Annotated in this window: 61 protein-coding genes and 2 riboswitches (2 of these 63 only partly in view); of the genes, 12 read left to right on the top strand and 49 right to left on the bottom strand. The window is 46.1% G+C overall.

Going from position 1 to position 55,851, the window contains the following annotated elements; genetic code table 11:
• On the top strand, positions 1-47 hold the 3' end of the coding sequence (locus tag ACFO5U_RS04460) for a hypothetical protein (protein WP_377277053.1). It extends 568 nt beyond the left edge of the window; the window shows 47 of its 615 coding nt (coding positions 569-615); its start codon lies beyond the left edge, outside the window; the stop codon is at positions 45-47.
• Between the two features lie 114 nt (positions 48-161).
• On the opposite strand, the gene ACFO5U_RS04455 is transcribed toward ACFO5U_RS04460, so the two are convergent.
• Genes ACFO5U_RS04455 through ACFO5U_RS04430 form a run of 6 tightly spaced genes read right to left on the bottom strand, consistent with a single transcriptional unit; the run spans position 162 to position 6,740 of the window.
• Positions 162-1,232, bottom strand: coding sequence for an ABC transporter ATP-binding protein (locus tag ACFO5U_RS04455; RefSeq protein ID WP_377277051.1), 1,071 nt, complete (start codon positions 1,230-1,232; stop codon positions 162-164).
• A gap of 13 nt (positions 1,233-1,245) precedes the next feature.
• Positions 1,246-2,058, bottom strand: coding sequence for an ABC transporter permease (locus ACFO5U_RS04450; RefSeq protein WP_377277049.1), 813 nt, complete (start codon positions 2,056-2,058; stop codon positions 1,246-1,248).
• Positions 2,058-2,942, bottom strand: a complete 885-nt coding sequence (locus ACFO5U_RS04445) for an ABC transporter permease (protein WP_377277047.1) — start codon at positions 2,940-2,942, stop codon at positions 2,058-2,060. The genes ACFO5U_RS04450 and ACFO5U_RS04445 overlap by 1 nt, the downstream gene beginning before the upstream one ends.
• Positions 2,926-4,173 carry an ABC transporter substrate-binding protein gene (locus ACFO5U_RS04440; protein WP_377277045.1) on the bottom strand — a complete coding sequence of 416 codons (1,248 nt, stop codon included), beginning with the start codon at positions 4,171-4,173 and terminating at the stop codon, positions 2,926-2,928. Before ACFO5U_RS04440 ends, ACFO5U_RS04445 begins: the two co-directional genes overlap by 17 nt.
• A gap of 39 nt (positions 4,174-4,212) precedes the next feature.
• Positions 4,213-4,860 (bottom strand): TVP38/TMEM64 family protein, encoded by a 648-nt coding sequence (locus tag ACFO5U_RS04435; RefSeq protein WP_377277043.1) that lies wholly within the window; start codon positions 4,858-4,860, stop codon positions 4,213-4,215.
• The gene (locus ACFO5U_RS04430; RefSeq protein WP_377277041.1) at positions 4,857-6,740 is read right to left on the bottom strand and encodes an FAD-dependent oxidoreductase; all 1,884 of its coding nucleotides are present in this window, start codon (positions 6,738-6,740) and stop codon (positions 4,857-4,859) included. The genes ACFO5U_RS04435 and ACFO5U_RS04430 overlap by 4 nt, the downstream gene beginning before the upstream one ends.
• A 192-nt stretch (positions 6,741-6,932) precedes the next feature.
• Between ACFO5U_RS04430 and ACFO5U_RS04425 the strand changes: the two genes are divergently transcribed.
• The 3 genes from ACFO5U_RS04425 to ACFO5U_RS04415 all read left to right on the top strand — a co-directional run bounded on the left by ACFO5U_RS04425 (position 6,933) and on the right by ACFO5U_RS04415 (position 9,295).
• The gene (locus ACFO5U_RS04425; RefSeq protein WP_377277039.1) at positions 6,933-7,514 is read left to right on the top strand and encodes a CDP-alcohol phosphatidyltransferase family protein; all 582 of its coding nucleotides are present in this window, start codon (positions 6,933-6,935) and stop codon (positions 7,512-7,514) included.
• Positions 7,515-7,528: 14 nt separating this feature from the next.
• Complete coding sequence (locus tag ACFO5U_RS04420; protein ID WP_377277037.1) at positions 7,529-8,626, top strand: FAD-dependent oxidoreductase; 1,098 nt, start codon at positions 7,529-7,531, stop codon at positions 8,624-8,626.
• A gap of 183 nt (positions 8,627-8,809) precedes the next feature.
• A complete protein-coding gene (locus ACFO5U_RS04415) occupies positions 8,810-9,295 on the top strand; it encodes a DUF948 domain-containing protein (RefSeq protein ID WP_377277035.1) in 486 nt (161 codons plus the stop codon).
• 90 nt (positions 9,296-9,385) lie between these two features.
• On the opposite strand, the gene ACFO5U_RS04410 is transcribed toward ACFO5U_RS04415, so the two are convergent.
• The 6 genes from ACFO5U_RS04410 to gnd form a co-directional block, all read right to left on the bottom strand.
• Positions 9,386-10,306, bottom strand: a complete 921-nt coding sequence (locus ACFO5U_RS04410; protein ID WP_377277033.1) for a cation diffusion facilitator family transporter — start codon at positions 10,304-10,306, stop codon at positions 9,386-9,388.
• 21 nt (positions 10,307-10,327) lie between these two features.
• Positions 10,328-10,912: a TetR/AcrR family transcriptional regulator gene (locus ACFO5U_RS04405; protein ID WP_377277031.1), complete on the bottom strand. Its 585-nt coding sequence runs from the start codon at positions 10,910-10,912 to the stop codon at positions 10,328-10,330.
• A gap of 160 nt (positions 10,913-11,072) precedes the next feature.
• Positions 11,073-11,675 carry a hypothetical protein gene (locus tag ACFO5U_RS04400; RefSeq protein WP_377277029.1) on the bottom strand — a complete coding sequence of 201 codons (603 nt, stop codon included), beginning with the start codon at positions 11,673-11,675 and terminating at the stop codon, positions 11,073-11,075.
• Between the two features lie 332 nt (positions 11,676-12,007).
• The gene (gntK, locus tag ACFO5U_RS04395) at positions 12,008-13,552 is read right to left on the bottom strand and encodes a gluconokinase (protein ID WP_377277027.1); all 1,545 of its coding nucleotides are present in this window, start codon (positions 13,550-13,552) and stop codon (positions 12,008-12,010) included.
• Positions 13,553-13,615: 63 nt separating this feature from the next.
• Positions 13,616-14,959 carry a GntT/GntP/DsdX family permease gene (locus ACFO5U_RS04390; protein WP_377277025.1) on the bottom strand — a complete coding sequence of 448 codons (1,344 nt, stop codon included), beginning with the start codon at positions 14,957-14,959 and terminating at the stop codon, positions 13,616-13,618.
• 30 nt (positions 14,960-14,989) lie between these two features.
• Positions 14,990-15,871, bottom strand: coding sequence for a phosphogluconate dehydrogenase (NAD(+)-dependent, decarboxylating) (gene gnd, locus ACFO5U_RS04385; RefSeq protein ID WP_377277023.1), 882 nt, complete (start codon positions 15,869-15,871; stop codon positions 14,990-14,992).
• Positions 15,872-16,002: 131 nt separating this feature from the next.
• On the opposite strand from gnd, the gene ACFO5U_RS04380 reads away from it, so the two are divergent.
• Positions 16,003-16,854 (top strand): MurR/RpiR family transcriptional regulator, encoded by an 852-nt coding sequence (locus ACFO5U_RS04380; protein WP_377277021.1) that lies wholly within the window; start codon positions 16,003-16,005, stop codon positions 16,852-16,854.
• A gap of 44 nt (positions 16,855-16,898) precedes the next feature.
• On the opposite strand, the gene ACFO5U_RS04375 is transcribed toward ACFO5U_RS04380, so the two are convergent.
• The 12 genes from ACFO5U_RS04375 to ACFO5U_RS04320 all read right to left on the bottom strand — a co-directional run bounded on the left by ACFO5U_RS04375 (position 16,899) and on the right by ACFO5U_RS04320 (position 26,270).
• Positions 16,899-17,636, bottom strand: coding sequence for an ABC transporter ATP-binding protein (locus ACFO5U_RS04375; protein WP_377277019.1), 738 nt, complete (start codon positions 17,634-17,636; stop codon positions 16,899-16,901).
• Positions 17,629-18,396 (bottom strand): ABC transporter permease, encoded by a 768-nt coding sequence (locus tag ACFO5U_RS04370; protein ID WP_377279454.1) that lies wholly within the window; start codon positions 18,394-18,396, stop codon positions 17,629-17,631. Before ACFO5U_RS04370 ends, ACFO5U_RS04375 begins: the two co-directional genes overlap by 8 nt.
• Entirely contained in the window at positions 18,396-18,689 is a 294-nt protein-coding gene (locus ACFO5U_RS04365; RefSeq protein ID WP_377277017.1) for a thiamine-binding protein, read from the bottom strand. The genes ACFO5U_RS04370 and ACFO5U_RS04365 overlap by 1 nt, the downstream gene beginning before the upstream one ends.
• Positions 18,689-19,696: an ABC transporter substrate-binding protein gene (locus ACFO5U_RS04360; protein WP_377277015.1), complete on the bottom strand. Its 1,008-nt coding sequence runs from the start codon at positions 19,694-19,696 to the stop codon at positions 18,689-18,691. The genes ACFO5U_RS04365 and ACFO5U_RS04360 overlap by 1 nt, the downstream gene beginning before the upstream one ends.
• A gap of 128 nt (positions 19,697-19,824) precedes the next feature.
• Positions 19,825-19,934, bottom strand: a riboswitch (TPP riboswitch).
• 97 nt (positions 19,935-20,031) lie between these two features.
• Positions 20,032-20,328 (bottom strand): putative quinol monooxygenase, encoded by a 297-nt coding sequence (locus ACFO5U_RS04355; RefSeq protein WP_377277013.1) that lies wholly within the window; start codon positions 20,326-20,328, stop codon positions 20,032-20,034.
• 30 nt (positions 20,329-20,358) lie between these two features.
• On the bottom strand, positions 20,359-20,787 hold the full coding sequence (locus ACFO5U_RS04350) for a MarR family winged helix-turn-helix transcriptional regulator (RefSeq protein ID WP_377277011.1): 429 nt from the start codon (positions 20,785-20,787) through the stop codon (positions 20,359-20,361).
• Positions 20,788-20,893: 106 nt separating this feature from the next.
• Positions 20,894-21,538 (bottom strand): nitroreductase family protein, encoded by a 645-nt coding sequence (locus tag ACFO5U_RS04345; RefSeq protein ID WP_377277009.1) that lies wholly within the window; start codon positions 21,536-21,538, stop codon positions 20,894-20,896.
• 264 nt (positions 21,539-21,802) lie between these two features.
• Complete coding sequence (locus tag ACFO5U_RS04340) at positions 21,803-22,903, bottom strand: DUF4179 domain-containing protein (protein ID WP_377277007.1); 1,101 nt, start codon at positions 22,901-22,903, stop codon at positions 21,803-21,805.
• Positions 22,878-23,426: a sigma-70 family RNA polymerase sigma factor gene (locus ACFO5U_RS04335; RefSeq protein ID WP_377277005.1), complete on the bottom strand. Its 549-nt coding sequence runs from the start codon at positions 23,424-23,426 to the stop codon at positions 22,878-22,880. Before ACFO5U_RS04335 ends, ACFO5U_RS04340 begins: the two co-directional genes overlap by 26 nt.
• Positions 23,427-23,634: 208 nt before the next feature.
• Complete coding sequence (locus tag ACFO5U_RS04330; RefSeq protein WP_377277003.1) at positions 23,635-24,996, bottom strand: TolB-like translocation protein; 1,362 nt, start codon at positions 24,994-24,996, stop codon at positions 23,635-23,637.
• A 58-nt stretch (positions 24,997-25,054) separates the two neighbouring features.
• A complete protein-coding gene (locus tag ACFO5U_RS04325; RefSeq protein ID WP_377277001.1) occupies positions 25,055-25,450 on the bottom strand; it encodes a PEP/pyruvate-binding domain-containing protein in 396 nt (131 codons plus the stop codon).
• A 301-nt stretch (positions 25,451-25,751) separates the two neighbouring features.
• On the bottom strand, positions 25,752-26,270 hold the full coding sequence (locus ACFO5U_RS04320) for a transcriptional regulator (RefSeq protein WP_377277000.1): 519 nt from the start codon (positions 26,268-26,270) through the stop codon (positions 25,752-25,754).
• A 179-nt stretch (positions 26,271-26,449) separates the two neighbouring features.
• Between ACFO5U_RS04320 and ACFO5U_RS04315 the strand changes: the two genes are divergently transcribed.
• Genes ACFO5U_RS04315 through ACFO5U_RS04305 form a run of 3 tightly spaced genes read left to right on the top strand, consistent with a single transcriptional unit; the run spans position 26,450 to position 28,330 of the window.
• Positions 26,450-26,701: a PLDc N-terminal domain-containing protein gene (locus ACFO5U_RS04315; protein WP_377276998.1), complete on the top strand. Its 252-nt coding sequence runs from the start codon at positions 26,450-26,452 to the stop codon at positions 26,699-26,701.
• Complete coding sequence (locus ACFO5U_RS04310; protein WP_377276996.1) at positions 26,676-27,566, top strand: ABC transporter ATP-binding protein; 891 nt, start codon at positions 26,676-26,678, stop codon at positions 27,564-27,566. The genes ACFO5U_RS04315 and ACFO5U_RS04310 overlap by 26 nt, the downstream gene beginning before the upstream one ends.
• Positions 27,563-28,330 carry an ABC transporter permease gene (locus tag ACFO5U_RS04305; protein WP_377276994.1) on the top strand — a complete coding sequence of 256 codons (768 nt, stop codon included), beginning with the start codon at positions 27,563-27,565 and terminating at the stop codon, positions 28,328-28,330. The genes ACFO5U_RS04310 and ACFO5U_RS04305 overlap by 4 nt, the downstream gene beginning before the upstream one ends.
• 194 nt (positions 28,331-28,524) lie before the next feature.
• Here the strand turns inward: ACFO5U_RS04305 and ACFO5U_RS04300 are convergent, their stop codons facing one another.
• From ACFO5U_RS04300 to ACFO5U_RS04290, 3 genes are all read right to left on the bottom strand, one after another.
• Complete coding sequence (locus ACFO5U_RS04300; RefSeq protein ID WP_377276992.1) at positions 28,525-30,045, bottom strand: cobyric acid synthase; 1,521 nt, start codon at positions 30,043-30,045, stop codon at positions 28,525-28,527.
• A 106-nt stretch (positions 30,046-30,151) separates the two neighbouring features.
• Positions 30,152-30,337, bottom strand: a riboswitch (cobalamin riboswitch).
• Positions 30,338-30,589: 252 nt separating this feature from the next.
• Entirely contained in the window at positions 30,590-31,480 is an 891-nt protein-coding gene (locus ACFO5U_RS04295) for a peptidase MA family metallohydrolase (protein WP_377276991.1), read from the bottom strand.
• 389 nt (positions 31,481-31,869) lie between these two features.
• The gene (locus ACFO5U_RS04290; RefSeq protein ID WP_377276989.1) at positions 31,870-32,628 is read right to left on the bottom strand and encodes an HAD-IIB family hydrolase; all 759 of its coding nucleotides are present in this window, start codon (positions 32,626-32,628) and stop codon (positions 31,870-31,872) included.
• Positions 32,629-32,705: 77 nt separating this feature from the next.
• Between ACFO5U_RS04290 and ACFO5U_RS04285 the strand changes: the two genes are divergently transcribed.
• Positions 32,706-33,377, top strand: coding sequence for a Crp/Fnr family transcriptional regulator (locus tag ACFO5U_RS04285; RefSeq protein WP_377276987.1), 672 nt, complete (start codon positions 32,706-32,708; stop codon positions 33,375-33,377).
• Positions 33,378-33,524: 147 nt separating this feature from the next.
• Here ACFO5U_RS04285 and ACFO5U_RS04280 read toward each other — a convergent pair whose 3' ends face one another.
• The 6 genes from ACFO5U_RS04280 to ACFO5U_RS04255 all read right to left on the bottom strand — a co-directional run bounded on the left by ACFO5U_RS04280 (position 33,525) and on the right by ACFO5U_RS04255 (position 38,704).
• Positions 33,525-33,962: a GNAT family N-acetyltransferase gene (locus tag ACFO5U_RS04280; protein WP_377276985.1), complete on the bottom strand. Its 438-nt coding sequence runs from the start codon at positions 33,960-33,962 to the stop codon at positions 33,525-33,527.
• A 1-nt stretch (position 33,963) separates the two neighbouring features.
• Positions 33,964-34,626, bottom strand: coding sequence for a tetratricopeptide repeat protein (locus ACFO5U_RS04275; RefSeq protein ID WP_377276983.1), 663 nt, complete (start codon positions 34,624-34,626; stop codon positions 33,964-33,966).
• 334 nt (positions 34,627-34,960) lie between these two features.
• Positions 34,961-35,416, bottom strand: coding sequence for a GNAT family N-acetyltransferase (locus ACFO5U_RS04270; RefSeq protein WP_377276982.1), 456 nt, complete (start codon positions 35,414-35,416; stop codon positions 34,961-34,963).
• A gap of 177 nt (positions 35,417-35,593) precedes the next feature.
• On the bottom strand, positions 35,594-36,166 hold the full coding sequence (locus ACFO5U_RS04265) for an MEDS domain-containing protein (protein ID WP_377276981.1): 573 nt from the start codon (positions 36,164-36,166) through the stop codon (positions 35,594-35,596).
• Between the two features lie 385 nt (positions 36,167-36,551).
• Positions 36,552-38,006: a cardiolipin synthase gene (gene cls / locus ACFO5U_RS04260; RefSeq protein WP_377276980.1), complete on the bottom strand. Its 1,455-nt coding sequence runs from the start codon at positions 38,004-38,006 to the stop codon at positions 36,552-36,554.
• 200 nt (positions 38,007-38,206) lie between these two features.
• Positions 38,207-38,704: a GerW family sporulation protein gene (locus ACFO5U_RS04255; protein WP_377276978.1), complete on the bottom strand. Its 498-nt coding sequence runs from the start codon at positions 38,702-38,704 to the stop codon at positions 38,207-38,209.
• Positions 38,705-38,952: 248 nt separating this feature from the next.
• Here ACFO5U_RS04255 and ACFO5U_RS04250 point away from each other — a divergent pair, with 248 nt between their 5' ends.
• Complete coding sequence (locus ACFO5U_RS04250) at positions 38,953-39,708, top strand: alpha/beta fold hydrolase (RefSeq protein WP_377276977.1); 756 nt, start codon at positions 38,953-38,955, stop codon at positions 39,706-39,708.
• A 77-nt stretch (positions 39,709-39,785) separates the two neighbouring features.
• Here the strand turns inward: ACFO5U_RS04250 and ACFO5U_RS04245 are convergent, their stop codons facing one another.
• The 3 genes from ACFO5U_RS04245 to ACFO5U_RS04235 form a co-directional block, all read right to left on the bottom strand.
• Complete coding sequence (locus ACFO5U_RS04245; RefSeq protein WP_377276976.1) at positions 39,786-40,271, bottom strand: peptide-methionine (S)-S-oxide reductase; 486 nt, start codon at positions 40,269-40,271, stop codon at positions 39,786-39,788.
• 85 nt (positions 40,272-40,356) lie between these two features.
• Positions 40,357-40,719: an ArsR/SmtB family transcription factor gene (locus ACFO5U_RS04240; RefSeq protein ID WP_377279453.1), complete on the bottom strand. Its 363-nt coding sequence runs from the start codon at positions 40,717-40,719 to the stop codon at positions 40,357-40,359.
• 30 nt (positions 40,720-40,749) lie between these two features.
• Positions 40,750-42,510: a SulP family inorganic anion transporter gene (locus tag ACFO5U_RS04235; RefSeq protein ID WP_377276975.1), complete on the bottom strand. Its 1,761-nt coding sequence runs from the start codon at positions 42,508-42,510 to the stop codon at positions 40,750-40,752.
• 244 nt (positions 42,511-42,754) lie between these two features.
• Here ACFO5U_RS04235 and ACFO5U_RS04230 point away from each other — a divergent pair, with 244 nt between their 5' ends.
• Positions 42,755-43,465 (top strand): hypothetical protein, encoded by a 711-nt coding sequence (locus tag ACFO5U_RS04230; RefSeq protein ID WP_377276973.1) that lies wholly within the window; start codon positions 42,755-42,757, stop codon positions 43,463-43,465.
• Positions 43,466-43,561: 96 nt separating this feature from the next.
• On the opposite strand, the gene ACFO5U_RS04225 is transcribed toward ACFO5U_RS04230, so the two are convergent.
• From ACFO5U_RS04225 to mce, 9 genes are all read right to left on the bottom strand, one after another.
• Positions 43,562-44,938: a M1 family metallopeptidase gene (locus tag ACFO5U_RS04225; RefSeq protein WP_377276972.1), complete on the bottom strand. Its 1,377-nt coding sequence runs from the start codon at positions 44,936-44,938 to the stop codon at positions 43,562-43,564.
• A 56-nt stretch (positions 44,939-44,994) separates the two neighbouring features.
• Positions 44,995-45,651 (bottom strand): NAD(P)H-binding protein, encoded by a 657-nt coding sequence (locus ACFO5U_RS04220; RefSeq protein ID WP_377276970.1) that lies wholly within the window; start codon positions 45,649-45,651, stop codon positions 44,995-44,997.
• A gap of 38 nt (positions 45,652-45,689) precedes the next feature.
• A complete protein-coding gene (locus tag ACFO5U_RS04215; protein ID WP_377276968.1) occupies positions 45,690-45,848 on the bottom strand; it encodes a hypothetical protein in 159 nt (52 codons plus the stop codon).
• A 194-nt stretch (positions 45,849-46,042) separates the two neighbouring features.
• Complete coding sequence (locus tag ACFO5U_RS04210; protein WP_377276966.1) at positions 46,043-46,750, bottom strand: DNA alkylation repair protein; 708 nt, start codon at positions 46,748-46,750, stop codon at positions 46,043-46,045.
• Between the two features lie 92 nt (positions 46,751-46,842).
• Positions 46,843-47,790, bottom strand: coding sequence for a ribonuclease Z (gene rnz, locus ACFO5U_RS04205; protein ID WP_377276964.1), 948 nt, complete (start codon positions 47,788-47,790; stop codon positions 46,843-46,845).
• Complete coding sequence (locus ACFO5U_RS04200; RefSeq protein WP_377279452.1) at positions 47,790-49,037, bottom strand: DNA polymerase IV; 1,248 nt, start codon at positions 49,035-49,037, stop codon at positions 47,790-47,792. Before ACFO5U_RS04200 ends, rnz begins: the two co-directional genes overlap by 1 nt.
• A 162-nt stretch (positions 49,038-49,199) precedes the next feature.
• The gene (locus ACFO5U_RS04195) at positions 49,200-50,318 is read right to left on the bottom strand and encodes a M20/M25/M40 family metallo-hydrolase (protein ID WP_377276963.1); all 1,119 of its coding nucleotides are present in this window, start codon (positions 50,316-50,318) and stop codon (positions 49,200-49,202) included.
• Between the two features lie 119 nt (positions 50,319-50,437).
• Positions 50,438-51,979, bottom strand: a complete 1,542-nt coding sequence (locus ACFO5U_RS04190) for an acyl-CoA carboxylase subunit beta (RefSeq protein ID WP_377276961.1) — start codon at positions 51,977-51,979, stop codon at positions 50,438-50,440.
• 15 nt (positions 51,980-51,994) lie between these two features.
• Positions 51,995-52,393, bottom strand: coding sequence for a methylmalonyl-CoA epimerase (gene mce, locus ACFO5U_RS04185; protein WP_377276959.1), 399 nt, complete (start codon positions 52,391-52,393; stop codon positions 51,995-51,997).
• Positions 52,394-52,558: 165 nt separating this feature from the next.
• On the opposite strand from mce, the gene prli42 reads away from it, so the two are divergent.
• Positions 52,559-52,654, top strand: coding sequence for a stressosome-associated protein Prli42 (gene prli42 / locus ACFO5U_RS04180; protein WP_215105470.1), 96 nt, complete (start codon positions 52,559-52,561; stop codon positions 52,652-52,654).
• A gap of 123 nt (positions 52,655-52,777) precedes the next feature.
• On the opposite strand, the gene ACFO5U_RS04175 is transcribed toward prli42, so the two are convergent.
• The 4 genes from ACFO5U_RS04175 to scpA all read right to left on the bottom strand — a co-directional run.
• Positions 52,778-53,770: an aromatic acid exporter family protein gene (locus ACFO5U_RS04175; protein WP_377276957.1), complete on the bottom strand. Its 993-nt coding sequence runs from the start codon at positions 53,768-53,770 to the stop codon at positions 52,778-52,780.
• Between the two features lie 52 nt (positions 53,771-53,822).
• Positions 53,823-54,263: a BrxA/BrxB family bacilliredoxin gene (locus tag ACFO5U_RS04170; RefSeq protein WP_377276956.1), complete on the bottom strand. Its 441-nt coding sequence runs from the start codon at positions 54,261-54,263 to the stop codon at positions 53,823-53,825.
• Positions 54,264-54,328: 65 nt separating this feature from the next.
• The gene (meaB, locus tag ACFO5U_RS04165) at positions 54,329-55,396 is read right to left on the bottom strand and encodes a methylmalonyl Co-A mutase-associated GTPase MeaB (protein ID WP_377276955.1); all 1,068 of its coding nucleotides are present in this window, start codon (positions 55,394-55,396) and stop codon (positions 54,329-54,331) included.
• On the bottom strand, positions 55,396-55,851 hold the 3' portion of the coding sequence (gene scpA / locus ACFO5U_RS04160; protein WP_377276954.1) for a methylmalonyl-CoA mutase. It continues 1,692 nt past the right edge of the window; 456 of the gene's 2,148 nt are visible here — the last part of the coding sequence; its start codon lies off the right edge, out of view; it ends in the stop codon at positions 55,396-55,398. The genes meaB and scpA overlap by 1 nt, the downstream gene beginning before the upstream one ends.

Genomic DNA, 55,851 nt, shown 5'->3' with positions numbered 1-55,851 from the left:
CTAATCATTTCCCACCAGGAACCTCGTTTGAGAAGAATGAAGGTTGAATGTAATTAAATTGCCGCTCAGTTACATTTCCACAAAAAAACGTTCGTAAATGTCCTAAAACACATTACGAACGTTCATTCATTTAATACTCTCAAACGGGAGAAAATTTTCCTTCAATATTCCACAAACTGCATGGACTTCCTGTCTACCATCAAGTTAATTTCTTTACCGACTTTGGCTGTGTCAGCTTGCTGGCTGTCTAAAGACACATCGAGCAGCTGATCGCCCACCTGCACATGGGCCGTGAAAAAACCGTGGTTAAATCTTAGCTGTACCACTGTGCCCCGAATCATCGCAAAGCCGGCCGGCGCAATCGTTGCGTCCGGCACAAGACGGAGCGTTTCAGCGCGGAGAATCAAGAAGCGAACTCCGGTGTGATGCGTATCTCCTGCAGGCAATTGAATGCTTTGATCAAGCGAGTGAAAATAGTCGCCGGTAATTGTTCCTTCGATGCTGTTCTTGATTCCTAAAAATGAAGCGACTTTGGTGCTGACCGGGCGTTCCCTTAACTCTTCGACCGAGCCGACTTGCAATAACTCCCCTTCACTCATAACGCCAATGCGATCCGATAAATGAAACGCCTCTTCCCTGTCATGGGTAACGAACAGGACGGTCACGCGAAACTGCCGTTGAATGGTACGCAGCAACTCCCTCATTTCTTCTCGCAGCGCTGGGTCGAGTGCACTGAACGGTTCGTCCATCAGCAGCACGCGCGGGTTCAAAACAAGTGCTCGCGCCAAGGCGACCCGCTGCTGCTGTCCGCCGCTCAATTCATGGGGAAAGCGCCGGCCAAATCCTTCTAACCCTACATGCCCTAGCATCTCACGCACATGTGCGAGACGCTCGTCTTTCTCGACTTTCTGCATCTTCAACCCGAACGCCGCGTTGTCTTCCACTGTCATATGCGGAAATAGCAGCGCTTGTTGAAACACCATGGCAAACCGTCTGGATTCAGCCGGGACATGCGTGATTCGGCTATCACCGAGCCAAATGTCACCTGCATCTTCTTCGAGCAAGCCCGCCACTAATTTCAGCAGCGTCGTCTTTCCGCATCCGGAAGGCCCAAGCAAGGAAAAGAACTCGCCGTTGCGTATGGTCAAGTTCACCGGTTTTAATGAAAAGCCGGCATCGCCCGGTGATTGCCCGTAATGTTTTTCGACATTCTCAATGCGTAAATCATCCATGTTCCCACCCCCTTCAGACTGCACCTGCTGCGGTTTTTTTGTTTTGGTAGTATTTTTTCAGCGCCATGTCCATTCCGATCAAGGCTGCGATGGCGATTGCTGCATAGAGCAATGAATAAGCTGCGGCTATGGCCGGATCCCCGCCGCTGATAAACGGAAATAATAAAATCGGCAAAGTGACCACCTGGCCCGAACCGATGATAAAGGTAATCAAATATTGGCTCAAGGAAATCAAGATGCTTAAACTGGCTCCTGCGGCGATTCCCGGCAGTAAATGCGGCAGCACAACAAAATAAAAACGGGACATCGGCCCTGCACCCAGCATGCGCGCCTGGTTTTCCCAATCAGTCGATAGCGTTTGATAGCTGATCATTACTGCGCGTACCATATAGGGCAATGTCGGGGCTATATGCGCCAACACCACCCCGACTATGGTTTCCGTTAAGCCAAGCCGCAGGAAGGTCAAATGAATCCCCATCACAGCGACAAATGGCGGAATGACGATCGGCGCAAAAATAATCGCCTCAAACAGCCACCTGCCGCGTATAGGGTAGCGCGAAAAAGCATTGGCAGCAGGCACAGCCAGCAAAATATTGATAGCGGTGACGACCAAGGCGATCCATAAGCTGACAGCTACCGCCCGCCACGTTGTCGACTCGCCGAGGACATATTCCCATGCCCGAAAACTGAATGACTCGGGCAGCACATTCGGCCATCGCCAACCGAAGGATACACTAGTCAACACGAGCGGGATGAATGGAACTATAACTATCATGAATAATAAAATGAATAAAAACCAATGAATGAATAAACTACTTTTATTCATCATTCCCACCCCTTCAAGACACGCCAGCGCCTGCTGAAGTAATAGGTGATGAGGCCGAGAGTAATGGTTAAGATCGACAAGATAATATTCACAGCAAGTGCTTCGGGGCGATCCGACAGTGTACCGCTCGTATATAGTTGATATGAATATACCGGCAACATACTTGGATAGGTGACACCGAGCAAAAATGGCACTTCAAATGCCGAAAAGGTGAAGACGAACACGATAAATGTCGCAATTGTCCAAGCCGGAAGCATCACCGGTACGACTATCTCGCGGATGAAACTCCAGCTGCTGGCACCGAATACACGGGACACCTCTCGCCATGAACCATGGATGCGCATCAGCACCGGATAAATCATCAGCGACACAAACGGCGCCTCTTTCCAAGCGTAAGTAAGGATGATGCCCCACCCGAATGTATCATTGACAACTACAGGAAACTCCGAGATGTCGCTGATCCAGCCTGCAGAAGCGAATAGCTTCGACAGAAATCCGCTTTGCATGAATAACAATACAATAATGTAACCACCGACAAGATGCGGTATGGTCAACGGCAGTTGAAACAAGCGATGCCATAGTCTTGACGCGCCACTTTTAGACGATTCATGGAGCATGAATAAAGACACAGCCAGCACTGCGCCGAGAAATGCGGCGATGACTGAAGACAAGGCAGCAACCCGAAACGTCAATGACAGCGACTCCCAAAAAGCGGAAGAGCTGAATAATGTGTAGTATGCAGCCAAACTGATTTGGGTTTCACCGATTGCCGGAAAATAGCCGAGACTTTTGAGGAGTCCATCAAAAAGTCCTCCAAAAAACAGGAGGACGATTGCGCCAGTGGCGGGCAGCAGCAAAAAATACGGTTTACTTTTTCGCCACATTTTCCATCCACCCTTTTTCGATGATGTCGATATAGTCGGCGGATAGTTCCGGCAATTGTTTGCTTTCCAGCTCTGCCAAAGGCAATGTCGCAGTTCCCATATCCACTTTATTCATCGCCTGCTGAGCTTCGGGCGGGAGTTTGTCCAAATCTAAAGAGGACAAGTCGCCCCAGTTTTCAGGTGAGAGTTTGGCTGTTTGAGCTTCGGGTGACAATAATTCGTTGATGGCCACTAGCGCCCCTGCTTTATCCGAAGAGTTGAATGGAATCGACAGGAAATGCGTATTGGCGAGCGTCCCATTTTCCAGCAAAAATGTCCGTGTAGACTGCGGGAAACGGCCTTTCAATACTTCGCTCGCGGCAAGTGCCGGATCGTAGCTCATGGTCATGCCGATTTCGCCGCTTGCGTACAATTGATCTTGTTTCGCGAGGCTTTCCGGGTAAGTCTCCCCTTCACGCCATAAATAAGGTTCAATGTCATTCAAATATTGCCACATCGGTTGCAAGCGCTGTTGTAAATCGTCGATGTCTTCTGCGGGTCCCTGATACTGCTCATATCCACCTGTCGTTTCATACAGCACGTGCCGCACGAACGCACTGCCCGTGAAATCCGGCAAAGCGGGATAAGTAAATTGACCCGGGTTTTCTTTGACCCATTCGGCCAATTCTTCCATGGATGCAGGCGGGTTCGGCGATTTATTGTCATCGTGAACAAAAACAAATTGAGCTTTGCCCCACGGTGCCTCTAATCCATCTACCGGTTCACCGAAATCTTGCGCGATTTCTGGTGCATCCTGGTCGACGAAATCGTTGAAGTTCGGCAATTGACTGGTGAAATCCCCCCATAGCAAATCGTTGTCTTTGGCGGCTTTGAAATTTTCACCGTTGATCCAGATGATGTCCATGCTACCGCCTGTCTTGCCTGCCAGTTTTTCATCGAGCAATTGGTTGATGATGTCCTGTGCGTCATTCATCGGCACACGCTTTAGCGTGACATCATACTGCTCTTTGATGCGTGGCGCGACCCGATCATCGAGATAGCGATTGATGCTGTCACTGCCGCCCCACATGTATATATTCACTTCCTGGCCTGCCGACTCATCGATGACTTGCTGCCAGTCTGCCGTCAGCAGCTCTTCGCTATCGACCGCTTCACCGTTGTCATCCGCAGATGAACAAGCCGCCAATGACAAAGCCATTAGCGTCGGCACCAGTACTGCATATTTTTTCATAGTGTCACTTCCTATATCCTTTAACAGGCTATTTACCGCTTACGGTGTATTTGTCTTGTTGTTCCAGCGATTGCGGATCAAAATCGGCACGACTGTCAACACAACGAACACCGCAACAGCGAGTGCGATGATTTTCGGGTTGCCGCTGACAAAGCTGCTGCCGAGAAAATTATAGGCGAAGGTTCCTGGAATGATTCCGATGACCGTCGCCAACGCAAAAGAGGGAAAGCGGACTTTGGCGATAGCCGCCAAGTAGCTGATCACGTCGAAATTGATGACCGGTATCAAGCGGAACATCAACACATAAAGAAACCCATTTTGCTCCATTTGCGACTGGATCTTTGCGGCATTCCCTGACCATTGTTTCTTCAACAGGCTTTTGCCTAAACTGCTAGCGACGTAAAAAGATAATAGTGCCCCGAGCGTTGCGCCGATAATCGTATAAATAGTGCCCATCCAGGCGCCAAAAGCCAAGCCCCCCGCAATCGACAGCACCGAGGCCGGAAAAAAGATCAGCGGACGGATGGTGTAGACGACGATGTAGATGAGCGGCGCCCATAAACCGAATGACAAAATCCAATTTCGGATGCTGTTGGCGTCCACTTCAAAGACCGAACGGCTAAGCCAGATGATGGCCAAAACGACGACTGCCGCTATTAGCCCTTTTGCCAGTTGGCGCTTATTCATGAATTTCGCGTATGCGTGGAGATGCTGAAATATCTTTTGGCCATGTCTTCGTAACGCTTGCGGTTAACGCCTGCATCCGAATAACCGACGCGTGAAGCGGAACGGAACTCGATTCTTCCGGCTGCCTCGTTAAAATAAAATTCGATATCATCTTTGAATTTCATGACCTTGGATGTGGCCACTGCATAGACGTAATTGTCGTCGTTTTGGTGGATTTTTACGCCTTCATAGCTTTTCAGCATGCCGAGCAAGTTTTTCTTCGCTTGCGCTTTGCTGCCGTTGTAAGGCCATGACGCTACATGCTTATCTTTTTTCTGAGTTTGGGAAGAGACGGCGTTCGGTGACGATGGCACTTCCCGCAAATAGCCGTTTTTTACGCCGAGCTTCGGTTTCTTATTGTTTTTGACCGCCATATTGGCGATGCCGATGCCAGCCGCAGCGGCTGCTCCGTAAATCGCTATTTTTTCTGCCGGCAATTCGCCATCTTTGGCTTTGTTGAAGGTTTTGACAACGGGCTGATTCAATAAATTATCGACATAGACTTTCTTGCCGATCTTCACGAGCACTTCGCTGTAGGTCGGATACGGGTGAATCACTCCGGATAGTTTGCCCATATTGATGTGCAGCGTTTTGATTGTCTGGATTTGGCTGATGATTTCACCGGCACGGTCGCCTAACACACTTGCGCCTAGCACATATCCTTTCTTGTCCAGAATGATCTTCACTTTACCGATCGACCCCTTTTTTGTATTGGCGCGGTCAAGATGTGTATAATCGTGTTCGTAAACACGGATCGAATCGCCGTATTTTTCACGTGCTTGTTTTTCGGACAAGCCGGAACGGCCGAGTTCGGGATCGGTGTAGGTACACCATGTGACATGCTCGTAGTCCATTTTCCGGTTGATCGGCAAAATGGCGTTTTGAGTCGCCGTAATGCCTTGTGCATTGGCCATATGCGACAATTGATAAGGTCCGACCACATCGCCGATCGCGTAGATGCCTTTAGCGGTCGTCTCCATATGCTGGTCTACCTGGATGCGTTTGGAGTCGTAGGCCACGCCCGCTTTTTCAAGCTGATAGCCTTCGACGTTCGCTTGGCGGCCCAGTGCCACTAGCAGCCCTTCAGACGAAACAGTCGTCTCGTTGCCGTCTTTTTCGATTGTCAGCTCAATGTTGTCGCCCTGTTTTCCTGCTTTTACGGCGGTAGAAGCTGTATGGATTTTGACGCCTTCATCAACGAGTCGCTGCTGGATCATCAATGCCAATTCTTCTTCATCGTTGGATAAAATGCGCTCAGATTTTTCCACGAGTGTGACATCGACGCCGACTCGGTTGAGCGCTTGGCTCATTTCAACACCGATCGCCCCGCCTCCAAGAATCGTCATCGTTTTCGGGAATGACTGCTGGGTGAAGATCGTTTCGTTGGTCAAATACGGCACGCTGTCCAAACCATCAATCGGCGGCACCATCGGGGATGATCCCGTAGAGAGAATGATTTTCTTCGCTTCGATTTGCTGTCCTTCGACTTCCACCGTATTCGGCCCGGTAAACGTCGCGTAGCCATTCACAAAGTCGATGCCGGACTGTTGCAGCACTTCCGGGGATTCTCCCGCGTAAACGGTTTGAATAACCTCTTGGATCTCTTTCAAAATGGCCGTTGTGTCGACGGTCAATTGAGGCGTATATTTTTTCGCGTGATGGATTTCCTGCGCGATATTGATCAGCGTTTTGCTCGGGATGCAGCCTGACCATGTACATTCGCCGCCAGGCAAGTTTTTATCGATCAATACAACGCTTTTCGAGAAACCGGCTGCCGTAAAAGCAGCTGTCAAACCGGCTGCCCCTGCTCCAATAATTGCAATATCGTATTTTTTTCCCATCTCTACCAGTTCCCTTCTTATCCTGAATTAACTACATCTTATCAAAAAGTGAAAAGACTTACGCCCTCTGACCCCTCGGCATGCCGTGAATATTTTGTCACATTTGCTTTCTGTAATGTGAGGGGGATTACGGGTTCGAACCGGAGACATATTATATACTGAGACTATCTTCAAAAAGAAAAGGTGAATGGAATGCTCGATACACATGCTCGTAAACACGTACAACCACTCGTGGACAAGACTGCCGATTGGTTATTGGCTCGAGGCTTGACTGCCGACGGTGTGACGAAAATCGCTTTTGCCATCGGTCTGTCTTCAGGTGTGTTCATTTATTTGGATCAGCCTTTTTGGGCGATTTTCGTATTATGGCTGTCCGGCTTTTTGGATGTCGTCGATGGCACGATGGCACGTAAAACAAAGCCTTCTTCTTGGGGGACGCTGCTCGACATCAGTTTTGACAGGCTGGTGGAAATCAGTGTCATCCTCGGGCTCGCGTTCCGCTTTCCGGAGTCGATGTGGGTGCTTTTGTTATTGAGCGCTTCGATCATCGTCGCCATGACGATATTTTTGACAGTCGGTGCATTATCGGAAAAACAAGGAATGAAATCGTTTTATTACCAGGCGGGACTCGCAGAGCGCACAGAGGGCTTTATCCTGTTCACGTTGATGATCGCCTTCCCCGCCTATTTAACGGCACTGACATTAATTTTCATCGGCGCACAGCTATTCACCATCTTCCAGCGCATGGCAGAAGCTAAGCGCATTTTAAAGTAGACAGGAGATTCTGCATGAAAACACTCGTATTAGTCGGCGGCGGACATGCACACCTCCACTGCCTGGAACAATTAAACAATCATGCGCTAGAAGATACACAAGTGTTGCTCATCTCCGCTTCACGTTATCAGTACTATTCAGGGATGTTTTCAGGTTTTACGGAAGGTGTCTATAGCCTCCAAGACATCCGCATCGATCTAGCGGAGTTATGCGGCAAGGTTGGCGCTGTATTTATCGAAGATGCCGTGGAAACCATTGACCCTGAAAACAAGACGCTGACATGCGCCAGTGGTGAAATGTATGGCTATGATTTGGTGTCATTCGATATCGGCTCACAGATCGACATCCCAAGAAATTTCCTGAAACACATTGCATCGATCAAACCGAATTACCGTTTTCCCGATCGGCTAAAGCAATTGAGGGAAACGGCGCATCCAGTCATTATCGGTGGCGGTGCATCCGGAGTGGAACTGGCGTTGGCCATCCAAGCTTGGCGCAGACGGCATAACTTACCGCTCAATACCGTGCTGATCAGTTCATCGGCACTGCTCTTAGGACTTGGTCGAGCGTCTTCTAAAAAAATAGAAGCGGTCTCACAGAAAAAAGGCTTGGCTTGTTACACTGGCGCCAAGGTGGAATCCATAGACAGCCAAACGCTGGCAACGAGTGATGGAAAGTCAGTCACACAATCGGACGTATTGTGGCTGACCGGGCCGAAAAGCGCTGAACTGTTCACCAGCTCCGGCCTGCCCACCGATGACGGCGGCTATTTATTGGTCGATGAAACGCTGCATAGTGTAACGCACCCCGATATCTACGGCGCAGGCGATTGCGTCTCGATCCAGCGATTTCCGGGACTTGCGAAAAATGGCGTCTACGCCGTCAGGCAAGGCCCGGTATTATGGCACAATTTGATGGCGAGCCTGACCGGTGGCAATCTCAAGAAATTCACTCCTCAAAAACGATTTGTCTCGATTCTTTCCACCGGAGACGGCGAGGCATTCTTAAGCTATGGCGAAAAGTCGTTCCACGGGAAAATCCCGTGGTCCTTGAAACAACGCATCGACCGACAATTCATGAAGCGCTATCATGAGCTTTATTGTGAAAATTGAATGGTTTGTTCTATGCAAAAAATAAGCCAGTATCCCGACCGAGTTTAATCGTGTCTGGCGTGCTGGTTTTTTTGTTCGCTTTAAATTAGCCGAATTTATTCTTCGCTTGATGCTGCTGATGTTAATTCACATCCAATTTCGGGTATAGCATATCCAACCCATCTATCTGAAGGAGGAAATCATATGGATCCAATTATATGGCTCTACATAGCAATCGGAATTATCGTTTTAGGACTTGTCGTTGCGGCAATCGGTGCCTTCTTGCTTATCAAAGGCATGAAGGAACCGATGAAGGAAATGAAAGGCTCGGCGGACAATTTGAAGGGCCGTGTGGACAAGCTCATGCTCGAGACGACGCACCTTCAACATACGACCGCTGAATTAAAAGAAGACATCCAGCAAAAAACAGAGAAAATCACTTATGTGATCGATGCTGCAAAAGGCACGAAAAACTCTGTGCTCGATATGAATGCAGTGGTCCGCAATATCACTGCCGGCATCTCGACCAAAGTCGACCATGATCCTGCACACGCCGCACAAGTGAACCAGTGGAGCAATACCGCTGTCGGCCTTCTTAGCTACCTTGATAAAAACAAAGCTCCAGTACAAAGCAATACTCACTACAACCCAGAACCGGATGCTATCCAGCAGCCACCACAATCCTATTAAATACAGAAAAAAGCAGCCGCTATGGCTGCTTTTTTTCTGTATTGTCTTTATATCAGATGACTGCTTATGAAAACTTTTGCAGCATAATCCTTATAAATGAGTTTTCTTTGCCCATTTTGCATCGTGGGTAAATGACACCGTCAGCCATTTCTTATAGCCGACTGCAGACGTGTTGCGGGTAATTTCCGCCCTTACCTCATCCTGATCCACCGTCGTGACAATTTTAGATTGCGGCCCTAGAATGAAGTCTACATCGATGAATAATTTATTTCCTACCTTGGCGACCCTAACGATGGACTCCGGTATTTGATAACGTGATTCAATGGCTTGGACAGCTGTTTTAAACTCGGTTTCGATATCCCGGTCAGGTGTCATTTCAAGCACTTCCTTGAAAGACTTGGTTATTTCGCGGATAGGTGTTTTCAGGAAATACCCAACTACCAGCAAAACCATTATCGGATCGACATACGGCATCAAATATCTATAAGGCGTCAAGGAAACCACCCAGGCGGCGGCGAATCCGAACAACACGGCCGCGCTGAGCAAAGTATCCATTTTCCACTGGTTCGCTTCTGCGCGGATAAAACCCGAATTCTTTTTGTGGCGGTTCAGCATCCAGTAGACAGCGGCGCATCCAATCGTGCTGATGGCTGCGAATACGAGTGCGTGCCCAATGCTGACTTCGCGACCTCCAGACGCCAGCGACTCTATAGCAGCAGAGATGGCTGCAATACAGAGCACCAAGATGATGGTGTATTTCACGATAATGACCAAGGGCTCCAACATTTCTTTTCCGTATGGAAAGCGCGCGGCATCACTTTGTTGAATATAGCGCGCGACGATCAATGACATTAGCGACAGCAATACGCTGATGAAAGAATATGCGCCGTCGAACAAAATGATTTGAGAAGAGATGGCAATCCCCCAAACAATGCCGACTAACGCAAAAATCAATGCAGCAATCACCGATATCCATAATAATTTTTTCTCGTTAATTGATTTTCCAAACATATTGCACCTCATCGATATGGTTTATGAATGAGAGTCAGTCAGTGCATTCGCTATAAAAGCAATTACTTGTTGTTTGTGAATGGCGGTATCTTGCCCGCGCTGGTTCGACAAATGAAAATTTTCTGCAGAAGTTTCCATGACATTGATGATCATGCGTGACAATGAATGCAATTCCACATTGGCCGTACAAGCCCCCTTATCTTGTGCCGACTTCAATTGCTGCTCCAGCCATTGATAATAAGGCTGGTAAATTTCCTCCCACAGCTCAAAAGAATGGTAATACGCCATGCCCGAATAGCAAAACAAAATCATTTCTTTATATTGTTCGGTCAATTCGAAAGTGACCTCGACCATCATTTCGATCGTTTCGAATATGGCAGCACCCGGCTTGTGGCGGGTTTGGACTTCGGATAATAGAGCGGTCAAGATCCTCCTTGCAATCGCAGGCACTACCGCGCTTTTAGAATCAAAATAAAGATAGAAAGTTCCTTGTGCCACTCCCGCTTCTTTGACGATTTGCGAGACCGAGGCTTTTTCAAATCCTTTTTCTTTCATAATATGGATGGATGCGCTGACGATCAGTTCATATTTATTGTCATCTTTCACTTATCATTCCTCCTAATAAAAAAATGACTGACTGTCATTTTAGTTCTTAGTATAGCGTATCCAGCGACCTTTCTCAAATGCTCTGGCTCGTTCTTTTCAATCAAATCTCTAACTGAAAAACCACGCAAGCACAAAATTGCGCTGGCGTGGCCTCGGTAAACTAAACCTCTAGTTCCTCGTCCAATTTAAGTACATCTGCTAATTCGGATACAGGAATATGCGTTTGGCCATCCTTTAATGCTTCAAAAGATAAAGTCCCGAGTTTTGTACCGACATAAAACTCCCCGATTACACCATCCAGCAGGATAAAACACGCAGCAATGTATTCGTCCTCTTTGGTTTCAGTAAATCCTTTAATGTAAAAAACCACATCCTTGTTAATCTCATCGACGATTTCAAAATAGACATCGTCACGCGATAGCTCAACATCACCGAAAGTGACCGTAAATTCATCAGCGTTCGGTTGGCGGAATGCAATAATTTTAAATCGTTCCAGTTCAGGTGCAGAATCGTATAAATCCAATAAATCATCGAAAGCTTCCACCATTCCATCTGCGCTAAGAATAAATTCTCGTTTGCCATCGATCAATTCGTGGCTGAATTCATAGGCGAAATGCTTATTGACCTTTTGCAGGCGGTTGTATAAAACATTCATTTCCTTTTCGCGGTTTTGCTCCCCTAATTCATAATAGGTGTGTTCGTTCTCCACAAACCAATTCCAAAATGAATCAAACTTATTTTTCCGATTTCCAAACCATCCCATCGTGCTATCCCCTTTTACATACTGATGTTTATTGAAGTACCGCTGTTCATGAACCGCCTTTTATTCATCGCTCCCTGATACGAGTTTGCTCTCGCGACCTATTTGCCGGTACGTATTCGAAGTATCCTGAACTCGATTCCAATTGAGGTCTCCACTGCAAACTATCAAGCATATGCAGAAGAGAGATCGTTCAAAACCCCTTTCCACATGCCCTATATCAAATATACTCATCAAGCCTGAATATATCCAGAAAATTCTAGAAATATATTAAAGACATTGACTATGTGTTAAAAGCAAAGCCCACAACCGAAATCGGCTGTAGGCTTAGTTTTTTATGTCATATGTTTTCGCTGGAAATCGGAAATGCTTTCGTATTCTTCTGTCAGCAAACGTGATAATCGGATATAGATCGGCAGAAGTTCACGATAAATATCGCTCGCCTGCTCTTCTGGATAATGCGTATGTGTGCTGCCGATCATTTCGGAGACGATGCTGAAATCCTCGATTTCCCCAGTCGCATACATGCCAAGAACTACTGCCCCAAGACAAGAGCTCTCGAAGCTTTCCGGAATGATGACCGGCTTATCGAATACGTCTGCCAAAAGCTGCCGCCATAACTCAGAGCGCGCAAAGCCGCCGGATGCTTGAATACGCGCGGGTTCGCCTGTCAATTCTTCAACCGCGAGCAAAACCGTGTAGAGATTAAAGACGATGCCCTCTAATACGGAGCGAATCATATGCTGTTTCTGATGATGGATGCTGAGGCCGAAAAACGACCCGCGTGCATTGGCATCCCATAGCGGTGCGCGTTCCCCTGTCAAATACGGATGGAACAATAGTCCATCAGCTCCAGGTTTAACGGTGGCTGCTATTTTCGTCAACACATCGTATGTATCAATTCCGAGCCGTTTCGCGGTTTCCACTTCAGAAGAAGCGAATTCATCGCGCAGCCAGCGCAAAATGATGCCCCCGTTGTTGACCGGCCCACCGATCACCCAATGATTTTCCGTCAACACATAACAGAAAGTCCGCTCTTTCGGGTCGGTTTTCGGCACCGGAGAAACCGTGCGAATGGCGCCGCTCGTGCCGATCGTCACGGCAATGACGCCGGGATCGATGGCGTCCACACCCAAATTTGCCAATACCCCATCACTTGCCCCGATGACAAATGGAATGTCTTCCCGGATGCCCATGAATGTGGCGAATTCTGCTGCCACTCCTGTAAACTGCTGGGTGGTCGGCACGAGTCGCGGTAATTCATCACTTGTGACGCCGGCAATAGCGAGGGCACCTTGATCCCAATCGAGCTGTTGTAAATTAAACAAACCCGTGGCAGAGGCAATCGAATGATCTTCTACGTATTCACCGAAAAACTTATGGAACATAAAGCTTTTGATGCTGATGAACTTTGCCGTTTCGCGGCAGATTTCCGGCTTCTCGTCTTGTAGCCAAAGCAATTTCGATAGCGGCGACATCGCATGGATCGGTGTTCCGGTACGCAGGTAAATTTCATGGCCATTCAAATTATCTTTGATATGCTTTGCGTGTTTCGAGCTTCGCGTATCCGCCCACGTAATGCTATTGGTCAAAAGCGCCCCATCGGCGTCCACGGCGATCAAACTGTGCATTGCCGAACTAAACGAAACCAACTTCAATGATTGCCGGCTAATGCTGCTCTTTCTTAGTGTTTCCCGGACCGCTGTCAGTACGGCTCTGAAAATCTCCTCTGGGTCCTGCTCTGCCGTCAATTGGTTCGGCGTGTGCAGTGGGTAGAAAACCGTATGGCTCTCTTTAATTTGTCCGGATTTATTGAACAGGACAGCTTTTGTGGAAGTAGTTCCAATATCGACCCCTAAATAATAGGATGGTTCTGGCATAATATTCTTCCTTCCTTATAGCAGAAAAAGAAAAAGGAAAGTTCCCTTTTTCTTTTTCTAACATCATGTAATGAAAAAACTTAATACTAATACTACCACGAAACCGGTTAGGCCGATGATGGTTTCCATGACGGTCCATGATTTCAAGGTATCTTTGACGCTCATCCCGAAATAGCGGTTGACGAGCCAGAAACCGGAATCGTTAACGTGAGACAAGACGGTCGCACCCGCTGCGATCGAGATGACGATCAAGCCAAGAGCAGGACCTGTCATGCCGACGATTTCCAGAAGCGGCGCGATCAATCCGGCTGCAGTGACCATGGCCACCGTCGCCGAGCCTTGCGCCACCCGGACGGCAGACGCTATGAGGAATGCCAGAACGATCGGCGGCAATGCCGAGTCGCCCATCATTTCACCGAGTACATCACCGACACCCGAGTCGATCAAGACTTGTTTGAACACCCCACCGGCTCCTGTTACGAGGATGATGATCCCTGCAGGTTCGAGCGCTTTAGTTGCGATGTCCTGAACTTCCTGACGGGAATAGCCTCGGCGTGTACCAAGGAAATAAAACGTCAGCATCGTGGCAATCGTTAAAGCTACAAAAGGATGGCCAAGGAAAGTCAAGATTTCACGAACTTGATTTCCTTCTTCCAAAACAACAGCCGATAAGGTATTAAATAAAATTAGTACTAACGGAATCAAAATGAGTGAGATAATCATGCCAAAACTCGGCAACTCCTTATCGTACTCCTGTTCTTTAATATCCATATAATCCGGTATCGATAATTGAATGCGCTTACCTATGTAGCGTCCAAAAAGAGGGCCGGCCAAAATCATGGAAGGAATCCCCGCGAGTATCCCGAACAAAATGACCCAGCCAAGTTCAGCACCCACCAGTTCGGCAACTGCGATCGGTCCCGGTGTCGGCGGGATAAAGCTATGCGTGACAGCAAGACCAGCCAACAGCGGTATTCCGTAATGCAGAAGCGATTTTCCGGTCTTTTTCGCCAAGCTGTAGACAATCGGCACGAGAATGATAAAGCCGACATCAAAAAATACAGGTATTGCGACAATAAAGCCGGTCACGCCGAGCGCCCACTGTGCTTTGTCTTCCCCGAATTTGCCGATCATCGTAGCGGCCAAACGCTCAGCGCCACCCGAAACTTCCAGCATCTTCCCGAACATTGCACCAAGTCCGACGACGACAGCGACAAATCCAAGCGTGCCGCCCATACCATTTTGAATCGATTGAATGACTTCACCGAGCGGCATCCCCGCTGCAATCCCGAGCAATAAACTTACCAGCAATAACGCAACAAACGCATGCAATTTTGTGCGCATCACCAAAAACAGCAAAATGAAAATACTCGCTAGCGCGATCATGATCAATGTTGAACCATCCATTTGATTTCCCCCTTATCAGATGAGCATTTTTTATTTTTTAACAACGGCGTGACCGCCGAATTCATTGCGCAATGCTGCGACAACTTTTCCAGTAAACGTGTCGTCTTCCTGCGAACGGTAGCGCATCATCAGTGACATCGTGATAACCGGTGCCGGCACATTCAAGTCCAGTGCTGTTTCCACCGTCCATTTGCCTTCTCCAGATGAATTCATAACCCCTTTTATGCCATCAAGCTTTTCATCTTTCGAAAATGCATTTTGCGTCAATCCCATCAAATAAGAACTAATAATCGATCCATTGTTCCAAACGCCCGCCACTTTTTCATAATCATAGTCAAATTCGCTTTTGTTTAGGATTTCGAATCCTTCTGCAATCGATTGCATCATGCCGTACTCGATGCCGTTGTGAATCATTTTCATGAAATGTCCGCTGCCGGGTTCGCCTGCATAGAGGAAACCGCCTTTTACGGAAATATCACGGAATAAAGGTTCGATGTCCTTGAACTTTTGGGCGTCTCCGCCGATCATGGCACAGATTCCGTGGCGCGCACCTTCTGTTCCCCCGCTTGTTCCGCAGTCAAAGAAATAAATTCCGTGTTCTTTTAATCGTGCAGCCCGACGGACAGACTCTTTGTAATTAGAGTTGCCGCCGTCAATGATGGTGTCGCCTTTATCCAACAAGTCCACCAGGTTCCCAATGACAGATTCGGTGATTTCCCCAGCAGGTACCATGAGCCAGATAGTCCGCGGCGCTACTAAGCTTTGGACCAGTTCCTCCAAGGTACCAGCTACTTTGAAATCGCTTACTTCTAACGCGGTCGTGTCATGCCCTATCACTGTATGGCCATGGTCTGTTAAATTGAGCGCAAGGTTGAACCCCATCTTGCCCAAACCGATAATTCCGATTTCCATCGTAAAACCTCCTGTGAAATAAAAGAATATTTTTCCTTAATGGATTTAGTATATCAAATATTTTTCCACATACAAGCATGTTATGATAGAAATATAAAAATACTCCAAGCGACAGAAAGAGGCGTGGCAGGATGAAAAAACAACAATTCGCTTTAGCGGCCATCCGCGGCAGCTACCGGACTTTCAGCGAAAAGGAAAAAAAGATCGCTGATTATATTTTGAATGACCCGCGTAATATTATTCATTTAACCATCAATCAAATCGCCGACGAGTTGAGCTTGGCTGAATCGACAGTCTTCCGCTTTTGTCAGCGTATCGGCTTTAAAGGGTTTCAAGCGTTCAAAATCGCTCTCGCCGCTGAAGTGGTGACACCGTTAAAAGATATCCATGAACAGATCGAAGAAGGCGACAATGTCAAAACGGTCGCGGAAAAGGTATTCCGTTCCAACATCAAGACAATGGAAGATACATTGCAGATTCTTGATGGTGAAGCTTTGAACGATGCGGTTGTTGCTGTCATGTCCGCTCGCAGAATCGAGTTTTTTGGAAACGGCGGTTCAGCCATGGTGGCAATGGATGGTTATCATAAATTCGTGCGTCTCGGCCTCCACGTCGCAATGAACCTGGATGCCCACCTGCAGCTCATGTCCGCGTCCCAACTTGCTAAAGGGGACGTTGCCATTGTAATTTCCCATTCTGGAAGCACACGCGACCTATTGGAAGTGCTGCACGTATTGAAAGAAAAAGATGTGACCATTATCTGTGTCACAAATTTCGCGAAATCTCCCCTTTCCAAAGACGCCGACATTGTCCTGTACACCTTGTCAGAGGAAACAGACTTTCGCTCGGAAGCATTGGCTTCACGCATTGCACAGCTCAGCCTGATAGATGCGCTCTATACGAATGTCATGATTGCACGCGGTGAAGAAGGAAAAATCGCCCTTCGCCATATGCGCGAAGCGATGTCGCAAAAACGATTATAAAGAGAAAGCAAAAAAGCTGGAACCTTTACCGGTTCCAGCTTTTTTTACTCATGTTTTTTCAACACTTTGTATATGTCCCTTTTAAATCGAAGGAACTCTTCCGTCAAAGTGATGCTTGCTTCCCTTGGCCTTGGGAAATCCACTTGGAACTCGGCAATCACATTCGCTGGTTTTTCTGATAGCACCAGAATTCGGTCTGCTAAAAATACCGCTTCCTCTATATTATGTGTGACAAAGAGAATCGACCTCTTATTCTGATGCCAAATATCAAGCAGCCATTTTTGCATTTCAGAGCGGGTAAATTCATCCAATGCCGAAAACGGCTCATCCAGCAAGATGAGCGGCTGTGGGCTCAGGAGGCTGCGGATAAAGGCTGCACGCTGCTTCATCCCGCCCGATAATTGATACGGATACGATTGCTCGTATCCTGACAGTCCTGCTTTCTCCATCATTTGCACCGCCGCTTGCTGATCTTTGCGACCGGCGATCTCAGCCCCTAACAACACATTGTCCAGCACGGTGCGCCAAGGAAGCAGTGACGGGCTTTGCGGCATATAGCTGACGGAGCCTTTTTGGCCGTTGATGTTCTCGCCACTCAACCGGATGGCACCTGTATCCGGTTCGTAAAGTCCACCGATCAAATGAAACAATGTGCTTTTGCCGCTGCCGGAAGGGCCGAGCACGGCGACAAATTCTTCTTCCTGGATTTGCAGCGACAGCTCTTTCAATACTTCAGCCCCGTCGAAGCTTTTAGTCAATTGCTCAATCACCAATTCAGCCATTCGCATTTCCTCCCCTGATCGTTTTCCAGCGGATGACCCGCTTTTCCAATAACACGATCGCCGCAAAAAATATCATGCTCAAACACATGATCAACAGGATCGCGACAAATACTTGCGTCGTTCGGAATGACGAAGAGGCCAGCGTCATATAGACGCCGATGCCTTCCTGCGCCCCGAGCCATTCGGAAATGACGGCGCCCATGACGCTATAGGTCGCCGCAATTTTCAAGCCTGAGAAGATCGACGGCATCGCATGCGGCCATTCGAGCTTCCAAAAAATCTGGTGTCTGTCAGCTCCGGCCATTTTCATATAATGCAGCAATTCACCGCTTGTCTGCCTAAACCCATCGAGGGCGGCGATGGTGATCGGGAAAAAGCATACGAGAATGATGATGATCAGTTTCGGCAGCAAGCCGAAGCCGAACCAAATGACCAACAGCGGCGCCAAAACGATAATCGGGATATTTTGCGATAAAATCAGCAAAGGATAAAAGGTCTCCCGCAGTTTCGGCACGAGATGGAGGATCATCGCGACGCCAAGCCCGATCGACGATCCGATGAAAAAGCCGAGGATCGACAAACGAATCGTGGCAAATAAATGCCCGCTATAGTATGGCCAACTGTTTACCGCTTCCAGCCCGATTTGATAAGGTGTTGGAAGCAGCCAGTCCGGCACTTCAAAAATCGGCACTAGCAATTGCCAGATGATCAATAAAAGGATGAGGACCAAAACTGGTCTCCATCCCTTTCGCACAATCATCACGGCCGGTATTTCTCCGTCAATTTATCCATCGATGCGCCGCTCGGCTGATACAGCACTTTGATTTGTGAGATGACGTTCGAACTGCCGCCTTCAATCATCGCCTCGTTCATTTCCTCGACGATTGAAAACAACTGCGCCAGATCTCCTTCCATTGTCGTCTCCAATGGATTGACTTGGTACTTCACGCCTGACTTTTCAATAACGGCGATCGCTTTGTCCACATACGGAATCACGTCTTCCCCATTTTTCGTTTTCGGGATGATTTGAATACTCAATAGTGCATTGCCCATCAGCTTTCCTCCTCCGGTAAAAATTCATTGGTGTATGCCTGCTCGACATCCAGTTCCTCGTCCAGCAAGCCATTGTCGAACATCCAGGCAGCGTAATCCGCCCAAACTTGCTCTTGCTGTTCGCCGAATCTTGTGGCATCGTCCTGATATTTCGGCGACAACCACTCTTGGCTCGCTTTCACCAGCTCCGGGTCCAAATCCGGTACTGACTCGATGAGGATGTCCGCTGCTTGTTCCGGCTCATCGATGGCGAATTCATAGCCTTGGGACACCGCTTTCGTGAATGCCCGAACCGTTTCCGGATCTTCTGCAATCATGTTTTCATTGGTCATCAGGATCGGGGTGTAATAATCCAGTTTGTCCGAGAGATCCATCAAATACTGCATGTTCAATTCATCGCCGCGCAGTTCCGCTTCAATCCCCGTCCAGCCATAGTAGATCCAGGCGAAATCGATGTCGCGCTCGACGGCAGTGAAAAAGTCGCTATTGCCGATATTGACGATGTCCACTCTTTCTACATCTGCGCTGTCTTGCTCCATGATAGACCCGAGCACCGCTTTTTCGACCGGTGCCCCCCATCCGCCGTAAGTTTTTCCTTCGTAATCACTCGGCGACTCGATGCCTTTAGATTTAGGCGATGCAAACCCGGATGTATTGTGTTGGATAAGCGCCGCGATGGAGACAATTGGAATGCCTTGGACTCTCGCTTCCGTCAAACTTTCCTGTGCGCCGATGCCAAATTCCGCCTGGTTGGCAGCTACCAATTGATTGGCGCCCGCTTCACCCGGCAAGATGATTTCGACATCGAGCCCTTGTGCTTCAAAATAACCATTTTGCTGTGCCACGTATAAACCGGTATGGTTGGTATTCGGCGTCCAATCCAAGACCATCGTCACCTCTTTCAAGCCTTGTTGTTCATTGGCCACATCACTTGCCGTGTTTTCCGCTTCGTCTGTGCATGCTGCCATCAACAACACCGGTACGATGACAAACGTCCATTTCTTCATATTATTTCCCCCTCTGAATGAATTCATAAAAGATGATTTCAGGAGCTGAGTCAGGGGACATATCCAATTGCGGATACAAAAAAGCGCCCAAGGTTAGAGAAACCTTGGGCGCATATCATCGCAGAATAGACCGATTTGAATATGTTCCCTCCGCTGGTATTAGCCAGTTCAGGTTCCAAGGGTCAATATCTCACGGATATTCTCTCAATCGGCAACACCGATTCCCCCACATGTGTTTTATGAAATTTGCATTTGTCTTTCAAAGACTATCTTGTCATAGTTGACGAATATGTTCAAGCTCTGTCTGGCATCTCGCTTGAACAAACGAGATTTCCTTACATTGGGACAGCTTCACCGCTATAGACTTTGAGTTCGATCGGTGCGCTCATGAACCCAGTCGCTTTTTTGGAGAATGCCGTGAAATGCTCGCTTGAGTTATGGGCTTCGATCGCTTGCGCATCTTTCCATACTTCAACCATTGTGAAATGACCCTCATGCTCGACCGATTTCATCAAATCGTATTGGATATTGCCTTGTTCTTTACGGGATGCTTCTATCAGAGTTTTACTTTCGTTTAAAAAGGCTTGTTGCTGCTCAGGTTTCACTTGCAAATGTGCGTGAATAATCATCATGTGATTTCGCCATCCTTTAATTTATATTTTTTAATAATCAACGATATTGTCTTGCATGCGTTTGAGCATATCACTAAGCGCATCCACTTCCTCAGTAGTGAAGTCGTGGAGCATTTGTTTGACGAAGCCCATATTCTCTTTCCGGTATTCGATGATGCGCTCGCGGCCTTCATCGGTCAGGCTGACAAAAATCACGCGGTTGTCCTGTGGATTTCTGCGTTTTGTGACCATTCCACTCGCTTCGAGTTGCTTCAAATGGCGCGTAATCGCGGCGCCGTCGATATTGACCAATTTCTGGAGCGTCGACTGGTTGATTTCATCCACTTTATACAGTTGGGACAATAGTTCAAAGCGCGAGGCACTGATGCCTGTGCAGCGCTCAAACTTGGGGCTGATCTGATTGGTCAGGCCCTTAAACTGGTGCAGCACTTGTTCCTGCTTTGAAAATGAACACGGCATAGAAAGACCTCCTAAATAATCGATGAAGTCAATTGATAGCTGTGCCCACTATTCATTGACCAGTCAAATATAATACATAAATCTTGGATACTCAAGGTCGGCTAGCTTAGCTCCAAGTCGTGATCGTATCGACCGGCAAGCGGTACGACTGGAAGCCTTCGTTTGCGGCTTTACCGATCGTAAGGAGCATGACTGGCACATAGCGCTCTTTGTCCATGCCGAATGTTTCCGCGATTTTTTCCTTGTCGTAGCCACCGATCGGGTTGGTGTCATAGCCGAATGCACGGGCAACAAGCATCAATTGCATGGAGACAAGGCCTGAGTCCAATAGCACGATGTCTTTCATCTGCTCATCAGACATGCCTTCATATAAAGGTTTGAAGTATCCGAGTTGGAAATCCTTCACATCTTCTGGCATATAGCCATGTTCTACGGCTTTTCCATAAATTTCTTCTGCATATTCGTAGTTTTTCCGGTCGCCGAATACCGCAATCACCGCAGATGAGCTCATCACTTTGTCCAAGTTGAATGAAGCAAGCGGCGCAAGCTTTTCTTTTCCTTCGTCGCTGTCGATGACGAGGAAACGCCACGGCTGCATATTGATGGAAGATGGCGCTTTGGCTGCCTGTTCGAGGATTTCCGTCATTTCCTCGCGGCTGATTTTGACTGTCGGATCGTATTGCTTAATGGAACGGCGTCCATTGACGATTTCATTGAAATCATTGGTTTTCTGGTTTTGTAAAGTATTCACACTAAATTGCTCCTTTTTCACTTCTTATTTCGAAAGGTATTTAATTGACCCCTCATTTATTGAGGGCTCATTTAATATAAACCCATTGGATGAGATATGCAACTGGAAGCAATCGGCTTGTTAATTTCAGATGAAATTTGTTAAAGTAAAAGACTTTTCAGGTTTCAATGAGTCCAGTTGTTGGGCGTCGTTACTTCTATAAACCATTAGCCTCCACACGGCAAAACCCGCCACGGTGTGTTAACCGTCGCGGGTTTTGTCCTTTTACTCTTCCTCTTCTGGCTCTTCAAAAACCGGGAACACCGGATCTTCTATAATTCGATAGCTTCCTTCGAGCATATTGATTTCCAGCGCGTCAAACTCTATGCGAATAAACTCTGGATCTTTCCCCTCCTCCAAGCGGCTGACGTGGCCGAATGGATAAAACGTCAATGAGGTGGCCAAAGGATCAAGTCCTCTCATTGTGGCTGTCCAGAAGATGTCCTCCTGGGTAATCGCTCCTCCATAGGCCGCCCCTCCATTATGAGGTACTCGGTAGACATTCCCCAAATTATCTCCGGCTATTAGTTCAACCTCAACGTTTTCCCACACCTCCAATAAAGCTGGATCCACCAATTGTTGATAGGCGATATTCACAGCAATATCTGTAAAAGTCACTTCTGTGAAGTGAATGGACACACCGCCTTCTGTATTAATCTCATTGAGCATAATAGGATCTTTCTTCAATTGATCAACAGCAAACTCGAATTTCCAGTCGCCTTCAATTTCTCCATTTTCGGTATAGAGGCTCTTTGGCTCCCACAGCACATTGACTTGAGCTGCCTCACCGTCGAGATGAGGAATGGTATTGATGCCGACCAAGCCATCTTCTGTCAATTTCCAATCCATCGATGCATTCACGCCCTCGGCTTCAAGCAATTCAGGGAAACCTGTAATGCGTGTTGATTCATCCAAATCCCTATCCGCGAAAACAGTATAAGTAAAAGTAACATTCGTGCCGTCATATACCGCTTGATCAATAGAAATGGTTACGCCATTGCTGGATTGGGACAATTTCACTTTTTCGCTAAAGCGCTCATACTGCAATAACCCCTCTTCTTCTTCTGCAAAAATTGAAAATACATTCCCGATGACAGGCACTTGTGTCATATAATTAGCAAAAACTGTAGAAGTAGAAAGAGTTGCAGTAAACAAACCGACAAACAATAAGGATGCCGCGATCGCCGGAATCAACCAGTTACGCCGTTTTTTGTTCTTGGGAGCACAAGTTTCAAAAAATGCATTGTCAATAATAGCCTCCAAACGATTTTCTGGTATTTTGATATGCTCCATCGCCTTTTTAATTGAATTCTCGTTGCCGTTCATCTGCATACACTCCCTTCAAATCTTTTTTCATCAATGCCAGCCCGCGGTGAATCAGTGTTTTCACTGTGCCTTCAGGGCATTCCATAATCACGGCAATCTGCTTAACGGTAAAGTCCTGGTAATACCTCAACATCAAAGCGGTTTTATGTTTTTCAGGCAGTAAACTTAAAGCATTCGCAAGATCCAAATTTTCGGCGACATCAACATTCAACTCATTATCTATTTTCCGCTGCTCCACTGCGTCCATCAACACCAGCTTCTTGTTTTTCTTTAAATGCGCCAAAGCCTTGTTTATGCAAATGCGGGTCAACCAAGTTGAGAAATACAATGGTTCTTTCACTTGATGAACAGATTCAATGGCTTGAAGAACGGTTTGTTGAAAAATCTCCAACGCATCTTCTTCGTTATTCACATATGTATAAGCCATTCGATACAAGCTTTCTTTTTGCGATTTTAACAATTGCTGAAGGGCCATACGGTCTCCTTGGATCGCCGCTGAAATCATTTCTTCATCATGCTGCATTCACTTCAACCTCCTTTGACTATTAGAGAAAGCAGCCCCTTAAAACGTTTCAATTATTTTTGGTTAATCAGTAAAAGATTACCATGTCGCAATCAATGATCCTCTCTTTTCGATAATGGTCTGTATTTTCATCCACGCCACTATGGCTTTTAACTCAAAAAAAAACGCAGAAAGCCTCAAATCTGGCGAACTGCGCTTTTCATCCGGATCACCCATTTCTATCAAACAAGAATCGTGATTTTAGAGCACCCTTTCGATTGTTCCTACGCTTTCTTTTCGCCAGATTTGAATAAAGTAAAGCAAAGACAAAAATCACCGCTGTGCAAGCAGCCATTCCAGCCGCCAGCATAAAGACACCGATGCCAATCCATGGATCGAAGCTGGCCGCTGCAAAACTGCCAGCGACGGCGATGCCGCTTAAAATCGCACTGATGATTGCCGGAACATAGGCTTTGTTCCACACCCGTCGCGAGTAGACCGTCAACAGGCCGAACAGCAACAGATACAAGCCCGTAATCGCTACCGGGGTCGTGACCCAATAAGCGAGAATGGCTGGCTGAAATCCGCGAGTCGTTTCAGGCAAATCCAGCCGCACGGAGGCTATTTCTCCACTATCATAATTGACCGTCATGAGCTCAAAGTCCTCTGGCTGATCAGGCCAATTCGGCTGCGACAAAAAAGCAATGCGGTTGTCCTGATGGAAAAATGACGGCGAAGTTACAAAAGCACGAAAATCTGTCAGTTTGTTTGTTTCGCTTGTCGCTGTCTTAAGCAAAAACAATTCGTATTCATAGGTTGAACCACTGTCAAAGGAACTTTCCGAAACCGCTGTATACGCCAGCAGTTCTTGAACGGGTGAGAACACCAGCTGATACACATCTCCTCGCAGCGCTCCTTGCAAAGCAGCGGTTTCTGTCCCTTCAGCGATTGAATACGCCATCAGCCCTTGCACTCCGTCAAATTCCGTGTAATAAAGCGTATTGCCATCAGCGGAGGCGGTCAGTCCGTCCATTGCAAAAGAGTCTTTATCGGTAAGTTTCACAGGCTCTCCGCCTTCTGTAGGGACAGAAAACAGGTCTGCCCCATTTTCTTTTCCCCCCTCCGGCTTTAAAAAATCTTCCGATGGCATGGCGATGTAATAAATGGTGCGGCCGTCCGGCGAAAAAGCGGCGTCCACAACATGTGCATCCGTTCCGGTCAAACGTTCAGATCTATCGGCGCTGACATTGCTCTTAAACTGAAGTGACTGCACCCCATCATTGTCTGCCGCCAAATAAACGAGGCCTTCCCCGTCCGGTGACAATTGGGGCCTGCGATGATCTTCGTTGGCCGGATCTGTCACTTTCTCCACCGCACCACCTTGCACGCTGCCCTGATAAATAGCTTCACTTCCGTTTTCATAATATGAAAACACCAGCGTCATATCGTCAGGCGAAACAGAAATGCTTGAGCCCAATCCGGTATGGTAATTATATAGATCTTGATCACTTAGCATGCTATACGTTAAGGACGCTATGAAAAGCAATGCAACGATACCGGTGATGATCAATAATAAACGATGATTCTTCAATAGATCTCCTCCTGACAGCAGCGTTTGTTCCATTGTTAGAACATCCGGTTAGTGGCGCCTAACAATTTGTCCTGACCGCATAACTTAACTGGCTTCCCAGCTTCTCAAAAGAGTCCGCGATGTCCTGAATGATCTCTCCGGGGATCTCTGTGTTTTCGATGGTAGTTCTCAGATTTCCGCTGATCAATCGGATCTTTTCCAAATCCGTCGACTGGAGTTCTGCCAATTGCTCCAGCCATTCATCCATAACCGGATGATCATTAACCATGTGCTTGAATGCATCGGTTGTAATACAAAATACGGAGGGCACCCGAATCCCTGGCGCTTTTTCGAGCTCCGCCAAATTCAAGCTTTTTCCACCCACCAGCAACAAATCGCTTTTCTCCAATTCTTGAAAATCCAGCACGTATTTCCGCAAAAAGATCGTCTCCTTTGCATGGGACTGTCGATCCATCCTTAACTCTTGTCGAATAGTTGTGCAAGCAACTGACACTTGGTGACTGGCTTATCAGCTTGTGCCGCTGTTTATCTATATAGTATTTCGACTTTTTCCTTATTATCCCTTTTCCAATCCACCTCATTCATCATCTCAAGTCACCCATCCGCCCTTCATAGACTAGCCGTTCCGTTCACAGGCACTCATTCTCAAAGTTCAGGTAACCCCGTTTATATAGAGAAAAAGAGAGGAAATGGGCTGTGGGAAGCCATTTCCTCTCTTTTATAGGCAATCAAGATTTATTCGTTAAAGCAGATCATCACGGTATGATGACCACCGAAACCGTACGATCAGTTGCATCTTCTGATTCGCCCACGGCATAGTATTTTTTCATTAATGTGCTCAGCTCAGACTGAAAATCGTCAAACGAATCATCAGTTAAATTCAGCTTCACGAAAGAAAATGTCGATTGATCTTGAGCTTGTTCGCCAACAATGCGTTCATGATAGTTTTTATAATTTTGGATGATGTACATGAAATAGTACGTGATAAATCGGATTCTCTCGCTATAAGTAGCCGACTGCCAATCTTCCTGGCTGACTTTGTACGCTTGTGTATTCAAAGCATATAACTTCTCTTCCACTTTCCCGCTGCGGTTTATGCCGACAATTTTCAGCAAATCATCCTCCAGCATGGCATTCATATGCCTGTACAATGTGGCTTGCGGTACTTCTTTCAGTATTTTATTCAACTGCAGAATCGATAACCCTTCATCGACATCTATTAATTCCAAAGCTATTTTAAATCTGACCTGGTTTTTAAATAAATCAAATTCCATTTGCAATGTCCCCTTTTTGTGTGCGCTTAGTTAGCTATTATATATTCTTTCCGGCGTTTTACCAACTTCCGTCAAATGACTATCCAGCCAAGGGATTTGTACGGAAAATCCCGAACCGAAATAAAGTAGTTGACGTTTCTGTTATCATTATTGATAATGATAACAGAAAGGGTGATAAAATGAATACAGATATTACTGCTTTACTGGAAATCGATTGGGCGCAAATCCTTCCGTTCGTGGTACCCATTGTCATTTTCAACTTATTGCTTATCGGCATCGCGTTATACGACTGGTTTAAGCGGAAAGATCGGATTGCGGCACCGTATGTATGGCTCGCTGCCATCTTATTATTCCAATCATTAGGCCCGATCTTGTATCTGGTCATCGGAAGGAAGGTCATCCGACATGATTACAGTCGAGAAGCTTCATAAAACGATCAAAAAACGAAAAATTTTGAGCGATGTCTCTTTTACGGTTGCACAGGGCGAATGCATTGGCTTGTTGGGGCCAAACGGTGCCGGAAAAACGACACTCATCAAATGCATGACTGGTGTCTTGCAGTATGAACAAGGAGACATCACTTTCCATTCCAAGCCCATTGCGCAGCATAAGCAACACATTGGCTATTTGTCCCAACACACGGACTTCAAGCCGTGGATGAGCTGCGGGGAATCGCTTCGTTTCTTCGGGAAATTGTCGGGCTTGGATGCGGCATTTTTAAATGATGCTATCCCCGCAGTGTTGGAGGAAATCGGGCTGAAGGATAAAGAGGGCTATAAAGTAGAGCAATTATCCGGCGGCATGAAGCAGCGGCTCGGAATCGCCCAGGCCATTTTGCACAAGCCGCTATTGCTGATTTTGGATGAACCGGTCTCGGCTTTGGATCCGATTGGCCGAAACGAAATGAAAAAATTAATCGCCCGATTGAAGAAGCACACGACCATCATCATTTCCACGCATATTTTGGATGATGCCAGTGAATTTTGCGATCGTTACCTCGTCATCAAAGATGGCACGATTATCGGAAATATCGACAGCCACTTACAGCATGCAGACCGCAGGCAAGTTTTGGTGAAGACAGCGGAGATTCCACCAGCATGCTTCACGTGGGCAGATACTGGTGTGGCGCTTATCGAAAGCCTTTCGCCTACCGCATTCCTTTTAACTGGGACTGAACAACTGGATTTGAAAAACCTTGTCAATGACTTAACTGCAAAAGAGCTGGATATCATGTCCATCGAGTTTTATGAAAAAGGAATCGAGGAAGTTTTCCTGGAGATGGTGTCGGACACATGACAAACTTTACTACATTAATGCGCACAGAATTATTGGAAGCCTCGAAAGAATTTAAGTTCATCTGGTTAACGCTATTATTCGTCATCCTCGGCGTTACCCAACCATTGATCAATAAATACATGGACGTCATCCTCGAAAATCTTGGCGGTGCAGAGGGGATTACCATCGATCCGAACCGGGCAGTACCGAACGCAGCTGAAGTTCTCCTGTCCACTGTTTCCGGCCAGTTCAATCAAATCGGACTCATCATTTTAATCATCAGTTTCATGGGGCTGATCGCATCCGATCGCAACAGCGGCATGCAGGACTTTATTTTGACGCGCCCCGTCTCACTGCGCTCCTACCTTTTATCCAAGCTGGCAAGCCATTGGTTGATCAGCATGTTCTGCATATCCATCGGCGCAACGGTTTCTTATGGGTACACGGTATTTTTATTCGGCTCTTACTCTTTGACAAATTTCATGCTATTCTTGATTTTTTACAGCCTTTGGATTTTATATGTTGTGAGCTTAACTATTCTAATCAGCACCTACCTTAAGAGCCCCATCCTGATAGCCATCACGACAATTTTGGTGTCTATTTTCTTTATCGTCATATCAGGGTTTAACCATCTCATCATTCAGTTGTCACCAGGAGGCATTTTATATTTGGCTCAAAGCAGATTACTGTCGATACAGGACTTGAATTACTTCAGTATTTTAACGTGCCTAGTTTTTATCGTGTGTAATATGTTATTGGCCAACCTGAATATAAAAAAATCGTAAGACGGATGGGTCAATTCATCCACTGCCTAGATCATTAGAAAACTTGCGAATCTTCAACTTGAATTGTGGGATACAGTGTGGAGTTCATTTTGTCGATCACGCAAATGCAAAAGCCGAACTTCAATAAGAAGTTCGGCTTGTTGTTCTTTATAATCCGCTGTTTTCCAGCGGTATTGAAAAAACACATTATCATCTTACACTTTGCTTTCGTGGACCGCGTCAGCCGCCAAGCCGAGTAGTTGGTAAACCGCTGCGATGTTCATATGGCTGCGAACTTGCTCCGCTAGAAAATCATATGCTTCTTCCCTTCGCTGGGCATCGGGTTTCACATTGTCTTCCAACAGGTCCAATCCTTTTTTGACACGCAATTCATTGACCAGTTCACGTGTGAATTTCCGGTTATGAAAAATGCCGTGAAGATAGGTACCGATCACTTCTCCATCTGGACTTACTGCCCCGTCCATCCGGCCGTCCGATAGCTGCATAAATGGGATAGCTTCCCCGTAGATGGTCGATCTTCCCAAATGGATTTCGTAGCCTGTCAGCACCTGTCCGTCTTTTACTTGCTTGCCGGTCATTAAAACCGTTTTCTTATCCCCGACAAACACCGTGTCGACCGGCAGTAATGAAAGGCCCCTTGCCACTCCACCTTCCCCGTCGACTGCCTCATTATCTACGAGTGATTCCCCAAGCAATTGAAAGCCTCCGCAAACACCGAAAATCTTTGTTCCGTGCTCGCGCAGCTTTTGAATCGCACCATCGAACCCGGTTTCCATGAGCCATGCAGCATCAGCCAATGTGTTTTTGGTTCCGGGAATGATCAGAAGGTCTGGTGTACCGAGTTCTTCGACTTTTCCAACCAGACGAACGCCAGTTTCCGGTTCATCAAAAAACGGGTCTATATCTGTAAAATTCGAGATTCGAGGGAGCCGGATGACGGCTATGTCTATTGCAAACTCTCCTGGCTTCGGTTTTTTAAACCGCAACGATGATAGTGCGAGAGAATCTTCTGCATCGATTTGGACATCGAGATAAGGCAAGACCCCAAGCACCGGAATGCCTGTTTCTTTCTCCAGCCAGTCAATGCCATCATCGAGCAGCTCGCGCATGCCGCGGAATTTGTTGATGACAATTCCTTTTACACGTATTCTTTCTGATTCATCGAGCAACGCAAGGGTTCCGACGATAGAAGCGAAAGCACCGCCCTTGTCGATATCCACAACTAAAATGACGGCGGCATCTGCCAAGTGGGCCATTCGCATATTGGCAATGTCTTTATCCTTCAAGTTGATTTCTGCGGGACTTCCGGCACCTTCGAGCACCAGTACGTCAAAATCTTGCTGCAGCCTGCGCATCGACTGCTCGACCGCCGGCATCACTTGCTGCAAGAAGTCGTCGCGATAGGTTTTTGCATTCATGTCCATAAAGTGCCGGCCATGGACGATGACTTCTGACACCATGTCCTGCTTTGGCTTGAGCAAAATCGGATTCATGTCAAAAGTCGCCGGAATACGGGCTGCTTCTGCTTGAACGCCCTGCGCCCTGCCGATTTCGCCTGCTGCTTCTGTCACAAAAGAATTCAGCGCCATGTTCTGGGATTTAAACGGAGCTACCCGAAATCCATCGTCTGAAAAAATTCGGCATAGCGCTGTACAAATCAAGCTTTTCCCCACGTCAGAAGCTGTTCCTTGAACCATAATGGAAACTGCTGGCATACTTTTCCCTCCACTCGTCAAAATAGAAAAATCCCCCACGAGCCGCGAGGAATTGAGGAAAAACAGCACAAAAAAAGGCGTGCTTCCAGCTTGTCCTCGCAAGCGAATGGGCATCCACACAAAGGCAGGTTTTCTGGCTCGTGATCATCGCATTCTGAACCTTCCTGAAGCATCGCTTCAGCGGCTTTTTGCAGATGGCTCTCACTTACAGTGGCGGGACCGCACCGGAATTCAACCGGTTTCCCTTTTAACTTATGTTCAAGACATAAGCACCTTTATGAATTGGATCGAACTCTATTTTCTTTTCATTATATACACAGTCGTTCTTTCCTCACCAGCATAACTTTTTTCATCTTTTAGACCAACTCCACACGTTAGTCACTCCTGAAAAAATTATACCGTCTTTCAAAAATAATGATTAAATAACGGTATAATAACTTAGAAACTGATAAATTTTATCTAGACTATCGATAAACCTTCTTCCGATAATCCTGCAATATGTAAACCAAACAGATTAGAAATTCCTTAAAATATTTAATTTGCTTCATTCTATATAAAATTTTAAGTACACTTTATCTAATTCGTTAATTGTTAACCCCGTTATTTCTTTAAAACTTTTCTCGAAGTCTTTGGTTTTATTTGCCGAATTCATTATTTTGTTGATAATCTCTTCCCCGTATTCCTCTATTAAGTATTCAATTGCATAATAACTCTGTGCATAATTGTTGGTTGACTCTATGTACCTCGCTTCAGCCCATTGTTCATAGGTTGTTAAGTGAGCAAAAGGAATACTTTCAGATTCAGGCAAAGGTGCTCCTTGATCTTCGGCTTCAATATATTCAGCAACACCTTCTTGAAACCAAAGCGGGTAAATATTTAAATCTTTAGCCTTTTGAGCAAAAGCGTAGTGAGTATATTCGTGAAGAATGACTCCCTGAAACATGTATAAAGGGTAATTCTCTCTTTTTAATATAAGGTCCTTATCAAGATAATGTATGGCTAACAGCTTATCCTCTGCTGAATAAAATCCAGCACCACCTTCTACCCCAGACAACTTCGACATCTCTTCGCTATCTTGGAATACAAGAAAGTCAATCGGTTCTTGATATGTTTTGCCGAACAATGCTTCGGTTTTCACGAAAGCTAAGTCTAACGTTTCTTTTGTTATTGGCAGAAGTTCAGAGAAATCCTTTTCATGATAAATTGAAACGTGTTTATAATCTTCTTGTAAGTAAGAATCTTTGATCTGGTTTTTTAGTTTTCCTTCAGGACTTCGAGTTACTATCGCTGCCATTGCTTCGATGTATGTAAGGTTTATATCTGGTTGTTCTTCTGCTATGACTTTGTAAAGAAAAAAGCTCCCACCTAAAACTAGAAGGAAAGAAAAGAAAACAAATATTGTTAAACTAAGAAATACAATTTTAATTTTTTTCACAGGCTACTCCTTCGAATGGAATTAGTTTAAATGTACTTCTATCAATTTAATTATAGTATACATTAAAGTAAATAAATGGGTTTTCCTAAATAAAGTTCTTCCTACTCACATTTTTTTATTTCTAGATATTTCAAGAAAATTAAAGCGCCATGATTAAGTAATCATTGATAACTTTTAATATTTAACGAAGTAAATCTTTCTTATCGATAATCATAGAAGTGTTCGTGAAATTACACTTACACAAACGAAAAAGAGAAGATACTCGGGACCAGTACCTTCTCTTTTCGCTATTATGGACTTCCGATAAGGGGTCATATGTAAACTGGCAATCTATAGATATTTTTTCTAATTGAGCTGTGTTTGAAAGTTTAATTAATTTTTTACTTAAACTAATTAACGTCAATCTGTTGCGTAAGATACTTTTCACTCATAGACAAAATCATTTTTGCCACTTGATCCTCTGTGATTTGTTTGGTCGCATGTTCTTTGGCAACCGGATGATTACCAATGCATATGCTTTCTTTGGCAGCTTCAAACATGCAGATGTCATTTGAGTCATTACCAAAGGCAATAAACTCATTTTCTTTGACTCCCAGTTGCTGTAGCCCAGCCCATTTATCAATGCCTTCAGGACTCAAATCAAGTATTCCTTCATTTTGGTGCAGATGCAGGTTCAGAGGAAGGGCTTCCAAGCTTTTCTGTATCTCGTCATTGCTTGTGAAAAGAACCATTTTCACTACATTTTCCAGCAAATCAATCGGCACGTTTTTTGCACTCTTCAACGGATCGATGTTTTGATAGATCGGATGGGTCTGTTCTCCGGTATAGCTGTAATCCCAGCTGCTATCAATCAAATACGTTAGCTGGTGCGTATCAATAATATGGAAAAGTTGCTTGCAAGTACTCTTGTCAAAACTGTTTACTTCGATTGAGCCATCCGCATTTCGAAAAGCCCCGTTTCCACCGACCATTCTTAACCGGTAATATTTTTCCGGCAGCACAGGCAATAAGTCACGTATCGGTCTCGCAGATGAAAAGATGATTTCGTGTCCCATTGCCTGGCACTCATCCAAAGCAGCACAAATTTCTTGGGTTAAAGGTTGGCCTTTAAAACAAATGGTTCCATCAAGATCGAATACAAATTGCATAATTAGTCACCTCACCTCTATCTTACCTAAGCTTTGCTATACTAAAAAGGACGTCTGTCCAAAAAGGTGAACTATTGATGAAACTTACTGAAATCCAAACTTACATTGAAAATAATGAATTGCAGATGCTTCTCCCCCATGTTGAGTTCATCCAATTAAAAACATATAAGGCTGGAGACATTATTTTAACCGAGGGCGATCAAATTGATGGATTGTACTTACTTGTAAAAGGAAAATGCCGGGTAGCCACCACTGAAATCACAGGAAAGTCACTCTTGCTCCGCTTCTGTACTCCTTTTTCGATTCTCGGAGATATTGAATGTTTTCAGAACGTGCCGATTCAATCGGAAGTACATGCGGAGGAGCCATGTACTTTTCTCTTTATCCCAATCGATTATTATAAGCATTCCTTGTCCCTTGAACCTGAATTTTTGCAGTTACTCTTAAAAGAGTTGGCCTATAAACTGCAAACATGCACAACTGCTTCACGCGTAAACTTGTTGGCTTCTGCAGAAACACGATTTGCAAGTTATTTGTGTACGATAAAAACAGAGGATAAGTTTGCGAAACAACTCGCAACCAATAACTTGGAAGAAATCGCTTCGCTTATAGGGACAACACCTCGTCATTTAAATAGGGTTATTCAAAAGTTTCAGGAAAAAGGAATTCTACAGAAAGAACGGCACCAGTTGATTATCACTGATTGGTCAAAACTAGAAAAACTAGCAGAAGGAATTCGATACCAATAAGGTATTCTTCGAATTCATTAGGAAGGAACTGTACGTACAAGCAGATTTCTAAAATCGAAAAAGGGAGAAGAGGTGCTTTGATCATCTCTTTTCCCTTTCGTATATTTGCAGCTTCCGATAATGGTTGATATGTTAACTAATATAATATTATCGTTTAGTGAATTCAATTTCAAACTCGGGTGTTTCTTCATCGTATTTTATGCTCTTGCATCCAATCCTTTCATAGAATTGAATCGATTCCTTGCTAGCGTTCCATTGCAGCCACGTTGCATTGACCGATTTGCACCAATCAAACGTTGCTTCCATCAGCTGACGTGCAAGTCCTTCCTTCCTGTATTCAGGCAGGACATATAAATCATGCAATCGACAGGTTTTTTTCCCAAGCCGCAGGTGGAAGCCATAGTCTTGCGCTATCGCATAACCTAACGCTTGTCCTCCGCGAAATACACCAATAAACAAATAGCTTGGATTCTGCACAGTTTCTATGAATCGTTCTTGTAAACCTTGAGTTTCCACTTTCCCCATGTTCATTAACAACTCCGATATAACCTGGAATTCTTCCTCCTGAACGCTTCTAATGTTCATTTTATGCTTGCCCCTCCTTCGATACCGTATCTCCATGCAGTTCCAGTAAACTTTGAATTTCTTCTACAGCAATACGATCTTCAGCTTCTTTAAATACTGAGATGGCTTTGTGGAAAGCATTTTTTGCTTCATCAAACTTGGATGTCGCTACTCCCAATTCCCCCATCCCTCTATACGCACATCCTTGGGCTACCAAACTTTTCGACAAGACCGCATATTCCAGTGATTGATTCAATAGGACGGTTGCTTCTGTGTATTTCTTCTCTTTTATCGCGATAGAACCCCGTTCATAAAAATTAGCTGCAAAGCCGACGTAGAAGTCAGGGAAATGGCGAGTCCAGATTTCACTTTCAGAAGTGAAAAAGTCCAAGGCCCGTTGATAATTTCCAGCCATTCGCTCGACCATTCCCAGTTGATGGAGAGCCATCGCTTCTTCTTTCAAGTTGAATTGCTTCTTGGAAATCTCCAGCAGTTCCTGATAGTAGGCAGTGGCTTTTCCAAACTGCCCTTGAAAGCTTTTAACATAGCCAAGACCATTTAAAGCCGCCTTATAGGAAGTAGAGGTTTTATCGGGTATGCTGTTCAAACATGAAAGATAGATCTTTTCGGCTTGCTGAAATTCTCCTTTATCGAAAAGGTCGAATGCATCATCCAGTTCCTGCATCTAATTCACTCCAATCCTTGAACCCAGCCTATCCTTTACTTGGTTAATGTCGTTAACCAAAAACAGGGATACTACTTAAATAGATTCGAGGTATTACTAAATATTTCCTTTATTGATTAATAAATTAGTTGTAGTAAAAGCGTTCGTAAAAGTACACCTTTACGAACACTAGAAAAACCCCTTAAAGCGACCTAAATGAACGTTCGTAAACATATCAAATCACTTTACGAACGTCCTTCATCCCCTCACCACTTTTACGAACAGTTATAGTATTCCAAACCAAAGTTTCCTAGCTTTCATCCTTCACTTTACTTTTTACTAAATCCCCAAGTTCTTAGATTTCCTTGGACCTTTCCCACAACATCATCGATTGTGTTTCTATGGTTTTTTTCATTTTCACTTTTACCATCACGCGGATGGATCCAGCATTCTCAGTTTCTGTTTCGGCTATTACTGTATTCACTTCTTTTAGCGTTATTGCCCAATCAATGAGTGCTGCCACCGCTTCGGTTGCATACCCCCTATGGCGATATTGCTCCATCATGCCATAGCCGACTTCAACTTGCTTCATTGCATTCGGCTTTCCTTTAAATCCGATGTCCCCCACGATTGCATCATCCGATTTTCTGATAACCAGCCAACTTCCCCAATGAGCTAAACTCTGATCTTTTGCCAAGGCTGTTAAGTGATTCCTGATTTCTGGACCGTTATCGTAGCCTTGTTTTTTCAATTTTGGCACCCACTCATTCGTGCAGGGCGTAATGATAAGTCTTTCAGTAACGATCTCCATCGCTTACCACTCCTTTAAACAAACAAGCTGAGTAATCATTTGATGTATGTATTGGTGACAACTCTTTGAATTGTTTAGCTTTTTTTCTTGTCACAGGATTCCTTCATTTTACAATAGTCGTAGTGTTGAAAAGTTATTGAAACAAAAAAATAGCCGCTGGAAGCTCCTTGCGACTAGTTATTTCATCGTATTTGTTAATTTGTAATGTTCAGAGGCGATCAAATCATCTTCTTGCAGAATATATGGATGGGTTTCCATCAACATCGTTATAAGATGGTCTGGCATTTTATGTTTTTCATAGGCGCAAATTAGGGGGAACGAATACTCATCTACCGCTGCATCTACGATCTTTTCAAAATCCTCTATCAGGTGCAATGGCTCTTTAACACTTTCCCATTCGACATGGGCCCAAGAACGGAAGGCTTGTTCTTTTTCCAAGTAAGGCTGAACCGTTTTCTTGAAATACTCATGGATGGCTGGCGGATGATAGCTACCGCTGGACCAATAGAAATGCAGACTGTTGACAATGTTCACCAACTCTATTTGTTCGAGTGAGAATTTCGCTTTCAGTTCTCTTTGGATGCCTCGCGCCACACGGTCGTTTTCAATAACCAAAACACGATCTCCTACGGATATTCCCTCATCTATGTAGTTCATTAATTGCTTCAAGTAGCTTTCCATTCCATCATATGCATACAGTACATGTACGCTGCGTTCGTCCTTAAAAAGCTGATTCATTTTATTTTTCATAAGGCACCTTCTTTCTAGACACTTTTTTGAGCACCGTCATTTATTTACAAGGAAGAAGTGTAAAGGAAAACAATCTACACTTAAATAAATTATAGCATTGACCTATAGTTATTTGCTATTTTCACTAAAAAAGAAGACGCGAACCATAGTGCATGTTGATGGATTGATAGAAGCTGAGCTCCGCTAAGACAACGAGCAGTTTACCTAGTTTACAGAGCATCATATAAAAAATTGGTTTTTTCCATTTGCTTTAAATTTTCCGACCTTATTTCGTTGATGAATAACAGATTCTACCGGATTATCCTCGCACTTAGTGTTACGTCTTTTCTTAACTAAATTTATAGAAGAGTAAAAAAAGCAGGAACCATGAGCGGTTCCTGTTTTTTTATAGAATTGGGCTTAACAAACGGGCAAAACCTTCTCGCAATTTGATGGTCCAGCTGCGTTCAGCGTAAAGCTCTTTCGTCAACCTGCGGCAGTCCGCCGTGTCCGACTCGAACAACGACTCGAGTTCAAGTGCGATACGCCGATTAAAAACCAACGCATTGATTTCGAAATTCAAGTGAAAACTGCGGGCATCAAGGTTTGTAGTTCCAACAGTCGAGATCTCACCGTCAACGGTCAAAGTTTTGGAATGAAGGAAACCGCGATCGTACAAATAGACATCCGCGCCGTATTCAATCAGCTCGCCAAGATGCGACCAGGAACCCCACATAACAAATGGATGATCCGGCTTGCCCGGTATCATGATGTGCATGTTCACGCCGCTCAGTAAAGCCATCTTGCAAGCGTCCATAAAGCTTTTATCCGGTATGAAGTAAGGCGTTTGGATGAAAATGTCCCTTTTGGCCGATGAAATCATTTTGATCATCATATTCTTTAAATGTTCTGTGTGGGAGTTCGGTCCGCTTGTGACGACTTGCATCGGCGAGAAGCTCTTAATCGCGTGCTGTGGGTAGCAAAAGATATCGTCCCTTTTTTTGTGCTGATTGGAGTAATTCCAGTCCAGCACAAAGCGATCTTGGATGTGGTGGACCACATCGCCTTCCACGCGTAGATGAACGTCACGCCAATAGCCGAATTTCTCCACCTCTCCCAAATATTCCGTCCCGACATTGAATCCGCCGATATAGCCGACCGTGCCGTCGATGATGCACACTTTCCGGTGATTGCGGTTATTGACGCGCAAGTTGATGAAGCCGAATGTCGACGGGAAAAAGATCTGGACTTCACCGCCGTATTCGATCAATTCCTTAAAGTCCGCTTGTTTTAAGCTTCTGGAACCGAATCCGTCATACAGCAGGCGGATCTTGACGCCCGCTTTGGCCCGCTCGAGCAAGGCATCCAGCAGCCGTTTGCCGAGTGCATCCCGTTTGATGATGTAGTACTGGATATTGACCTCTTGCTGAGCCGTCCCGATATCTTCGATCATCGCATCAAATTTCTGTGCGCCTTCATAAAGTACGCGCGTTTCGTTGTAGAAACTGACGAGCGAACGGGAGGATTGCAAGTTCATCACCAGCAATTGCTCATATTTGTTCAGCAGTTCCTCGTCATATTCCGCTTCTTTACTATGGATTCGGCCGATTTGGGAATTGACTTGGCGGGTTTGGTAGGATTGTTCGTCTTCGCTCAAATTATAGAAATTCCGGTCTTTTAAATGTCTGCCGAAAAACAGGTAGACGATAAATCCGATGACCGGCAAAAAGAATAAAATAAATAGCCACGCCCAGGAAGAACCTGCATCCCGCCGTTCGTTAAAAATGATGACAAGTGCCAGCACCACATTCAACAGCAATACACTATTCAATGTCCAACTCAATGCAGTCAACCAATCCATCACCGCCACCCCTTTCACCCTGTTTCACTTGTTATTCTCTTTAAAGTCATTTTATCCTCTTTACTTAACAAAAAATCCATCCAGCCGGAAACTTTTCCATCTGAATGGATTTTGTTCTCTATACCTCGGCAAATAATGGCTGAACGTAACGCAGCCCTATGGCTATAACCTGAAGGAGCACGATGGCTGGCTGACTTTTCTTATTGGTTTCGGCCCTTCGTCTTCATGCCTTGTCCTTTGTTTTTGCAGTGACTGCCTTTGCCCATCCCGCCTCTTTTTTTGGGGTTGCCATGACTCGACTTGTCGTAGCTTCCGGCAATCAGAAATGCGAGGCCGGTCATCATGAGTGGCAGCAGTATAATGAGTTCAACCGGAACAATCGGCCGGTAAACCGTTTTCTCTGCCGTGACATCATATATCCCGACTGGCTTCACCTGAAAAGAACCGCCTGCCCCTTCACCGAAGCCGCCTTCAATTTCCTCAAATCCCGGTGATGCCGTGTCTTTGTCTTCGCGCTCATAGCCGCTGCCCGCTCCTGCACCGACGCTGTAACTGACTTTTGCTACCGGAATGATGGTTCTGCCCTGCATCTCAATCGGATCGCCATAAACAAGTGAAACATCGCGTGCTGCTGAGAACTTTTCGAAAATCGGAAGCAACGGAGAAGACTTAAACGGTGTAAACTCTTTTTCAACCATGTTCTTCACTCCTTTAAAATATTCGGCTTCTGCACTATACGATTTATTCCTCACCAAATCTCAAACGACAGAAACAGCACACGGCATCTTTCCAATACCTGTTAAACTAATCATTATATAAATTCGTTTTATTCCTGACTATCCCTTTATTTAATTCATGAAATTAACCGATTTCTGTAAAAGCTTTCCGTGTTGATAAGTAGAGCGGCCTTGTAAAACTAAACTATTCAGCGAAGGGGACGGTAGACATGATTGATTTTTTCGAAACTGTGCCGACTGATACAGTGCCCATTCTTTTTCTTCACGGGCTGGGGGCTAGCCGGTGGATGTGTTGGCAGCAACAAGCGGCATTTTCTGATACCCCTTTGATCCTTGTCGATTTGCCTGGCCACGGAAAAAGCATCAACACTCCCTGGCAAAGTTTTGCGGATACTGCCGACATGATCGCCGGTGAAGTCATCCAAAACCGCGCTGTTCATGTGGTTGGCCTGTCCTTAGGCGGCCACGTCGCGCTGGAATTGGCCAAACGCTATCCGAAAATGGTTCAAAGCCTTTTCATAAGCGGCATCACCGTCAGGCCCATGCACTTCGGATTTTTGCTGAAACTGCAATCGAGAATCGTGCAGCGGGGCATTCGCAACGGGCCGTACCTTGAAAAAATAGCCCGAGAACATTACCACCTGCCTCCCGGTAAAATCTCCGAATTCATTGCCAATTACCAGCTCCTGACCAGCAAAACCTACGAAACCATTTGGAAGGAAATCATCCGGTTCCGACTGGACGGCTCGTATGGACACATCGATCAGCCGTGCCTCTTTGCAGCAGGGGATCAAGAATCGCGTGGGATTATGGAAGCCACCAAGATTGCCCCGGAAATTCTCCCCAATGCCGTTGGAAAACTAATCCCCGGGGCGCAACACGATTGGCCGGTGCAACAGCCAGCCCAATTCAATCGGCTCTTGAGGGAGTGGCTGGATTTTCATAAAGGTGGAATGGATTCATAAGAGAAACGCCAAAAGCCTTCCGCATAGGGAAGGCTTTTCTTATGGTGCTGAATGAGTGGCTTTAAAAACTGATTCCGTTATTTCACATTCCCTTTCTGGTACCTGTTCAGTATTTCGTTCGGGATGTGGCAATAGTCATTCGGGTGTTTCGCTAATCTGTCTTGATGTTCTTCTGCACTTCTCACGTAGTTGGTAAGAGGCAGCACTTCAACTGCAATGGCGTCGAAATCTTCTCTCGCTTTTAAAAACGCCATCGCTTCTTGCAAATGCTCGGGTTTTTCACTATAGACGCCTGTTCTATATTTCTCGCCCACATCCTCCCCTTGCTTGTTCAAGCTATAAGGGTCGATGATTTCAAATAAATGCCCCATCAACTTCGCAACCGGAACTATTGAAGGATCGAACTCGGTCTTGACGCATTCGCTGTATCCATCATACGCCGATGCAAGTGTAGGACTGGTTCCATTCGCTCTTCCCGCTTCTGTCGACACCACTCCGGGCAAGGTTTTGATAAAAGCTTGTACACCCCATAAACACCCGCCTGCAATATAAATGACTTCCATCCCGACAACTCCTTTTTCGTTGATAGCCAATATTCACCTGGATATCTAGCGGACAAAGAATAAAAAAAGAAACGGATCCGCTGGATTATTTTATACCATCATCATGACCATTTTCTGTGTCATCGCTTGCTTGTGACTTATCGAAAATCGAAATCGTGCTCTCCAGCTGGTTATTAAAGATTTGCCGGGCAACTTGCAGCAGGTCGATGATTAGGGGGTCTTTCAAGGAATAGATGACACGGTTGCCTGCTTTCATGCCCGTGACGATGTTTTTATTTCTTAGTACCATCAGCTGTTGGGAAACTCCTGAACCTTCAGTCCCGACGATTGCTTGGATCTCATTGACGCTTTTTTCACCTTCGGATAGTATTTCAAGTATTTTTATCCGCAAAGGATGCGCCAATGCTTTGAAAAAATCGGCTTTGAATTGTTGCATATCCAGATTCAGCATAAGATTATTTCCTTTCCCTTGTAAAATTCAGATCGTAGATAATGGCTCTTGCCCTTTAGGGTCGGCCGTTGTCGATTGAGACAATTGTGTGCACTCGTTGAAAGCGAAGTGCTTGCAGCCTAAACATTTATTCCGATCCAGTTTCGTGAGGGCATGATTGATGGCTTCACCTGTGTGCGCAAAAATATTTTCCTCGCCAATTGTATCGTACAGCCCAGTTTTATTCAGCATTACTTTCGTTTGATCGGACAAGCCCGACAGCAACACGACACCATGCTTATTAAAGTCTCGAACGATGCTTGCCAAACTGGATTCTCCGGTGATGTCTATAAAAGGCACTTTCCCCATTCTCAACAGTAACACTTTTGGTTTGTAATTGATTGTGTTCATAATCGTATGTTCGAAGGTCATGGCTGCACCGAAAAACAAGGGTCCCTCCACATTGAATATTGCAATCTGCGGACAATCATGGGCATCGTTCACTACGCCTGTCTCCACTTTCTTATCGTCCGTGTCTAAATTGGGCAAAGCTTTGGCGGTCACCAAATTCTCGCTCATCCGCTTCGTAAACAATACGATCGCCAAGATCAGCCCCACTTCAACCGCCGCAGTTAGATCAACAAAGATCGTCAATAGAAAGGTGACAATCAAAATGAGCGAGTCGCCCGTTCTTGTTTTCAGCACATGCATAAAGACGTGCCGTTCGCTCATATTCCAAGCCACCACCATCAGAATGGGGGCCATGCTCGCTAGCGGAATGCTGGACGCATATGGTGCGAACAATAACAGGATGAGCAGCACGACGAGGCTGTGGATGACGCCGGATATTGGCGAGACCGCCCCATTTTTAATATTCGTCGCTGTTCTGGCGATCGCTCCGGTGGCTGGAATGCCGCCAAACAGCGGAGTGATCATATTTGCCAATCCTTGCCCGACTAATTCTTTATTGGAATTGTGTTTCGTATTGGTCATCCCGTCTGCGACTACTGCTGACAACAACGATTCGATGCCGCCGAGCAGCGCGATGATCAAAGCCGGTTTCATCATCAGCACGACATTGTCCCATGTGACATCCGGAATGCGGAATTGCGGCAAAGTATTCGGGATGGCGCCAAATGCACTTCCGATGGTCGGCACTTGGTCCGCAAAAAAGACGCTCGCTACAATAGTCGATATGACCAACCCGATTAAGGGGCCCGGAACTTTCGGAAAGACTTTAGGCGTCAGCAACACTGTCGCTAAACAAATCCCCGCAATAATGACACTATACACATTGATCGTCCCGATGTTGCTGGCGATTTCTAAGATATTCTCATGAAACGATTCCTTTTTCTCCACGCCTGACAATCCTAGAAAATTGGCGATCTGGCCAACAAAAATGATGATGGCGATCCCGGAGGTAAAGCCGATGGTCACGGATTTCGGAATAAATTTAATCAGTGTGCCCAATCTGAAAAAACCCATTAAGGTCAGCATGATTCCGGCTAAAAAGCCTGCAATCAATAAATTCTCATAGCCGTAGACCATAACAATCCCGAACAGTATTGGGATGAATGCGCCAGTTGGACCACCGATTTGAAATTTCGATCCGCCAAATAACGCAATAATAATTCCGGCAATGATGGTCGTGTAAATGCCATACTCCGGCTTAACGCCGGAAGCGATGGCAAAAGCCATTCCCAGCGGAATAGCGATCACCCCGACGACAACGCCTGCCAATAAGTCTTTTTGAAAAGAGGCCAAGTTATACCCTTTAAAGTTTCCGGACAAAAATGATTTCTGCCGCATGTGATGACCTTCTTTTCATTTATATTTTAATATTTGAATATTTGAATATAATGTAATTAGAATATACAACTATATAGGATAATTGTCAAAAATCTTTGACCGGGACGCGGCCAATCTTCGTCTAGGAATACCGCAATGCGCCTAAATGTGGTATACCTTACTAAACAGATCGATGTTCCGATTATACAATCACATTAAGGGTTCTCCGTTCGCTGCAAGAAACCATCTGGCAGGAGGTTGGGTCATGCTCTTGATTCCGTTTTTGATCGGCATTGTATTCATTTTTATTCATTTTTTCGCAAGCGTTCTTGTTCCCAATGAAAAGCTCAAACGGATGAAATGGTTTTCGTTTTCTGGCGGCTTGGCCCTTTCGTATATCTTTGTCTACCTGCTTCCGACACTGCACAAGCAGCAGACCGATATCCAAGAGCCTTACCGGCGCTTTACGATGGAGTCGGAAGTTTATTTCATGGGTCTTGTGGGTGTCGTGCTATTTGTCGGCATTCAAATCATCATTCATAAAAATTATATTTCCCAAACCTCGACTTTTTGGTCGGTCATTGTGTTCTATGCGCTTTATAATGCACTTGTTTCCTACTCAGTGCTGTCGTTTGAAGTCTCGATCGTTCAGGCGCTGTTTTATTGCGTTGCGATCGGCCCTCATTTCGTCGCAGTCGCCCATGATATGTGGAGGGAATTCCCAGTCGAGTACAATAAATACGGACGCTATATTTTGGCAGTTGGCATCATGGTCGGTTGGATGGTTGCCTTAACGACGGAACTGACCCCGCTGTTCAAATCCATCGTATTTGCGCTGGTTTCCGGTGCGATGATTTACACGGTGTTCAAACATGAATTGCCCAGTGAGAAAGAAACCCATTTCCCTACTTTTCTCATTTCGGTGCTGGTCTATTCCGCGATTACGATGTCTTTAAAGTATTTTTTTGAATGGTAATTGCCACGGAACGATACATGCGTTAAAAGACTGAATACGAAAGCGGAGAGGGTGCTTATACTAGGCACCTCCTCCGCTTTTCATCTTTTATTCTCTTCAGTGCAGCCAACTGTCCAGGAATTCCTGTTGATCTCCTTTAAAATAATCTTCGAAAAATACTTTAAAATCCTCAGTATTCACCTGTTGGTACTGAAATTCCTCGTAGTAAGCCGTGAGGAATTCAAACGCCGTTTCGGTTCCCCCATTATTGTCAAAAAAAGCTTTTAAGATCATCGGCACTTCCCCGTATACTGTGGCGTAATATGCGGACTCTTCGAATTCATTTAAGGGAAGGTTAGCGTGTGTTTTTGCTGCGTGGGAATCTGCGTATGCTGTAGCCCCGTAGAAGCCGATTTCATCGTCTCCGGCGTATTCACTAAGGAATAGCGCCATCGCAAATTCGGTTAAACTTTCATCGAGCCATGCCTCGTTGAATGGATCGTTGCCCACCATCAAATAAAACCATTGATGGGCAATTTCATGGACGAGTATATAGGCAAGATTCGCTTCGTCTGTGGCCACTTCGATAACATTCGGGTATTCCATATAGCCGTCATTAGCTATGATATCCAATTCCTTTGAGGGATTGTCGCCGATCATTTCTTCGAAATAACTGTAGGCATCCGCCGCAAAACCTGCCGTATCGTCTAAAATATCCGAACCAGCCGGTGCAAATACACGAAATGTCGTGTCATCAACTTTTCGGCTTTTCACGTCCCACTCGTTCGGATCCATCACAGCCATGTAGAAATCTTTGATCATGTCTCCTTGAACTGTCCCTGAAGAACTGGTTTTAATCGGTCCATCCTGTGCCGAAGTTGCGACTAGATACTCTTTTGGCAGATCATAACGAACAATGTATTCGCCGTAGCCTGTCGCATAAGACTCGCCTTTCGGATCGTAATCATGAATTTGCCAGCCGTCTTCAAAACTTGCGAGCATCGGATACCAATGTGCCAAATAATAATTATCATTCACTTGGGACAGCCGCATGCCGTTTTCCGGCAACTGCAGTGTATAGACCAGCGACACTTCGCTGCTGTCTCCAGGTTCCAATGCTTCGTCCAGCGCAATCATCAATGTATTATTATCAAGCTCATACGATGCGGCCTGTCCCTCGTTGGTGACTACAGAAATGTCCACGGACGCCGCCTCATCTTCATAGCCTTCCGTCTCTTCAGCACTCATAGCGTTCGGCACCAAATAAAACCCAACTTCGTTCCACGTCTCAACAGAGGTGTTTTTGACGTTGATGGAAGCTGTAATTTGAAAATAACCAGTTTCGTCCATTAACACATCTAACTGATAGCTTGCGTCCATCATTACTTCGCTCGCCTCTTCTGTGTCGATTTCGGGTTCGTTGAATGTCCATATCAGTGCTATGGACATGAAGACAACTAATGTGAGCATGAGGATCCATATTTTATTCTTCATTCAGGTTCTCCTATGTCTAAAGTTCTTTAAGCTTTTCCAACTAGTATGCAGTCATGCTACTTAGCGTCAGCCCCAGCTCGTTGCCAAATGGCTTTTCCTTTTATAGCATTCAAGCCTTTGTCATCTCTCTTTGCCGAGTTGATCATTGCTTGTGCGAGGATGTTTGTCGGGAGCGGCTGCTGGGAGCGCAGAAGACCCGCTTTATTAATCAATTGAATCGCTTTAAGCCCGAGATTCTCCATCGCTCGATCGCTGTTTTTCCGCTCCAGTATCGGCGGATTGAAGATTGTGGTGTATGGGAAATTCAACTCGATCACTGCTTCTTCGAGCTTGCCTTTCATTCTTGAATAAAAGCTGCGGGCTCTCGATGAAGCAAAATCAGCTGACACCAAGACATAGCGTTTCACACCATTTTCTTTGGCCGCTTTGGCGAATTCGTATTGGTAACCGTAATCCACTTTCCACTGGTTTTCCTTGCTTCCGGCCGCTTTGATCGTTGTCCCGAGGCAAGAAAACAACACATCACCTGTCACCAAATGCATCCACTCTGCGGGTTGATCGAAGTCGATCACATGAATATTCAGCTTGTTATGCTTAATATCTAAGGTTCTTCTGACGAAAATATCAACTTGTTCGAACGATTCGTCCTGCACTAACAGTTCAACCAGATCTTTTCCTGTCGCTCCTGTCGCTCCGATCACCAATGCGTGCATCGTATTCCTCCTTATCAATCGAATCAAGTTACAGATTATTAATCCCTATTTTTACCAACATAAGAATACCAAGGCTTACCAATGAAGAATGCAGCAACCATTAGCAAAAGGAATGCGTTTTGCCAGTTAAAGCCACTAGTGAAAATAATTAAAAGCAAGCCTATAAAAGCCAAGATTCTGATAGATAAATTGATCATTCTTGAACTCCCCTCCAAATTCAAGCAGTGCCGACAATACGTGTTGATTCTCTTCTATATTCGAGTTAAAAATTAGTATTTTTTGTAAATCAATTTTAGCATATAACATTTATGGGCAACCAACATTCCACAAAAAACTTGCAAAAAAAAAAGTGCCACTCCTATTGGATAGCACTTTTTTATGCAGTTGCCGATTAGCAGCGTACATATTTACGCTTAAAGCCTAGTTTGCCTTTCTCCAAGCCTTGCTGGATGCTGTCGTATGCATAAAGGAATACCGGTTTTTTGTTTTCCCGTTTCAATTCGACTTTGCCGACTTGTTTTGCTACATCTACTGCTTTTTCACTTAAGGGCTTATAGGAAATCCCGACTGTGTAGAGGAAATTATTCATCGATGCCTTCGTGCGCTCCGGCGAATCGTGGATCGTCTCTTGCACAGCATCAAGCATCGCGGAAATCTTCTGATCGGAAAACTCGCTATCCGGCCGGTTGCCGAGCAGCCAGCAATAACAGCTCCAGCCAGCTGACATTTTCAACTCTTCACCGCTTGCGATCCATTTGTCGGAGACTTGCTGTGCCAGATCCGATTCGGATAAAGTGACGGCGACCACGTAATCTGACAGCATGTAAAAATAGGCGCCGTCCATCCAGCGATCGAAATCGGCTTCCGTCATCGCTTTCGGGTCAGCGATGATGCCAGCAAAATACATCGCATCGTAATTGCCGGTCTCATACAACTCTTCTGCCAAAGCTTGATCGATTTTGATTTTCCTAGCAATTGGCTTCATCGCGCCGGTTGCTACCCCGAAAACAGGTTCACGGGCACCGCTCGATAAGTACATGTTCTTCGTCCGTTCTTTGCCTAGCGCTTCGAGTTCCTGCATGATAGTTGCTGCTTCCATTACTTTGCACATCCTTTCATTGTCGATAACTTATTAACTAAAGGCATTCCCCACAGTATGCTATTCAACTATTAGGAAATGCCTGTTTGGTATTATTCGAGTTTCATGATGCGATGTTCTTTTTTGTTCCACCCGTACTCATCAAAGTCATGTGCGATGTCAGCATTTGGATGAATTTGACGCATTGCCGCGAGCAAGCCTTTCTCATCTTCCGGCATGAAGCGTGCGCTCAAATGATTGACTAACAGCTTGCCTGCATTGGCAGTTGACGCGACAGATGCTGCATCGAGCGTTGTCGAATGGCCGTATTCTTTTGCGAGTTTTTTGGTTTCGCCGTCAAACGTCGCTTCGTGGACGACGAGGTGAGCTTCTCTTGACAGTTCGACCGACTTGTTACAAAGCCGCGTATCCCCGAGAATGCTCACAGTGAATCCTTTCTGTGCAGCTTCAGTCACTTGCTCGGACTCGACCAAGCTTCCGTCAGGCAACACCACCGATTCGCCGGCTTTCAGTTTTGCGAGAAGCGGCCCTTTTGGAACGCCAAGTTCCCGAGCTTTGTCGATATCGAGTTTCGGCAGCAAATCTTTTTGTTCGATACGAAAACCGTATGTAGGAATGACGTGTTCCAACAGCCCTGCTTCGACTTTCATGGTGTCGTCTTCGAATACAATGCCCTCCGACACTTCATGAAAATGAATCGGATAAGTCAAGTGCGTGCGGCTCAACCTCAACGTCATCTCGACATACTCTTTCAAATCTTTCGGCCCGTACAAATCGAGTGGTTCTTCGCCACCTTGGAAAGAGCGGGATCCGAGCAGGCCAGGCAATCCAAACAAATGATCACCGTGCATATGGGAGATGAAAATCTTCTCGACTTTCCGCGGCTTGATCGACGTCCTGAGAATCTGGTGCTGCACTGCTTCACCGCAATCGAATAGCCACACCGTCCCTCTTTCTTCAAGCAATTTTAAAGCGAGCGCGGATGTGTTGCGCTGTTTGGACGGCATGCCCGCCCCTGTTCCTAAAAATACTACTTGCATTAGGGTTTCTTCCTCTCATGGTCGCTCAAAAAATCTTTGCTTAAACTTGTTTGGGCATCATGTGTCGACTGCCGGTAACCGAGGCCCCGCGAAACCGCACCTTTGCCGAAGCGGCTTTCCAGTTTCGCGACCAAATCCAAAATCGGTTCGTCTTTGGCATGTTCCTCAAAATTAAAAATCGATAATTGTTCTGTCATGTCGCCTTTGTCGACAACATTGGACACGGTCACTCCGACTAGACGCAGCGGTTCGCCGTTCCAATGCGCCTCGAACAGCTGCCAGGCATTTTGCAATATGTCGTGCTCTTTCCACACCGTATTGTTCAAAGTGATGCTGCGGGTGCGGTTTTTCCAGTTTGCACTGCGCGTCTGGATGCTGACGGTCGGTCCTGCCAAATTTTTTGCATGGAGCCTGGCCGCGACTTTCGTGCTCAATGTCCGGAATATTTTTTTCAAATTGTCCAAATCGGTTTCATCGATCGGCAAAGTCGTTGATGTGCCGACACTTTTTCGGTCGTAGATGGAATCGGGGTCTACTTCTCGATTGTCTTCGCCGCGTGCCCGCGCTTGCAGCCGGACGCCGTTTTTGCCCATCTTTTCTTTGACCAAGCCATCCGGTGCCTTCGCCAAATCACCGATTGTATAAAGCTTGAGCCCATTTAGTTTCGCCGCGGTGCTCTCGCCGATGCCATGCATCTCCACAAGTTTTCTCGGCCACAAAATACGTTGAATATCCCGTTTCCTGAGAATGGTGATGCCAAGTGGCTTTTTCATATCCGACGCTGTTTTAGCAAGGAATTTATTGGGGGCGATGCCGAGTGAACACGGAAGATCGAGTTCCACAAGAATGCGCTTTTGCAGCTCTTCCGCGATTTCCAGTGGATGCCGGTCACTCGACAAGGAAGTAACATCGATATACGCTTCATCAATCGACACCGGTTCGACAGCATCCGTATACGTCCGCAATATTTCGAACATCGCCCGTGACGCTTCGCGGTAACGATCGAAGTTCGGCGGCATGACGATCAGGCCCGGATACTTTTTCTTCGCCTCGTGCACTTGCATCGTCGTATAGATCCCGTATGCCCGAGCTTCGTACGAACACGTGACGATGATGCCGCGACGCTCTTTCGGATTGCCCGCAATCGCAAGTGCTTTTCCTTTCAGGCTTGGATCGTGCGCTTGTTCAACCGATGCATAAAAGCTATTCATATCAATATGGAAAATAACACGCCCAGCCATAGCCATCGCTTCGCTTTCCTTTTCTTTCAGTGTATCAAAAAATAGGCGAACAGGCATCCGGTTCCCCTTTTTGATGGGTTTTAAATAGTTTATGGTGTTCTTGTGAAAATGAAAAAATGCCCCGAAAAGCCATTTTCCAGGCTTTCCGAGACAAGTGGATCTAGATCATTAACGAATTGCTGCTTCTTTGACGATTTCTGCCAGTAGCTCGGTCAATTTTTCCAGCTCTTCGACCGGCATGCGCTCATTTTTAGTGTGTATTTCTTCATAACCGACACATAGATTGACCGTCGGGATGCCATGTCCATTGATGATGTTCGCGTCACTTCCGCCACCGCTTGTAAGGATAGGTGATGGACGGCCGATACGTTCTGCGGCAGTTTTTGCAATGTCGACGACTGGATCCATTTCATCAAAATGGAATCCAGGGTACATCAATTGCACGTCCGTTTCCGCACGACCTCCCATTTCTTCAGATACTTCCTTGAAGACTGTTTCCATATGGGCCGTTTGATTTGCCAATTTATCTTCGCTGATCGAACGGGCTTCTGATAAAATATGAACTTCGTCACAAACGATATTGGTCGCTTGACCGCCTTCGAAACGGCCGATATTCGCAGTTGTTTCCTCATCGATTCGGCCAAGCTTCATGCGGGCAATCGCTTTTGACGCGATGGTGATTGCAGAAATGCCTTTTTCAGGTGCAACTCCGGCATGTGCTGTTTTGCCGTAGATGGTTGTCCACAACTTCGCCTGGTTCGGTGCTGCCGTGACGATGCCCCCGACTTGACCGTCGCTGTCAACCGCATAGCCGAATTTAGCATTCAAGAGCGAGGCGTCGAATTCTTTCGCACCGACAAGCCCGCTTTCTTCACCCGCCGTAATAAGGAACTGGATATCGCCGTGCTCGATCTGCTCTTCTTTCAAGTGGCGCGCTAGTTCCAACAATGCCGCAATTCCGGCCTTATCATCAGCGCCGAGAATGGTCGTGCCATCAGAGTACACATAGCCTTCACGCACTTCGGGCTTGACGCCTTTGCCCGGCGTGACAGTGTCCATATGAACCGTGAAGTAAATCGCCGGTGCAGTTGATTTTGTTCCTGCTAGCGATGCGACGAGATTTCCTGCACCATGTCCGGTGCGCTGCTTGGAATCGTCTTCGACAACGGCAAAACCAAGCGCTTCGAGTTTGTTTGTTAAAATGGCAGCTATTGCTGATTCATCTTTCGTCTCGGAGTCGATTTGTACGAGCTCCAAAAATTCTTCCAATAATCGATCGGTTTTCATCAAAAAACTCCTCTTCTATTCCATTTGTCTCAACTTCTATTATAGACTTTTGCATGATTATCTTCATTCAAAGTGAATCGACCTCTTCCAAGTTAGGAAGAGATCGATTATGCAGCTGATTAAAGTGGCATATTGCCGTGTTTTTTCTTCGGGCGTTCATCTTTCTTATGGCGCATCATTTCGAGTGCTTGAATGAGCTTGATGCGTGTCTCGCGCGGGTCGATAACATCATCGACCATGCCCCGTGCAGCAGCGACATATGGATTCGCGAACTTGACGCGGTACTCCTCGATCTTCGCAGCACGCGTCGCTTCCGGGTCATCACTCGCCGCAATCTCACGCGCAAAGATGATGTTTGCCGCGCCATTCGGCCCCATTACGGCAATTTCTGCATTTGGCCACGAATAGACCAAATCCGCACCAATCGATTTTGAGTTGAGTGCGACATAAGCACCTCCATAGGCTTTTCGCAAAATAACCGTCATTTTCGGGACAGTCGCTTCCGAATAGGCATAAAGGATTTTCGCGCCGTGGCGGATAATGCCGCCATGTTCCTGCTTGATCCCTGGGAAAAAGCCGGTAACGTCTTCAAAAGTGATGAGCGGGATGTTGAAGCTATCACAGAAACGGATAAAACGGGCAGCTTTATCGGACGAATCGATATCAAGCCCTCCTGCCATTACTTTCGGCTGATTGCATACAAGGCCAACAGTCTCCCCTTTGATGCGTGCCAGTCCGATCACGATATTGCGTGCGAATTCAGGCTGCACTTCCATGAAGCTGTCTTTATCCACGACTTGTTCAACGACTTTGCGCACGTCGTACGGACGTATCGCTTCGTAAGGAACGACATCCGCTAAGTCCGGACGGTAATCATCTTCGTTATCCACTTCTAAACGCGGTGGCATTTCCTGGTTGTTTTGAGGCAAATAACTAATCAATTGACGCACCATTTCCAATACTTCCTGTTCAGATCCTGAACGGAAATGGGCGTTTCCGCTAATCGCGGTATGTACGCGTGATCCTCCGAGATCTTCGGATGAAATTTTTTCTCCGGTAACCGTTTCGATAACTTTCGGCCCCGTAATGAACATTTGACTCGTCTTATCGACCATGAAGACAAAGTCTGTAATGGCCGGTGAATAGACAGCGCCTCCTGCGGATGGCCCCATGATGACCGAGATTTGCGGAATGACGCCGGAATAAATCGAGTTGCGGTAGAAAATATGGCCATAGCCGTCAAGCGACAACACGCCTTCTTGAATGCGGGCGCCGCCGGAATCGTTCAATCCGATAAACGGTGCACCGTTTTTCGCTGCCATATCCATTACATTGGAGATTTTTTTGGCATGCATTTCCCCAAGCGCTCCGCCAAACACAGTGAAATCTTGCGAGAATAAATAAACTGGACGCCCGTTCACTTTACCGTAACCGGTTACAACGCCTTCCCCTGGGCCCTTAGCCATGCCGAAATCGGTCGTGCGATGTTCGACAAACGGGCTTAGTTCGACAAAACTGCCTTCATCTAGCAATAGCTCGATGCGTTCTCGTGCTGTTAACTTGCCTTTTTCGTGCTGCTTGTCGATTCGGGCTTCGCCTCCGCCAAGCTCGATTTCTCTTTTTCTGTCATACAACTCATTGATGCGTTCATAAATGTCCATTTCCCCACTCCTCTGTTACTTCTTTTCGCATAGTTCGTACAAAACACCGTGTGATGATTTTGGATGAAGGAATGCCACCATCGCCCCGCCGGCACCTGGTTTCGGCTCTTCGCTCAATAGCTGGACGCCGTTCGTCCGAAGTTCTTCCATGCGCTCTTCAATGCCCTCGACACCGAATGCGATATGATGGATTCCTTCCCCTTTTTTCTCGATGAACTTGTGGATTGGGCTATCTTCACTCATCGGTTCGAGCAACTCGATCTTGATGTTGCCGGCGTCGAGAAACGCAACTTTCACCTTCTGGCCTTCCACTTCTTCCACTTTCATCAAAGGACACCCAAGTGTCTCTGTGTAATAAGGCAGGACCTGTTCTAAATCTTTGACAGCGATTCCAATATGATCAACTTTCTTCATCCTTATTCACTTCCTTTTTTGGCTTCCTCCTTATTGTACCCATTCACCAGCAAAAACTCTAGTTGTTATCGAATATTATGAAAATGGCGATGTTGCCAGTTTAAAAAGCTTCAGAAATGTGGTATGATTGGCTGAAAGTCCAGTAATAAAGGAGCTATGCTATCCATGAGAAACCAAGCTGTCCGTAAAGTCATTGTCTATGCAATGGTCGGATTGATGCTGCTTTCGAGCCTAATGATGGGCTTGAGCTTCGTCATATAATTTGAATTCAACAAAAGAGCACTCGTAATCGCCGGAAAACGGCGTTGCGGATGCTCTTTTTTTCGGTTGCACAACTCACTATTCCCAATAGAAAAACCGTCAGGCAACATTGCCTGACGGTTTTTATACAGGCATTGCTTTCAGCCCTTTTTTATTGTGGAAGCCTTTATAGGTTTGCTTGATCTCCAAATAGGTTTCCATTTCCTGAATGATAGCGTTCAAGTCCGCCATCGCCAAAAACTTCTCATGCGTATCGGGCAGTGGCATTGCAGCGAAATTCGCTTTGACACGCTCTAGTTTATCGATGTAGTGATGGGCGGTATTACCTGAATGGACATGTTCCGATAAGTCTTCGAGGAAATCAGCGACCAATTGCGTTTGGCCGACAATGACCGGCAGTGCAGTGATTTTCGGTAAAATGCGTTCAATGATTTGGAGCTGCTGCTCGCGCATATCGAAATAGTGGTAATACTTATTTTCATGCCGCAACAAATGATTTTCAACATCTTGATAAGCAAGAGCTTTCGCTTTATCGAGCAATTTTTCCGCTTCCACCAATTCCTTGCCTGACCAGTCAGATTCCCCCTGGCGCAAGTAAATGGTGATTTCCTTGAACATGGATGAATACAAGCGTTCGATCTCTTCCCGGTAGCTGGCCAGCTTATTCTCAATGCTCGGCATATACATATTGACAAGCAATGCTGTTCCAAAACCGATCATCATCAGCATGACTTCGTTGAGAAATAGGGCTGCCGTCAGGTTTTTTGCGTCATACAAATGCAACAAAATCACCGCACTTGAGACGAAACCATCTGAAAAGCCCAAGCTTACCAAAACGGGGATAAACAGGATAATCATCAAGCCGAGCATCGCCGGAGAGTATGTGCCGAGTTCAAAAAAGACGAAGGCAAACGCAATCGCGATCATGCTTGCTACAAAACGTGAGAACGCCGCACGTACTGACTTTTTCTTGGTCGGTTGTATGCACAGGATTGTCAAAATACCTGCTGATACATAATATTCCAATCCGATCAGCTGTGCTAAGTAAATGGCGATAGCTGCGCCGAGTGCCGTTTTCATCGTTCGATAGCCAATTCGATATGGTTTCAGTTTCATAGCAGCCTCCCCGTAGAAATGAAAAAATGCCCCGCTGTGGGGGCATGTGTCATTACACTTCTTCGCAATGTTGTTCAAAAATCGATTGGATGTGCGTAATGACCGACATCGGATCGTGCCCTTCGATTTCATGACGGCCGATTTCATCCACTAATTTGCCATCTTTCAAAAACGCAAATGATGGGGAAGAAGGTAAATGGTCGTCGCCGAACAAATCACGAGCTTGTGCAGTCGCTTCTTTATCCTGGCCTGCGAAAACAGTAAACAAGTGATCCGGACGCTTATCGTAATGGATCGAGTGCAATGCTGCTGGACGGGCAATGCCGCCTGCACATCCACATACCGAATTGATCATGACAAGGCTAGTTCCGGATTTGGCGAAGGCTTCTTTCACGTCTTCCGCCGTTTGTAATTGTGTATAGCCGCCGTCTGCTAGTTCTTGGCGGGCTTGTGTAACGATATCATTCATCAGAAAGTTAAAATCCATGCTCATCTGTACCACTCCTTCATTATTGCTGTTCTTATCATATCAGGACAGCGGCACAGTTGCAAAAAAGCTTACTCGAACAACTGTGCGACTGCTTGAGACACTGTCAGCTCGTCGCTTAGTATGCGCTGTTCTAGTTTCTTTACCTGCTGTTTTCGCTGTGCGTCGCCGTAGAAGCACCCGAGCAGCTCATCCGTAATCATCGAGTGGAACCAATCTTGTGTCTGTTCTTGGCGCCGGGTGTCCCAATAACCGCTTTCTTTAACCAATTGTTCGAATTCCTGCACCATGTCCCATACCTCGCGGACACCGGATCCTTCAACTGAAGAGACCGCTAAGGGCCGTGTAGTCCATCCATCGGTTGCAGGCTGGAGAAAATGCAGCATCTGTTTGTATTCACGCACGGTCTTTTTGGCGAGCGGTAAGTTGTCCCGGTCTGCTTTATGGACAATCATGGCGTCTGCCAGTTCCAGAATGCCTTTTTTCATGCCTTGCAATTCGTCACCGGCCCCAGTCAACACGAGCAGGAGAAACATATCGACCATGCCGCGCACCAAAGTTTCGCTTTGGCCGACGCCGACTGTTTCGACTAATATGACATCATATCCGGCCGCTTCGCATAAAAGCATCGTTTCTCGGGTTTTTTTATGGACACCGCCGAGCGTACCAGCCGTCGGGGACGGCCGAATGAATGCTTGTGGATTTCTTGCCAGTTCCTCCATGCGCGTTTTATCACCGAGTATGCTGCCGCCGGTACGTGAAGAGCTTGGGTCGATCGCAAGCACGGCGACGCGATGGCCAAGTTCAGTCAGCATCGTCCCGAAAGTTTCGATAAACGTGCTTTTTCCTGCTCCTGGAACGCCCGTGATGCCGATACGGATACTGTTGCCGGTTTTCGGCAATAATACATTCAATAGTTGCTGGCCGCGCTGTTTATGCTCCGGATTGGTGCTCTCAAGCAATGTGATCGCTTTGCCGAGGTGCAGACGCGAACCGCTTTCGACGCCGCGCGCGAGCTCATCCAAATCAAACTGGCTGTTTGCGGGCTTTTTGAATTTTTTTCTCGGCACAGATTTCATGCCGTCATGTGCATCCGAGACTCCCGACATGACCTGCCTGGACTGCTTGTCGCGGTCCATCAGTTCACCTCTTCCTCGTAACCGAGGCGCGCATAAATTTCTTCGATGACTTTTTGCGCAGCGACCGGTATGACCGTTCCCGGCCCAAAGATGGCGCTCGCCCCATTATTGCGCAGGAATTCATAATCCTGTGCCGGAATGACGCCGCCGACGACGATCAAAATATCTTCACGCCCGACTTTTTTCAATTCAGCCGCAAGGTCCGGAACAAGTGTCATATGCCCCGCTGCAAGCGAACTGACGCCGATGACGTGGACGTCATTTTCTGCAGCCTGCTGCGCCGTCTCTGCAGGAGTTTGGAACAACGGTCCGATATCGACATCAAAGCCGAGATCCGCGAATGCGGTCGAGATGACCTTCGCTCCACGGTCATGACCGTCTTGGCCCATTTTGGCGATTAAAATACGCGGCCGGCGACCTTCATTTTCAATGAATTCTTCTGTCATTTGCTTGAC

Source organism: Planococcus dechangensis (assembly GCF_042654465.1).
GTDB classification, from domain to species: Bacteria; Bacillota; Bacilli; order Bacillales_A; family Planococcaceae; genus Planococcus; species Planococcus dechangensis.
This window is presented reverse-complemented; position numbering and strand designations above follow the sequence as displayed.

What these genes read in the sequence shown, in the direction of transcription:
- ACFO5U_RS04455 (WP_377277051.1), bottom strand. Translation starts at nt 1,232, where the DNA reads ATGGATGATTTACGCATTGAGAATGTCGAAAAACATTACGGGCAATCA.
- ACFO5U_RS04450 (WP_377277049.1), bottom strand. Translation starts at nt 2,058, where the DNA reads ATGAATAAAAGTAGTTTATTCATTCATTGGTTTTTATTCATTTTATTA.
- ACFO5U_RS04445 (WP_377277047.1), bottom strand. Translation starts at nt 2,942, where the DNA reads ATGTGGCGAAAAAGTAAACCGTATTTTTTGCTGCTGCCCGCCACTGGC.
- ACFO5U_RS04440 (WP_377277045.1), bottom strand. Translation starts at nt 4,173, where the DNA reads ATGAAAAAATATGCAGTACTGGTGCCGACGCTAATGGCTTTGTCATTG.
- ACFO5U_RS04435 (WP_377277043.1), bottom strand. Translation starts at nt 4,860, where the DNA reads ATGAATAAGCGCCAACTGGCAAAAGGGCTAATAGCGGCAGTCGTCGTT.
- ACFO5U_RS04430 (WP_377277041.1), bottom strand. Translation starts at nt 6,740, where the DNA reads ATGGGAAAAAAATACGATATTGCAATTATTGGAGCAGGGGCAGCCGGT.
- ACFO5U_RS04425 (WP_377277039.1), top strand. Translation starts at nt 6,933, where the DNA reads ATGCTCGATACACATGCTCGTAAACACGTACAACCACTCGTGGACAAG.
- ACFO5U_RS04420 (WP_377277037.1), top strand. Translation starts at nt 7,529, where the DNA reads ATGAAAACACTCGTATTAGTCGGCGGCGGACATGCACACCTCCACTGC.
- ACFO5U_RS04415 (WP_377277035.1), top strand. Translation starts at nt 8,810, where the DNA reads ATGGATCCAATTATATGGCTCTACATAGCAATCGGAATTATCGTTTTA.
- ACFO5U_RS04410 (WP_377277033.1), bottom strand. Translation starts at nt 10,306, where the DNA reads ATGTTTGGAAAATCAATTAACGAGAAAAAATTATTATGGATATCGGTG.
- ACFO5U_RS04400 (WP_377277029.1), bottom strand. Translation starts at nt 11,675, where the DNA reads ATGGGATGGTTTGGAAATCGGAAAAATAAGTTTGATTCATTTTGGAAT.
- gntK (WP_377277027.1), bottom strand. Translation starts at nt 13,552, where the DNA reads ATGCCAGAACCATCCTATTATTTAGGGGTCGATATTGGAACTACTTCC.
- ACFO5U_RS04390 (WP_377277025.1), bottom strand. Translation starts at nt 14,959, where the DNA reads ATGGATGGTTCAACATTGATCATGATCGCGCTAGCGAGTATTTTCATT.
- gnd (WP_377277023.1), bottom strand. Translation starts at nt 15,871, where the DNA reads ATGGAAATCGGAATTATCGGTTTGGGCAAGATGGGGTTCAACCTTGCG.
- ACFO5U_RS04380 (WP_377277021.1), top strand. Translation starts at nt 16,003, where the DNA reads ATGAAAAAACAACAATTCGCTTTAGCGGCCATCCGCGGCAGCTACCGG.
- ACFO5U_RS04375 (WP_377277019.1), bottom strand. Translation starts at nt 17,636, where the DNA reads ATGGCTGAATTGGTGATTGAGCAATTGACTAAAAGCTTCGACGGGGCT.
- ACFO5U_RS04370 (WP_377279454.1), bottom strand. Translation starts at nt 18,396, where the DNA reads ATGATTGTGCGAAAGGGATGGAGACCAGTTTTGGTCCTCATCCTTTTA.
- ACFO5U_RS04365 (WP_377277017.1), bottom strand. Translation starts at nt 18,689, where the DNA reads ATGGGCAATGCACTATTGAGTATTCAAATCATCCCGAAAACGAAAAAT.
- ACFO5U_RS04360 (WP_377277015.1), bottom strand. Translation starts at nt 19,696, where the DNA reads ATGAAGAAATGGACGTTTGTCATCGTACCGGTGTTGTTGATGGCAGCA.
- ACFO5U_RS04355 (WP_377277013.1), bottom strand. Translation starts at nt 20,328, where the DNA reads ATGATGATTATTCACGCACATTTGCAAGTGAAACCTGAGCAGCAACAA.
- ACFO5U_RS04350 (WP_377277011.1), bottom strand. Translation starts at nt 20,787, where the DNA reads ATGCCGTGTTCATTTTCAAAGCAGGAACAAGTGCTGCACCAGTTTAAG.
- ACFO5U_RS04340 (WP_377277007.1), bottom strand. Translation starts at nt 22,903, where the DNA reads ATGAACGGCAACGAGAATTCAATTAAAAAGGCGATGGAGCATATCAAA.
- ACFO5U_RS04335 (WP_377277005.1), bottom strand. Translation starts at nt 23,426, where the DNA reads ATGCAGCATGATGAAGAAATGATTTCAGCGGCGATCCAAGGAGACCGT.
- ACFO5U_RS04325 (WP_377277001.1), bottom strand. Translation starts at nt 25,450, where the DNA reads ATGGATCGACAGTCCCATGCAAAGGAGACGATCTTTTTGCGGAAATAC.
- ACFO5U_RS04320 (WP_377277000.1), bottom strand. Translation starts at nt 26,270, where the DNA reads ATGGAATTTGATTTATTTAAAAACCAGGTCAGATTTAAAATAGCTTTG.
- ACFO5U_RS04315 (WP_377276998.1), top strand. Translation starts at nt 26,450, where the DNA reads ATGAATACAGATATTACTGCTTTACTGGAAATCGATTGGGCGCAAATC.
- ACFO5U_RS04310 (WP_377276996.1), top strand. Translation starts at nt 26,676, where the DNA reads ATGATTACAGTCGAGAAGCTTCATAAAACGATCAAAAAACGAAAAATT.
- ACFO5U_RS04305 (WP_377276994.1), top strand. Translation starts at nt 27,563, where the DNA reads ATGACAAACTTTACTACATTAATGCGCACAGAATTATTGGAAGCCTCG.
- ACFO5U_RS04300 (WP_377276992.1), bottom strand. Translation starts at nt 30,045, where the DNA reads ATGCCAGCAGTTTCCATTATGGTTCAAGGAACAGCTTCTGACGTGGGG.
- ACFO5U_RS04290 (WP_377276989.1), bottom strand. Translation starts at nt 32,628, where the DNA reads ATGCAATTTGTATTCGATCTTGATGGAACCATTTGTTTTAAAGGCCAA.
- ACFO5U_RS04285 (WP_377276987.1), top strand. Translation starts at nt 32,706, where the DNA reads ATGAAACTTACTGAAATCCAAACTTACATTGAAAATAATGAATTGCAG.
- ACFO5U_RS04280 (WP_377276985.1), bottom strand. Translation starts at nt 33,962, where the DNA reads ATGAACATTAGAAGCGTTCAGGAGGAAGAATTCCAGGTTATATCGGAG.
- ACFO5U_RS04275 (WP_377276983.1), bottom strand. Translation starts at nt 34,626, where the DNA reads ATGCAGGAACTGGATGATGCATTCGACCTTTTCGATAAAGGAGAATTT.
- ACFO5U_RS04270 (WP_377276982.1), bottom strand. Translation starts at nt 35,416, where the DNA reads ATGGAGATCGTTACTGAAAGACTTATCATTACGCCCTGCACGAATGAG.
- ACFO5U_RS04265 (WP_377276981.1), bottom strand. Translation starts at nt 36,166, where the DNA reads ATGAAAAATAAAATGAATCAGCTTTTTAAGGACGAACGCAGCGTACAT.
- cls (WP_377276980.1), bottom strand. Translation starts at nt 38,006, where the DNA reads ATGGATTGGTTGACTGCATTGAGTTGGACATTGAATAGTGTATTGCTG.
- ACFO5U_RS04255 (WP_377276978.1), bottom strand. Translation starts at nt 38,704, where the DNA reads ATGGTTGAAAAAGAGTTTACACCGTTTAAGTCTTCTCCGTTGCTTCCG.
- ACFO5U_RS04250 (WP_377276977.1), top strand. Translation starts at nt 38,953, where the DNA reads ATGATTGATTTTTTCGAAACTGTGCCGACTGATACAGTGCCCATTCTT.
- ACFO5U_RS04245 (WP_377276976.1), bottom strand. Translation starts at nt 40,271, where the DNA reads ATGGAAGTCATTTATATTGCAGGCGGGTGTTTATGGGGTGTACAAGCT.
- ACFO5U_RS04235 (WP_377276975.1), bottom strand. Translation starts at nt 42,510, where the DNA reads ATGCGGCAGAAATCATTTTTGTCCGGAAACTTTAAAGGGTATAACTTG.
- ACFO5U_RS04230 (WP_377276973.1), top strand. Translation starts at nt 42,755, where the DNA reads ATGCTCTTGATTCCGTTTTTGATCGGCATTGTATTCATTTTTATTCAT.
- ACFO5U_RS04225 (WP_377276972.1), bottom strand. Translation starts at nt 44,938, where the DNA reads ATGAAGAATAAAATATGGATCCTCATGCTCACATTAGTTGTCTTCATG.
- ACFO5U_RS04220 (WP_377276970.1), bottom strand. Translation starts at nt 45,651, where the DNA reads ATGCACGCATTGGTGATCGGAGCGACAGGAGCGACAGGAAAAGATCTG.
- ACFO5U_RS04215 (WP_377276968.1), bottom strand. Translation starts at nt 45,848, where the DNA reads ATGATCAATTTATCTATCAGAATCTTGGCTTTTATAGGCTTGCTTTTA.
- ACFO5U_RS04210 (WP_377276966.1), bottom strand. Translation starts at nt 46,750, where the DNA reads ATGGAAGCAGCAACTATCATGCAGGAACTCGAAGCGCTAGGCAAAGAA.
- rnz (WP_377276964.1), bottom strand. Translation starts at nt 47,790, where the DNA reads ATGCAAGTAGTATTTTTAGGAACAGGGGCGGGCATGCCGTCCAAACAG.
- ACFO5U_RS04200 (WP_377279452.1), bottom strand. Translation starts at nt 49,037, where the DNA reads ATGGCTATGGCTGGGCGTGTTATTTTCCATATTGATATGAATAGCTTT.
- ACFO5U_RS04195 (WP_377276963.1), bottom strand. Translation starts at nt 50,318, where the DNA reads ATGAAAACCGATCGATTATTGGAAGAATTTTTGGAGCTCGTACAAATC.
- ACFO5U_RS04190 (WP_377276961.1), bottom strand. Translation starts at nt 51,979, where the DNA reads ATGGACATTTATGAACGCATCAATGAGTTGTATGACAGAAAAAGAGAA.
- mce (WP_377276959.1), bottom strand. Translation starts at nt 52,393, where the DNA reads ATGAAGAAAGTTGATCATATTGGAATCGCTGTCAAAGATTTAGAACAG.
- prli42 (WP_215105470.1), top strand. Translation starts at nt 52,559, where the DNA reads ATGAGAAACCAAGCTGTCCGTAAAGTCATTGTCTATGCAATGGTCGGA.
- ACFO5U_RS04175 (WP_377276957.1), bottom strand. Translation starts at nt 53,770, where the DNA reads ATGAAACTGAAACCATATCGAATTGGCTATCGAACGATGAAAACGGCA.
- ACFO5U_RS04170 (WP_377276956.1), bottom strand. Translation starts at nt 54,263, where the DNA reads ATGAGCATGGATTTTAACTTTCTGATGAATGATATCGTTACACAAGCC.
- meaB (WP_377276955.1), bottom strand. Translation starts at nt 55,396, where the DNA reads ATGGACCGCGACAAGCAGTCCAGGCAGGTCATGTCGGGAGTCTCGGAT.